Annotated in this window: 59 protein-coding genes and 1 riboswitch (1 of these 60 running past the window's edge); of the genes, 38 read left to right on the top strand and 21 right to left on the bottom strand. The window is 41.6% G+C overall.

Annotation, left to right across the window (positions count from 1 at the left end; translation table 11 throughout):
* Nucleotides 1-897, top strand: the 3' portion of a protein-coding gene (locus BM126_RS17325) for an EAL domain-containing protein (RefSeq protein WP_090990693.1). It extends 720 nt beyond the left edge of the window; 897 of the gene's 1,617 nt are visible here — the last part of the coding sequence; its start codon lies beyond the left edge, outside the window; the stop codon is at nt 895-897.
* 268 nt (nt 898-1,165) lie between these two features.
* Nucleotides 1,166-1,945, top strand: coding sequence for an SDR family oxidoreductase (locus BM126_RS17320; RefSeq protein ID WP_090990692.1), 780 nt, complete (start codon nt 1,166-1,168; stop codon nt 1,943-1,945).
* 140 nt (nt 1,946-2,085) lie between these two features.
* On the opposite strand, the gene BM126_RS17315 is transcribed toward BM126_RS17320, so the two are convergent.
* Both BM126_RS17315 and BM126_RS17310 read right to left on the bottom strand, forming a co-directional pair.
* Nucleotides 2,086-2,427: a GIY-YIG nuclease family protein gene (locus BM126_RS17315; RefSeq protein ID WP_090990691.1), complete on the bottom strand. Its 342-nt coding sequence runs from the start codon at nt 2,425-2,427 to the stop codon at nt 2,086-2,088.
* Between the two features lie 116 nt (nt 2,428-2,543).
* Nucleotides 2,544-3,299, bottom strand: a complete 756-nt coding sequence (locus tag BM126_RS17310) for a DUF2087 domain-containing protein (RefSeq protein WP_090990690.1) — start codon at nt 3,297-3,299, stop codon at nt 2,544-2,546.
* Between the two features lie 177 nt (nt 3,300-3,476).
* On the opposite strand from BM126_RS17310, the gene BM126_RS17305 reads away from it, so the two are divergent.
* The 3 genes from BM126_RS17305 (at nt 3,477) to BM126_RS17295 (ending at nt 7,784) form a co-directional block, all read left to right on the top strand.
* On the top strand, nt 3,477-3,677 hold the full coding sequence (locus tag BM126_RS17305; protein ID WP_256213167.1) for a spore germination protein: 201 nt from the start codon (nt 3,477-3,479) through the stop codon (nt 3,675-3,677).
* Nucleotides 3,678-3,825: 148 nt separating this feature from the next.
* Nucleotides 3,826-4,029 (top strand): hypothetical protein, encoded by a 204-nt coding sequence (locus BM126_RS17300; protein WP_090990688.1) that lies wholly within the window; start codon nt 3,826-3,828, stop codon nt 4,027-4,029.
* A 173-nt stretch (nt 4,030-4,202) separates the two neighbouring features.
* Entirely contained in the window at nt 4,203-7,784 is a 3,582-nt protein-coding gene (locus tag BM126_RS17295; RefSeq protein WP_090990687.1) for a hypothetical protein, read from the top strand.
* Nucleotides 7,785-7,853: 69 nt separating this feature from the next.
* Here the strand turns inward: BM126_RS17295 and BM126_RS17290 are convergent, their stop codons facing one another.
* Nucleotides 7,854-8,345 carry a QueT transporter family protein gene (locus tag BM126_RS17290; RefSeq protein WP_090990686.1) on the bottom strand — a complete coding sequence of 164 codons (492 nt, stop codon included), beginning with the start codon at nt 8,343-8,345 and terminating at the stop codon, nt 7,854-7,856.
* A gap of 9 nt (nt 8,346-8,354) precedes the next feature.
* Nucleotides 8,355-8,399: riboswitch (PreQ1 riboswitch) on the bottom strand.
* A 156-nt stretch (nt 8,400-8,555) separates the two neighbouring features.
* Between BM126_RS17290 and BM126_RS17285 the strand changes: the two genes are divergently transcribed.
* From BM126_RS17285 to BM126_RS17260, 6 genes are all read left to right on the top strand, one after another.
* The gene (locus tag BM126_RS17285) at nt 8,556-9,257 is read left to right on the top strand and encodes an exonuclease domain-containing protein (protein ID WP_256213176.1); all 702 of its coding nucleotides are present in this window, start codon (nt 8,556-8,558) and stop codon (nt 9,255-9,257) included.
* Between the two features lie 259 nt (nt 9,258-9,516).
* The gene (locus tag BM126_RS17280) at nt 9,517-10,536 is read left to right on the top strand and encodes an AI-2E family transporter (protein ID WP_090990685.1); all 1,020 of its coding nucleotides are present in this window, start codon (nt 9,517-9,519) and stop codon (nt 10,534-10,536) included.
* Nucleotides 10,537-10,562: 26 nt separating this feature from the next.
* Nucleotides 10,563-10,793 (top strand): excisionase family DNA-binding protein, encoded by a 231-nt coding sequence (locus tag BM126_RS17275; protein ID WP_071351585.1) that lies wholly within the window; start codon nt 10,563-10,565, stop codon nt 10,791-10,793.
* Nucleotides 10,794-11,086: 293 nt separating this feature from the next.
* The gene (locus BM126_RS17270) at nt 11,087-11,902 is read left to right on the top strand and encodes a transporter substrate-binding domain-containing protein (protein ID WP_090990684.1); all 816 of its coding nucleotides are present in this window, start codon (nt 11,087-11,089) and stop codon (nt 11,900-11,902) included.
* Between the two features lie 61 nt (nt 11,903-11,963).
* Entirely contained in the window at nt 11,964-12,623 is a 660-nt protein-coding gene (locus BM126_RS17265; RefSeq protein ID WP_090990683.1) for an amino acid ABC transporter permease, read from the top strand.
* Nucleotides 12,620-13,342 (top strand): amino acid ABC transporter ATP-binding protein, encoded by a 723-nt coding sequence (locus BM126_RS17260; protein WP_090990682.1) that lies wholly within the window; start codon nt 12,620-12,622, stop codon nt 13,340-13,342. The genes BM126_RS17265 and BM126_RS17260 overlap by 4 nt, the downstream gene beginning before the upstream one ends.
* A 50-nt stretch (nt 13,343-13,392) precedes the next feature.
* Here BM126_RS17260 and BM126_RS17255 read toward each other — a convergent pair whose 3' ends face one another.
* The 3 genes from BM126_RS17255 to BM126_RS17245 form a co-directional block, all read right to left on the bottom strand.
* Nucleotides 13,393-13,764, bottom strand: coding sequence for a hypothetical protein (locus BM126_RS17255; RefSeq protein ID WP_090990681.1), 372 nt, complete (start codon nt 13,762-13,764; stop codon nt 13,393-13,395).
* A gap of 27 nt (nt 13,765-13,791) precedes the next feature.
* A complete protein-coding gene (locus BM126_RS17250) occupies nt 13,792-14,307 on the bottom strand; it encodes an acyl-CoA thioesterase (protein ID WP_090990680.1) in 516 nt (171 codons plus the stop codon).
* 210 nt (nt 14,308-14,517) lie between these two features.
* Complete coding sequence (locus BM126_RS17245; RefSeq protein WP_177201493.1) at nt 14,518-15,402, bottom strand: cidABC operon transcriptional activator CidR; 885 nt, start codon at nt 15,400-15,402, stop codon at nt 14,518-14,520.
* A 184-nt stretch (nt 15,403-15,586) separates the two neighbouring features.
* Between BM126_RS17245 and BM126_RS17240 the strand changes: the two genes are divergently transcribed.
* The 9 genes from BM126_RS17240 to BM126_RS17200 all read left to right on the top strand — a co-directional run bounded on the left by BM126_RS17240 (nt 15,587) and on the right by BM126_RS17200 (nt 25,853).
* Complete coding sequence (locus BM126_RS17240) at nt 15,587-15,970, top strand: MerR family transcriptional regulator (RefSeq protein WP_090990678.1); 384 nt, start codon at nt 15,587-15,589, stop codon at nt 15,968-15,970.
* Complete coding sequence (locus BM126_RS17235) at nt 15,967-17,481, top strand: class I adenylate-forming enzyme family protein (RefSeq protein ID WP_090990677.1); 1,515 nt, start codon at nt 15,967-15,969, stop codon at nt 17,479-17,481. Before BM126_RS17240 ends, BM126_RS17235 begins: the two co-directional genes overlap by 4 nt.
* Nucleotides 17,482-17,484: 3 nt before the next feature.
* Nucleotides 17,485-19,152, top strand: a complete 1,668-nt coding sequence (locus BM126_RS17230; RefSeq protein ID WP_090990676.1) for an acyl-CoA dehydrogenase family protein — start codon at nt 17,485-17,487, stop codon at nt 19,150-19,152.
* 196 nt (nt 19,153-19,348) lie between these two features.
* The gene (locus BM126_RS17225; protein WP_090990675.1) at nt 19,349-19,927 is read left to right on the top strand and encodes a hypothetical protein; all 579 of its coding nucleotides are present in this window, start codon (nt 19,349-19,351) and stop codon (nt 19,925-19,927) included.
* 99 nt (nt 19,928-20,026) lie between these two features.
* On the top strand, nt 20,027-20,950 hold the full coding sequence (locus tag BM126_RS17220) for an HD-GYP domain-containing protein (protein WP_090990674.1): 924 nt from the start codon (nt 20,027-20,029) through the stop codon (nt 20,948-20,950).
* A gap of 180 nt (nt 20,951-21,130) precedes the next feature.
* Entirely contained in the window at nt 21,131-21,898 is a 768-nt protein-coding gene (locus BM126_RS17215) for a 3-hydroxyacyl-CoA dehydrogenase (protein ID WP_090990673.1), read from the top strand.
* 44 nt (nt 21,899-21,942) lie between these two features.
* Nucleotides 21,943-23,088: an acyl-CoA dehydrogenase family protein gene (locus tag BM126_RS17210; protein WP_090990672.1), complete on the top strand. Its 1,146-nt coding sequence runs from the start codon at nt 21,943-21,945 to the stop codon at nt 23,086-23,088.
* A gap of 21 nt (nt 23,089-23,109) precedes the next feature.
* The gene (locus tag BM126_RS17205; protein WP_090990671.1) at nt 23,110-24,264 is read left to right on the top strand and encodes a thiolase family protein; all 1,155 of its coding nucleotides are present in this window, start codon (nt 23,110-23,112) and stop codon (nt 24,262-24,264) included.
* Nucleotides 24,265-24,284: 20 nt separating this feature from the next.
* On the top strand, nt 24,285-25,853 hold the full coding sequence (locus BM126_RS17200; protein WP_090990670.1) for a fatty acid--CoA ligase: 1,569 nt from the start codon (nt 24,285-24,287) through the stop codon (nt 25,851-25,853).
* A gap of 66 nt (nt 25,854-25,919) precedes the next feature.
* On the opposite strand, the gene BM126_RS17195 is transcribed toward BM126_RS17200, so the two are convergent.
* The 3 genes from BM126_RS17195 to BM126_RS17185 form a co-directional block, all read right to left on the bottom strand.
* Nucleotides 25,920-26,108, bottom strand: a complete 189-nt coding sequence (locus tag BM126_RS17195) for a YfhD family protein (RefSeq protein WP_071351569.1) — start codon at nt 26,106-26,108, stop codon at nt 25,920-25,922.
* A gap of 105 nt (nt 26,109-26,213) precedes the next feature.
* The gene (locus BM126_RS17190; protein ID WP_083392138.1) at nt 26,214-26,348 is read right to left on the bottom strand and encodes a YfhE family protein; all 135 of its coding nucleotides are present in this window, start codon (nt 26,346-26,348) and stop codon (nt 26,214-26,216) included.
* 57 nt (nt 26,349-26,405) lie between these two features.
* Nucleotides 26,406-27,314 carry a TIGR01777 family oxidoreductase gene (locus BM126_RS17185; protein WP_090990669.1) on the bottom strand — a complete coding sequence of 303 codons (909 nt, stop codon included), beginning with the start codon at nt 27,312-27,314 and terminating at the stop codon, nt 26,406-26,408.
* A gap of 128 nt (nt 27,315-27,442) precedes the next feature.
* Here BM126_RS17185 and recX point away from each other — a divergent pair, with 128 nt between their 5' ends.
* Both recX and BM126_RS17175 read left to right on the top strand, forming a co-directional pair.
* Complete coding sequence (recX, locus tag BM126_RS17180) at nt 27,443-28,255, top strand: recombination regulator RecX (RefSeq protein ID WP_090990668.1); 813 nt, start codon at nt 27,443-27,445, stop codon at nt 28,253-28,255.
* A 40-nt stretch (nt 28,256-28,295) separates the two neighbouring features.
* Nucleotides 28,296-28,622: a YfhH family protein gene (locus BM126_RS17175; RefSeq protein WP_071351566.1), complete on the top strand. Its 327-nt coding sequence runs from the start codon at nt 28,296-28,298 to the stop codon at nt 28,620-28,622.
* A gap of 42 nt (nt 28,623-28,664) precedes the next feature.
* Here the strand turns inward: BM126_RS17175 and BM126_RS17170 are convergent, their stop codons facing one another.
* Nucleotides 28,665-28,832, bottom strand: coding sequence for a small, acid-soluble spore protein K (locus BM126_RS17170; protein WP_090990667.1), 168 nt, complete (start codon nt 28,830-28,832; stop codon nt 28,665-28,667).
* Nucleotides 28,833-28,951: 119 nt separating this feature from the next.
* Between BM126_RS17170 and BM126_RS17165 the strand changes: the two genes are divergently transcribed.
* Entirely contained in the window at nt 28,952-29,218 is a 267-nt protein-coding gene (locus tag BM126_RS17165; protein ID WP_090990666.1) for a YfhJ family protein, read from the top strand.
* A gap of 51 nt (nt 29,219-29,269) precedes the next feature.
* On the opposite strand, the gene BM126_RS17160 is transcribed toward BM126_RS17165, so the two are convergent.
* Nucleotides 29,270-30,247, bottom strand: a complete 978-nt coding sequence (locus tag BM126_RS17160; RefSeq protein ID WP_090990665.1) for a metal-dependent hydrolase — start codon at nt 30,245-30,247, stop codon at nt 29,270-29,272.
* Nucleotides 30,248-30,457: 210 nt separating this feature from the next.
* Here BM126_RS17160 and mutY point away from each other — a divergent pair, with 210 nt between their 5' ends.
* On the top strand, nt 30,458-31,567 hold the full coding sequence (gene mutY / locus BM126_RS17155) for an A/G-specific adenine glycosylase (protein ID WP_090990664.1): 1,110 nt from the start codon (nt 30,458-30,460) through the stop codon (nt 31,565-31,567).
* Nucleotides 31,568-31,610: 43 nt separating this feature from the next.
* Here mutY and BM126_RS17150 read toward each other — a convergent pair whose 3' ends face one another.
* Nucleotides 31,611-31,835 carry a hypothetical protein gene (locus BM126_RS17150; RefSeq protein ID WP_090990663.1) on the bottom strand — a complete coding sequence of 75 codons (225 nt, stop codon included), beginning with the start codon at nt 31,833-31,835 and terminating at the stop codon, nt 31,611-31,613.
* 83 nt (nt 31,836-31,918) lie between these two features.
* Between BM126_RS17150 and fabL the strand changes: the two genes are divergently transcribed.
* The 5 genes from fabL (at nt 31,919) to BM126_RS17125 (ending at nt 36,782) form a co-directional block, all read left to right on the top strand.
* Nucleotides 31,919-32,668, top strand: a complete 750-nt coding sequence (fabL, locus tag BM126_RS17145; protein ID WP_090990662.1) for an enoyl-[acyl-carrier-protein] reductase FabL — start codon at nt 31,919-31,921, stop codon at nt 32,666-32,668.
* 78 nt (nt 32,669-32,746) lie between these two features.
* Entirely contained in the window at nt 32,747-33,130 is a 384-nt protein-coding gene (locus tag BM126_RS17140; protein WP_090990661.1) for a gamma-type small acid-soluble spore protein, read from the top strand.
* Between the two features lie 692 nt (nt 33,131-33,822).
* On the top strand, nt 33,823-34,077 hold the full coding sequence (locus BM126_RS17135) for a YgaB family protein (protein WP_090990876.1): 255 nt from the start codon (nt 33,823-33,825) through the stop codon (nt 34,075-34,077).
* 362 nt (nt 34,078-34,439) lie between these two features.
* Nucleotides 34,440-34,967: a nucleoside tri-diphosphate phosphatase gene (locus BM126_RS17130; RefSeq protein WP_071351558.1), complete on the top strand. Its 528-nt coding sequence runs from the start codon at nt 34,440-34,442 to the stop codon at nt 34,965-34,967.
* A gap of 66 nt (nt 34,968-35,033) precedes the next feature.
* Nucleotides 35,034-36,782: an ABC transporter ATP-binding protein gene (locus BM126_RS17125; RefSeq protein ID WP_090990660.1), complete on the top strand. Its 1,749-nt coding sequence runs from the start codon at nt 35,034-35,036 to the stop codon at nt 36,780-36,782.
* Nucleotides 36,783-36,823: 41 nt separating this feature from the next.
* Here the strand turns inward: BM126_RS17125 and BM126_RS17120 are convergent, their stop codons facing one another.
* The 8 genes from BM126_RS17120 to BM126_RS17085 all read right to left on the bottom strand — a co-directional run bounded on the left by BM126_RS17120 (nt 36,824) and on the right by BM126_RS17085 (nt 48,636).
* Nucleotides 36,824-37,216 carry a hypothetical protein gene (locus tag BM126_RS17120; RefSeq protein WP_090990659.1) on the bottom strand — a complete coding sequence of 131 codons (393 nt, stop codon included), beginning with the start codon at nt 37,214-37,216 and terminating at the stop codon, nt 36,824-36,826.
* A 16-nt stretch (nt 37,217-37,232) separates the two neighbouring features.
* Nucleotides 37,233-37,763, bottom strand: coding sequence for an NAD(P)H-dependent oxidoreductase (locus BM126_RS17115; protein WP_090990658.1), 531 nt, complete (start codon nt 37,761-37,763; stop codon nt 37,233-37,235).
* A 79-nt stretch (nt 37,764-37,842) separates the two neighbouring features.
* Nucleotides 37,843-39,456: a DHA2 family efflux MFS transporter permease subunit gene (locus tag BM126_RS17110; RefSeq protein WP_090990657.1), complete on the bottom strand. Its 1,614-nt coding sequence runs from the start codon at nt 39,454-39,456 to the stop codon at nt 37,843-37,845.
* A gap of 38 nt (nt 39,457-39,494) precedes the next feature.
* The gene (locus BM126_RS17105) at nt 39,495-40,133 is read right to left on the bottom strand and encodes a biotin/lipoyl-containing protein (RefSeq protein ID WP_090990656.1); all 639 of its coding nucleotides are present in this window, start codon (nt 40,131-40,133) and stop codon (nt 39,495-39,497) included.
* A gap of 32 nt (nt 40,134-40,165) precedes the next feature.
* Nucleotides 40,166-40,666, bottom strand: coding sequence for a MarR family winged helix-turn-helix transcriptional regulator (locus BM126_RS17100; RefSeq protein ID WP_177201474.1), 501 nt, complete (start codon nt 40,664-40,666; stop codon nt 40,166-40,168).
* A gap of 356 nt (nt 40,667-41,022) precedes the next feature.
* On the bottom strand, nt 41,023-42,108 hold the full coding sequence (locus tag BM126_RS17095; protein ID WP_090990654.1) for an FUSC family protein: 1,086 nt from the start codon (nt 42,106-42,108) through the stop codon (nt 41,023-41,025).
* Nucleotides 42,109-42,453: 345 nt separating this feature from the next.
* Entirely contained in the window at nt 42,454-46,929 is a 4,476-nt protein-coding gene (locus BM126_RS17090) for a glutamate synthase-related protein (protein WP_090990875.1), read from the bottom strand.
* A gap of 399 nt (nt 46,930-47,328) precedes the next feature.
* On the bottom strand, nt 47,329-48,636 hold the full coding sequence (locus BM126_RS17085; RefSeq protein WP_090990653.1) for a glutamate-1-semialdehyde 2,1-aminomutase: 1,308 nt from the start codon (nt 48,634-48,636) through the stop codon (nt 47,329-47,331).
* A 175-nt stretch (nt 48,637-48,811) separates the two neighbouring features.
* Here BM126_RS17085 and BM126_RS17080 point away from each other — a divergent pair, with 175 nt between their 5' ends.
* From BM126_RS17080 to perR, 8 genes are all read left to right on the top strand, one after another.
* Nucleotides 48,812-49,819: an ABC transporter ATP-binding protein gene (locus tag BM126_RS17080; protein ID WP_090990652.1), complete on the top strand. Its 1,008-nt coding sequence runs from the start codon at nt 48,812-48,814 to the stop codon at nt 49,817-49,819.
* 57 nt (nt 49,820-49,876) lie between these two features.
* On the top strand, nt 49,877-50,668 hold the full coding sequence (locus BM126_RS17075) for an ABC transporter permease (protein WP_090990651.1): 792 nt from the start codon (nt 49,877-49,879) through the stop codon (nt 50,666-50,668).
* Nucleotides 50,669-50,673: 5 nt separating this feature from the next.
* Nucleotides 50,674-51,459 carry an ABC transporter permease gene (locus BM126_RS17070; RefSeq protein ID WP_090990650.1) on the top strand — a complete coding sequence of 262 codons (786 nt, stop codon included), beginning with the start codon at nt 50,674-50,676 and terminating at the stop codon, nt 51,457-51,459.
* A 219-nt stretch (nt 51,460-51,678) separates the two neighbouring features.
* The gene (locus BM126_RS17065; protein WP_090990649.1) at nt 51,679-52,095 is read left to right on the top strand and encodes an ion channel; all 417 of its coding nucleotides are present in this window, start codon (nt 51,679-51,681) and stop codon (nt 52,093-52,095) included.
* A gap of 65 nt (nt 52,096-52,160) precedes the next feature.
* A complete protein-coding gene (gene bcp, locus BM126_RS17060; protein ID WP_090990648.1) occupies nt 52,161-52,631 on the top strand; it encodes a thioredoxin-dependent thiol peroxidase in 471 nt (156 codons plus the stop codon).
* A gap of 15 nt (nt 52,632-52,646) precedes the next feature.
* Nucleotides 52,647-53,759, top strand: a complete 1,113-nt coding sequence (locus BM126_RS17055; protein WP_090990647.1) for an aminopeptidase — start codon at nt 52,647-52,649, stop codon at nt 53,757-53,759.
* Nucleotides 53,760-54,006: 247 nt separating this feature from the next.
* Nucleotides 54,007-54,957, top strand: coding sequence for a D-2-hydroxyacid dehydrogenase (locus BM126_RS17050; protein WP_090990646.1), 951 nt, complete (start codon nt 54,007-54,009; stop codon nt 54,955-54,957).
* 218 nt (nt 54,958-55,175) lie between these two features.
* Complete coding sequence (gene perR / locus BM126_RS17045) at nt 55,176-55,619, top strand: peroxide-responsive transcriptional repressor PerR (protein WP_071352172.1); 444 nt, start codon at nt 55,176-55,178, stop codon at nt 55,617-55,619.
* A 116-nt stretch (nt 55,620-55,735) separates the two neighbouring features.
* Here perR and BM126_RS17040 read toward each other — a convergent pair whose 3' ends face one another.
* Complete coding sequence (locus tag BM126_RS17040) at nt 55,736-56,092, bottom strand: YgzB family protein (RefSeq protein ID WP_071352171.1); 357 nt, start codon at nt 56,090-56,092, stop codon at nt 55,736-55,738.
* A gap of 218 nt (nt 56,093-56,310) precedes the next feature.
* Between BM126_RS17040 and BM126_RS17035 the strand changes: the two genes are divergently transcribed.
* A complete protein-coding gene (locus BM126_RS17035; RefSeq protein WP_090990645.1) occupies nt 56,311-57,174 on the top strand; it encodes a nucleotidyltransferase-like protein in 864 nt (287 codons plus the stop codon).
* Nucleotides 57,175-57,671: the final 497 nt, after the last annotated feature.

Below are 57,671 nucleotides of genomic sequence, written 5' to 3'. Positions count from 1 at the left end.
TTCAGCAGGCCATTGCCCCCAGAGGAATTTGCGGCAAACATATCTAAAATTGAAAAAATGATTCAAAACGCCGGAAATACTCGTGAAATATGCCGGCAAAGATGGCTGGAGGCGGAATTGGAGAAATCCCGCCAAGATCTGCTGGATACTGTAAACCAGCAGCAGGGGCTGATATTTAAATTTATTAAGAAGGATAATCGATACATTTACACCCTGTGTGCAGGTGAATTACTCTCACATGCAAAGATGCTGCCGGAACAAATCATTGGAAAAGAGGTTTTTGATTTTCTTTTATACGAAGAAGCAGTCATTAAGCATACATATTATGAAAGAGCCTGGAGAGGAGAAAATAACCTCACATACGAAGGGCATATCAATGGGATTTGGTATATTGCCTCATTGCGCCCCATTTGGAAGGATGGCCAAGTTATAGAGGTTATCGGGTCGTGTGCGGATATAACGGAAAGAAAAATGCACGAAGATAAGTATAAAAGATTTGTCGAGTTAAACCCAGAACCAATCATTGTGTACCAGCAGGGAATAATTCAATATGCCAACCCGGCATGCACAAAATTATTAGGGGCCGCATCCTTTGAAGAGCTGGCCGGAAAGTCCATTTTGGAATATTTTCATCCTGAATCTGCCGCGTTTATTGAAAAGAGAATTGATGAAATGAATAAGATAGGTATTTCAATTCCGCCAACCGAAGAAAAAATTAAACGTCCGGATGGAACAATTATTGATATTGAGGTGACTGGAATTACCATTATGAATGAGGGAAATCTCTCATTTTTGATGATATATCACGATATTACACGCAGAAAATACAAGGAAGAAGCATTGCAAAAAAGTGAAACTAAATTTCGCCGTTTAGCTGAAATGTCAAAAGTTGTGTGAAGGTCTGAGTTCATTTATCATTCTTCAAACATTTTAAGCGCTTATAGTCCAAGTAAGCAGGAAGAAGATGTTCACAGTATCATTTATATAATCACTGAACACTCAGGTTGAGAAACCGGGTGTTTTTCATTTTTCAGGATGTATCAATTGTGTAATAAAATTCACCTGCAATACCAGGACAAAAAGGGGACCACTAGGTTTTAAGGTTTATGCTGCTGCCTAAAGGGAAACAGAATCTGGTAGATGATTTCGACAGGAGGAATGCCAGATGGTTAAAACAATTTTCATTACTGGTGCAGGTTCAGGACTTGGAAGAGGGGCTGCGCTGGGACTTGCCAGTGAGGGGCATCATGTAATTGCCACTACCGAATTGACTTCCCAGAAAACGGATCTCCTCAGGGAAGCAGCGGAAAAGGGCCTGGACATGGATGTTTTTAAACTTGATATTACCAATCCGCGGGATCTAGAGCAGATTGAAAACTATAATTTTGACGTTTTTGTAGCGAATGCTGCGATCAATGAAGGAGGACCTCTTGGAGAAGTGCCAATGGACAGATTTCGTGCACTTTTTGAAGTGAATGTTTTTGGTACGCTTGAGTCAGTACAGATAGCTTCAAGAAAGCTTGTGAAGAAAGGAAACGGAAAAATCATCTTCATGAGCTCGATGGCAGGAATTTCTGCAACACCATATGTTGGGCCTTACACAGCCACAAAGCATGCGATTGAAGGTATTGCCCAAACCTTAAAGGCAGAGCTTGAAGGGTTTGGGGTGAAAGTGGCTACAATTAATCCAGGAGCATTTAATACAGGCTTTAATGACCGAAGCGCAGAGGAAAAATATAAATGGTTTGATGAAGAAAAAAACTTTACAAAAAAAGAAGATATGAAAAAACAAGATGAGCAGCTGGAGAATCAATTTGATCCAGAAGATATGATTAAAAAAATGATTGAAATCATTCCGGCCGATGAACATAAATTCCGTACCGTCTATCCCGGGGAAACGGAAAAACAGCTGAAGAAAACAGAACAAGAACGCTGGAACATTTAAATCATGATTTAAAAAGGCGCTGGCCCTTGGCCAGACGCCTCTTTTGCTGCAGCAAATTGTATGGGAATAAAAAACATTTCACTTTATCATTGAAATTTAATCTGCAGTGTACGGGTATTTCATATACTCATTATCATATTTTAATTGTAACCCCGTTCACCGAATGGCTGCAGCTTTTCCAGCCATTTCTTCTCAAGATCACCCAGTGCTTCCTTCTCGTTATAATAAGGGACGTCTTTCTTTTTCAATACCTCCAGCACCTCAATTGTGAAGGCATTCTTGCCGAATTCCTTCCATTCTGCCTGCAGTTTTTTATTGAAGTTCACGCCATTTTCGAGACTGAATAAAACACCATTAAGAGTTTTTAAATTGCGGGTGCTGCCAACAAAAATTTTCTGGTTTCCGGTGTTCTTAATTTGGTATACACCGGCTTCGATGGTTATTTCTTTATACTGCTGTTTCAGTTCCTTTTTGCGGTCCATACTTTTTCCTCCTGTACTCTTCTTAACCGGCATTAACCGGAAGTATAACCGTGATTTAATGTTTCGAGAGAGGGTACTCCCAGTAGGTAAAGGGCAAGTACCATCCGGAAGTCAGACTACTTTTTCAGCCAATATTCGCTTCCATCAGGATGGCGGTCAATAAATCCATATTCAATCAGGTATCTTCTGATTGTTGCATAATCATCAAACATTTCCTTGAGAATTTGATTTAAATTCCTTTCATCATATACCTTTTCCGCTTCAAGCCTGTTCGCGATTTCCCGCAAAACGGCTAGACGCTGCTTTTCCTTGGGAGGGAACCTTTTTAATCTCCCGTCCGTTCCATCAGGAAAGAATTTGCTGATAATATCAGCTTGTTCTTCTTGTGTAATATCGTACCTGCTATCAATCATTTTCGCCGTTTTGTGGGGGGAGACAAAAGCAGGTGCATGCTGGTCTTTTTCTTTCAGCAATTCCATCATTGCCAGAAATATTTTTGCCTGGCGTTCCTTTTCCTTTAGGGCAAAACGGTGATGCCGGATTGTCGATGTACTTCCAATGCCGGCTTCTTGCTGAATATCTTTATCATTTTTCCCCTGATAAAAAAGGCCGAGCAAATGATTTTGGTGATCTGTCAGCCCTGTCAGCTTCTTATCAAGATGTATTAAGTAATTGAAAACCGAACCATGTTCCATCTCGATATGAACACGCATATATCTTTGCGCTTCATAAAAAATGCTTTCGTGCTGATATATGACTCCATTTTCAATCCTTTCGCCGCATAACAGGCAAATATATGAACCGCTTTTTAGGATATACCCCTGCTTAAGCTCTTGCAGCGAAGCGTTCCAAAATAAATCGGATAATTCCAAGACAACACCTTCTTTAAAGTTAAATAAACAAAAGATAAATTTGTTTATTATATAGCAAATATTTTATAACTATGTTTAATGTATGTCAATATGATCCTCATGTTCCCAAAACTGTACCAAAAGCATACCCTACATTAACCCGCACATACATCGAAGGAAGTGACTTATATGTGCAATATGCCTATTCAGATTATTAACGTTGGCGGTACAGCAATCGTTCAATTCGGGAACTCGATTAACAATTCACCCAAATCCACTTCCAAAAATTTTCATGGCTCCGGCTCAGGAAACTCTGGGAGCTTTATCACCAACAATAATCTCTTCAGCATTGCAAATGGAGAAAATTCGAGCGTCGTTGACCAGCCATCAGCATGCTAAAAACAGTTACAGTTTGCCCGCCTTTTGGCTGGGCTCTTTTTTTTGCCTAATTACCCGATAATGACTTTTACGGAATGATAATAAAGAATAACTTTGGAGACGATAATAAACGGATAAATGGGCTTTTTAGAAAGGAGTGAGTGAAGGAATGAAGAGAAAGTTACTGGGCGTGTGTATGTTAATAATAGCTGCAGGAGGATGCAGCCAAAACAAGGGGGTTGATGACAATGATGGAGGCAAACAAAACGTCCCTAATGATGTAAACTATCCAAGCCAGGTTCCAAATAGAACACCCATTGACACACAAAGACAAATTGAAATGAATATCCCGCCAAGTCCTGCAAATCAGTAATACCTTTAGATTCTAAATCTTTCTTGATGGAGATAAAATGAAGTAAGCCTAATTAGCCGCAAGTGAGTATGGGGTTTCTTAGATACAGAAATCCCTCACATCATTATGATTTGATATGGTAGAATTAAAGCACTGAATTTCTTCCATTAATTTGCAGGTGAAAGGGGTCCTCCATGAGCGATTTATCAAGATCGAAAATTTCATTAGCCGAGAAAAGAGAAGTGTTTCATAAAGAACTGGATATTCTCAGGGAAAAAAGACTTATCCCTAAAACAGATTACATAAGAATCGGCAGCGCATATGAAAGGCACTATAATCAGGTGCTTCATCAGTCGATGCAGGAAGTCAGCGAGAAGCCCGAAAACTTTAGTGAGGATGTTCCTGCAAGCAGCATTGAAACAAATCGTTCTGCCGGGGAACAGCCCGTCAGTCTGTCCGCCAAAACTCCGGCGGAACAGCCGCAGGTAAATGTCGCGGCAGAAACCCGGAAATATCCGGAAATAAGCGAAAAGGAGAAGAATCAAACAGCAGTACCTGATTCTAATACTCTCAGCAAGCAGACAACGGCTAAGCCTGCAAAAACGGCCGAGCAAATCAGGGAAAGAAACATTGCAGCAGTATTGATTGCTGGAGTGGTTTTTCTTCTATTTGGCGGGCTTATTTTGGCCACTTCCACATGGGGGGCTTTAAATTCTGTTCTTAAGGTTTCACTTATAAGTCTGGTATCAGTTTTCTTTGCTGTTATGGCATTTATCTCTGCAAAGCTGAAAATCAGACAAACTGCTTTTGCGTTTTTGACATTAGCCGGGATGTTTATCCCAATCTCTATATTGTCAGCTTCCTATTATAAAATTTTCGGAGAGTACTTATCGCTTCAGGGAGAAGGAAGAGGGCTTCTTGGATTTATGGGCGGTCTGGTATGTTTGTTTATCTACTATAAAATCGCTGCTTTTTTTAAGTCGAGAGTGTTTATTTTTATTTCGCTTGCGACATTTGCAGCAACAAGTTATTTTGGATTATCCTTCATTACACCTTCGAAGGAGATGCTATTTCTCCTATTAGCAGTATTCAATCTGCTCCTGGTGTGGAATGTGAGTAGTCTTAAAACAAGAAAAGTCCTGCAAATATACCGTTCATATATATTTCAATTTATCCAATTTAAGATTATAGCTGAAACCTTTGTAATCTTAACTTTATTTGAAGGCAATTGGCTGTATTCCCTGGCTGTACTATTATCTTCACTCGTATTCTTAATATTATCTTTGAAACACAAAGGCAAATATTATGGTTATGTTTTCAGTGCACTATTTAGCTATGGATATTTCCACTTAGTTTACACGTCTTTCCTTGAACAGGCAGACATTGTTGCAATTGGGCTGCTGCCAGTCATTTTTTCAGTAATTTGGCTGCTGCTTTCAAGGATCAAGCATCCTTTATCAACAGATTTTCTTTACACAAGCATGATTGCATCAGCATTGGTTTTCATCTATATGAATGGTCTTTTTTATCAAGAAAACTATGCTCAAATGGCAATTGCACTCTTTATCATGATGGCACAGTTTGTTTCAATTGCGCTTTTAACGGCAAACAAAGTGTTCACTTATCCGGTAGCGGTGCTTATTAATCTTGCACTCTATGATTTGGCTATGGCTAATCACTTTACTATTTCAGAAACATTGACTATGATGTTTGCCTTTTCAGCAGTCTTATTTGCTGGCGGCTATCTGTTTAATACAAGTAATAGATGGCGTTTATTCAGGGAAAGTACCTTATATATTGAAGGAAGCCTCATTTTCCTGCTCACTTTGGCAAAAGTGGCAGGTGAAGAGTGGCTAACAGCTTGTCTGTTCCTTTTAGTGATTTCTGCACTATTCTTTATTGCCTATGGAAAGGAAGAGACAAAATCAGCGCGTGAAGTATGCCGATATGGTTTTCCGATAAGCGCATGTTTGTCCTTGCTGCTGTCTTTTTTGTTCTTAACAGAAAGAATCGGGTGGTATGATGTTCATATTTCTCCTAGTATTCATTTAATGATGAGTGCCTTAATAGCCATTAGCGCAGGGTTTTTGCTGAGAAAATCATACAGCGGCTATTTTTCGGTATTTTTTATCAGCGGGCAAGTTCTTTCGTTCATCTCGCATCTTTTGATTTATGCAGATGGCTTAAATCCGTATGGCTCTGCAGGTTTAATGCTTGCCGCAACTATGATAAATATTTTATCCGTCCATCAATACCAAAAGCACTATCTATGGCTTGCTGTTTTATTTACGGGATCCGGGGCCTACGGATATATATTGGACGCCCTTGACTTCAAAAATCAGAATTACATAATTGCATGCTGCCTTGCAGCTCCATTGGTTTTTTATCTTATCAGTGAGTTTGCTGGCAGGTATTCAAGAAGCGGAAAGCTGTATTTCTTCTGGTACAGCCATCTCCTCAATCTAGCAGCTATTCCTGCAGGATGCCTGATGATAATTATGACTGATGCCTCACCGTTTTTATATCTGTTTGTACTCGTGCTTTACCCGTTGTGTGCAGCAAGAACAGTTATCATTCGCGAAAGGTATATTTTTGCGTATGTGGGATTTGCAGCCCTTTACTTGCAGGTATGTTTATTTTTCAGGGATCTTCAAAACATGGATTATTTTACTTCGGTTACAATGTCCGTTACAGCGGCAATCATTATAGTTTTATGGTTTATGTTTAAAACGTGGAAGTATATAATTGAATGGTATTTAATTCCATTCCTGTTATTGACAAATGCAGCGTACATCATGGAATCTTATACAGCAGGCTTTCCACAGAAGATGAAAGTTCTCTGGACAGGGGGGGCAGCTGTTTTTCTGGCCTTTACGCTGTATCTCCTGATGAAGAGAAAGTGGGAAAACCTTGCTTCGCTTCCTTTATTGCTGGCTTTTATATTCTTTTCGAATTATGCCAGCAGCTTGCCGGTCAGCGGGGCGATTGGCCTTACTTTAAGCTTAACGGCAATCATGCTGCTTTTGAGCAGAAGCCGCTTTAAGGGAGTGATAAAAAGAGAAGCATCAAAAACATTTGTTGATGCGTACCGTATATTTGGATGGCTGTTTTTGTTGAGCCTTCAGGTTAGACTAGTATCATCCGTGTTCCGCCACACCACCTTGGAAATTCTAGTAGCTTGTCTGATAGCGGCTTACTTTGGGATTATCAGAATGTGGACAGAAGGACAAATGGAAAGAAAAATTTATATGGCGGCATTATTTATTGCAAGCCTTTATCCTTATTACCTTGTGATGAAACAAATACCTGTTCCTGAGATACTATCCATGGAAGTATTGTTAATACCCGTCATGGTGATTTCCTCGATTCTGCTCAGGAAGATATTCAACTATGGAAAAACCTCGCAGCTTATTGAGCTGCTGATTGTTGCATTCGTCTTTTTGATTTTGGTGTCAGACAGTATTGCGGGCAATACAGTAAATGATGCCATTGTAATTGGAGTCATTTCTCTTGCATCCATTTTAACCGGATTTTTCATGAAGTATAAATCGTATTTTTTGTCAGGGGGAGCGGTTCTTTTATTCAATGTATATATGAATACAAAGTCTATGTGGGGCAATCTCCCGTGGTGGCTGTATCTGATTATTGGCGGTATTTTGATGATAGCTGCAGCGAGTTTTTTAGAATGGAAAAAGCAAAGGGAACATACAACCTCGAAAGAACTTCTTGATAAAAATAAAATGAAGATAAAAAACTGGTTCAGTAAATGGAAATAATGAACAAAGAAGCAGGAATCATTTTGATTCCTGCTTCTTTATCATGATTATCACTGAACGCGCTTCTGCTTATTTGCGCTCAATAAGCTTATTAAAATTCACCTTCATATTAAGCGAGAGCATAACGGGTATACCCGCCAGCATGACTGCAAATTCTCCGGCAGCAGTTGTCAGCCAGGTCAGCAGGAACGGCAGGCCAATGGCCAGGTGAAGCTCCAGTGCTATAAGGAACATTGTAATCGTGAAAACAATGGTATTTATAAACATGCGGAGCAGAACATTTTTAACAAACCGTGCAGTCAGTATCGCAATAAGCAAACTTATCACGGATTGCCCGACTCCAAAGATTAAATCATAGGCCGCCGTCGGTGAAAAGAAATCGGTTATGATAACACCCAGGATGATCCCCGGGAAGAACTTCTTATTGAACACCACAAGATGATTAAACATCTCGGAAATGCGGAGTTGGATGTTGCCATATCCAAAAGGCGCAATGGCCAGGGAGACAACAATATACAAGGCAGCCAGGATGCTGTTGGCGACCAGGGGCTTAATGTTCATAATCTCGTATTCTCCTTAGTTTTTTTGCGTGGGAGGGTCACGAACCACGTTAGTTTATTAACACTCAAAGTGTAATAGTATAGTAAAATGAATGTCTCCGTCAATACATTGGGTATAATTGCATAGGAAATGTGTGATTAGATTAATTTTAGGCTAAAAAGTAGAAATGATTCGGGGAATTTTAGTATAGTAGAATAAACTTTGATATTCATGCCGGCCTGCCTCGTGAAATATTATGAAATAGGGATGATGAATTTGACACTGCAAAAAAATCTTGGTTTGGTGGTCGATGTCGAAACAACCGGCTTAAGCCCTAAAAGCGATGAAATCATTGAGCTTGCCTTAAAGCTGTTTTCGTATGATGCAAAAAGCGGTGAAGTTCTAGATATAGTCGAAGAGGCTTCGTATTTACGAGAGCCATTATCATATTCTGCAAGACAAAATTACAGCAGTGCCTATAAGATACATGGAATTCCTTTTGAATCAGTGGAAGGAAAAAGCTTTTATGATGAAGAAATTTCTGGTTTGTTTGCTAAGGCAGATACGGTTTTTGCCCATAATGCATCGTTTGACCGCAGCTTCCTATATCATATGTACCCTGAAATAAATGAATTGAAGTGGCATTGTACGATGAGAGGGGTGCCTTGGAAGGAATACGGATTTCTTAACAGCAAGCTGCTGACACTGCTTCAATACCATAAAATAGCAAACCATCAGACACATAGGGCCCTCGACGATATCACCTACCTGCTTGAGCTTCTTAAACAGCAAAATCCGAGCGGCAGCCCCTATCTAAAAGAAGTGCTCGAACGCGGACACATGAAGAAATATAAGCCTGCATCCCAAAAGAGTACAAGTTCATTTCCAAGGAAATCAGGTACAAGGAAAACAGGAGATCATTTCAGCTTTTAAGAGAGTGGCTTTTAAATTCCGTCAATCAGCGGATTCTTGAGCATCTCTTTTTTTTATGCATTATATCCGTTTACAGGCACCAAGTCTCCTTGGTGCAATAAACCAGGCAACATTTTTTTGGGTCATTTTTTCTTTGAACATTGAAAAAAAATTTGAATGAATTTTCATACTTAATGTAGTGCTTAGGGCCGATTATGTGTAAGATGTAAATAGGGGAATTTTTTAAAAGTGATGTGTCAGAAGGAGATAAAGTAGAAAAATGAGTGCAGTTAAAGATTATTTGCAAAGTAAAGGATTTTCAAGGCTGATTACGCTGTTTATACTGGTGGTTTTTTTATTTAGCATAGGCAAGATGCTGAATTTGCTTCTATTTACGTTCATTTTCACCTTTCTTATGGGAAGGATGCAAAGCTTTATAACACGGCATTTAAAAAAAATTATCAATATAAGCCCTAAATTAGTCATCAGTACCTTATATATTATTGTTGTCGCCACGGTTGGAATCGTTCTATATAAATATCTTCCGGTCATTACTTTGCAGATCACGGAGCTTGTTAAGCAGATGCTCCATTTTTATCAGCATCCTCCGGATATCAGAGCGATCAGATGGATCATTGATAATATCAACAGGCTTAAATCTCCTCTTGACGTACAAAAGCAAGTGAATGCTTTATACATATACCTATCCGACATCGGGAAGCTGGCTTTGCAGATCTTTTTAGCCATTTTGCTTAGTTTGTTCTTCCTGCTCGAGAAGAATAAAATTATCGCTTTTACAACTAAATTCAAGCATGGGAAATTTAGTGACTTCTTCATTAACATTGCGCACTTTGGAAGCAAGTTTGTTAATTCCTTTGGCAAAGTGATTGAAGTGCAGTTTATCATCGCTGCCACAAATGCCATTGTTTCAACCATTGTTCTATGGATATTAGGATTTCCGCAGCTGATCGGGCTTGGCCTCATGATTTTTTTCCTTGGGCTTGTGCCGGTTGCCGGCGTCCTGATTTCACTTGTTCCGCTTTTGGTCATTGCCTATAGCATCGGCGGGATTACAAAAGTCGTTGCTGTAATTATTATGATCATTGTGCTGCATGCATTGGAAAGCTATATCCTTAATCCGAAGTTCATGTCGGCAAAAACGAATCTTCCAACTTTCTTTACATTTATCGTGCTCATCTTTTCGGAGCATTTCCTTGGAACATGGGGGCTGATTATAGGTATCCCGATTTTTATGTTCATACTGGATATGCTTGACGTCACAGACGATAGATTAACATAGGCAAAAACCAAAAAGGTGGGAAAAGAGTGTATCTTACCGTCAAAGAAACAGCAGAATACCTTTCAATGACAGAAGTGATGATAGAAAAACTGATTCATCAAAACAAAATACGTACCGTTTTTGATGGTGAACAGCATTTGGTATACAAAGAGCAATTTAAAACACACTTTGAACAGCTTGAGAAATATAAAAAACAGCTGGCAGAGTGGAACAGCGAACCGCTGCCTGAAGATCCCGATATAAAGGATGAAGATTAACCGCAGAAGAAGGCCTTCCAAACTATTGGAAGGCCTTTTTTGCAGGTTTCAGGCATATGAATCTCCATCTTCGATCCAGTATTTCAGCTTTTGAGTGTGAGTCCATTCAATTGCAGAATCCCTCTATTAAATATCTGCATTACTGTTTTTCCTCATGTAAACCTATTAAATTTAGATTGTATCTAAAAACCTGTTAACGTATAATTACCATTAATAGAAAATACTGAATTTTATATCTTCATTGTTGAAACAGAGGCTTTAAAGCACATACTCAGAAAAAAGGGGGCAATACATTGAAAAAACTGATTACAGTACTGCTTATTATTTCTTCATTATTATTTCTTGCAGCAGGCTGCGGGTCGTCTGATGTCAGCGGCGACGGAAAAGATGCGAAGGAAAAAACTCTGCGGGTCGTGACAGATGCTGCTTATTCACCGTTCGAGTATCTGGATAAAGACAAGATAGTAGGTTTTGATGTGGATTTGATTCAGGCCGTTGCAAAGGAAGCAGGGTACAAAGTAAAGGTGGAGAACGTCGGATGGGATCCATTATTTGTAGAAATCGATTCTAAACGCGCGGACATTGGTCTATCTGCTATTACCATCAACTCTGACAGGGAGCAAACCTATGATTTTTCCAATCCATATTTCTTATCGACCAACAAAATACTTGTCCCTGAAAAGAGCACCATCAAAAACGCGCTCGATTTAAAAGGGAAGAAAGTGGCTGTCCAAAGCGGAACAACAGGGGCAGAAGCTACAGAAAAGCTGCTTGGAAAAAATAATAAAGATATTAAAAAATTCGAGAACAACAATCTGGCCATCATGGAACTGAATAGCGGAGGTGCAGCAGCGGTAGTGGCTGATAATGCTGTCATTGAAGCATATGCCAAGAATAATCCAGGCAAAAACCTGGCTGTCATTGAAGATAGCTCTAACTTTTCCAAGGAGTTTTACGGAATGATGTTTCCAAAAGGAAGCAAATTAAAGCCGGATTTTGATAAAGCTCTTAATAAAATTTTTGAAAATGGGAAGTACAAGGAAATTTATAAAAAATGGCTTGGCAGCGAACCAGATATGGAAACGCTAAAAGCTCAGCAAAAAAAGTAGAACTCTAGCTCTGCGTAACTGTTGAGACAGCTTACGCAGTTTTTCATATAGGAGGATTAAAATGAGCAATTTTCGCTGGGATATTATTATGGAGTACGCCCCGTTATTTTGGCAGGGCACGCTGCTGACAGTAGGTCTGTCATTGGCTTCGATTATACTTGGAACAATTCTTGGCTTATTGATCGGCCTCGGTAAAATGCTGCGCAGCCGCATTTTGGCATTTCCGTTTCAATGCTATGTCACTTTCTTTAGAGGCACACCCCTGCTGGTGCAGCTGTTATTGATACACTTCGGTGTTGTTCCATTATTTACAGGTGAAACACATGCTGTCGCCGCAGCCATTCTTGCCCTCACCTTGAACTCTGCCGCGTATATAGCTGAAATATTCCGGGCAGGGATTCAATCAATAGACAAAGGGCAAACGGAGGGAGCACGTTCTTTGGGGCTGACACATGCGCAGACAATGAAATTTGTCATTCTGCCTCAGGCCTTTAAACGGATGATCCCGCCGCTTGGAAATGAATTTGTTGTGCTGATTAAGGATTCTTCGCTGGCTTCTGTCATTGCTGCACCAGAGCTTATGTACTGGGGAAGGGCCATGGGCAGCCAATATTTCAAGGTTTGGGAGCCCTACCTGACATCCGCGCTTATTTACCTTGTTTTAACACTGCTGATGAGTGTTATATTACATTTCCTTGAAAGAAGGTTAAAGACAGCATGATAACGGTAGAAAATCTAAAGAAATCGTTTGGTGATCATGAAGTGCTGAAGGGAATTACGGCAAGCATAGCCCATAAAGAAGTGGCAGTTGTTATTGGACCGTCTGGTTCAGGAAAGTCAACATTCCTAAGATGCATCAACCAGCTTGAAACCATTACAGATGGACATATATACATAGAAGGAATAGATATTGCAGGCAAAAAAGTGAATATCAATGAAATAAGAACAGAGGTTGGAATGGTATTTCAGCACTTTAACCTATTTCCCCATAAAACAATTCTGGAAAATATTATGCTGGCACCGGTAAAAGTAAGGAAGCTGAAGAAAGAGGAAGCAAAAAGAATTGGGCTGGAATTATTAGAGAAGGTCGGGCTTTCCGATAAAGCAGAAGCCTACCCTGATTCTTTATCTGGAGGGCAAAAGCAGCGTGCAGCCATCGCAAGGGCCCTTGCAATGAAGCCGAAAATCATGCTGTTTGATGAACCGACATCTGCTCTAGATCCTGAGATGGTCGGGGAGGTTCTGGATGTGATGAAGCAGCTTGCAATAGAAGGGATGACAATGGTGGTTGTTACACATGAAATGGGTTTTGCAAGAGAAGTCGGAGACAGAGTCATCTTTATGGATGAAGGCTGCCTGATAGAAGCAGATACTCCAGAAAAACTTTTTGGAAGTCCAGCAGAAAAAAGGACACAAGCGTTTTTGAGCAAGGTGCTATAAATAACTATTAAAAAAACACGCCAGCAGCTGCAGCCAGCCGAAGCGTGTTTTTATTTGATGACCACAGCCCCTGATAAAGACTCTGGTTTATTGCCCAGTATCAATAAGCTGAGTTTAGCAAACCCAATTGTCTGATAGCGGGCGAATATTTCTTTTAAGGTTTGAAACTCTGCATCCTTTTTAAGCTGCTGAACTTCATTTTGATACAGTTCTATAACAGATGGTCTCACAAATTCTGGTGAGCTTACTGTCTTTTCGCCATCCACAATTAAACTTCCCATATATTGATATTTAAAATGCAGCGCACGCGTCAGGCTCACGACATGAAGCAGCTTTTCGAAAAAAGCAGGGCTTTGCATTTTAAACGATTGAAGGGCATCATTTGCTGTCTCAAGTTCATTAACACTTGATAATGAGATCATTATTTCTGCTCCTTTCAGATTCGACTATCAATCCCAAGGCTTGTTTAAAGGAATTAAAGCCGCTAATTCTTTGCTTTTTTTCTTTCTTGCTTTACGGACTTCTGCTCTTTCGCTTCCTGTATTGAAAACAAGCCATTCTTCTTCTGTTTCTGGCTCAACCTGCGGAACAGGCACTCGCCGTTTATTCTCATCAAGAGCTACAAAAGTTAAAAATGCTGTTGCTGCGATACGGCGTTCGCCAGTAATCATATCTTCAGCAATGACTTTGCAGAAAATTTCCATTGAACTTGTACCCGTATAAGAAACGAAGGATTCTACACAAACAGAATCAGTTTGGTGAATCGGGCATAAAAAGTCAATGGAATCAGTAGACGCTGTCACGCATTCTTTTACTCTTGAATGTCTTCTGGCAGATAAAGTCGCAACAGTGTCGAGCTTTTTCATAAGCACTCCGCCAAAAAGGGTATTATAGTTATTTAAATCACAGGACAGCACCTGGTCAGTATTTACAATGCGGCTTTCTCTTGCTTTCTTTTTTTCCATGTTCAAACATCCTTTCCTGGTGAATACATAAATGAAAAGGTAAATAAACCCGTAAAGACAGGGCTTTCACTACTAAAGTGTACGCTCAGGCAATCGGGAAGTAAAATGGTTAATATTCATTGTCTCCATAGCTTTCATCTATGAAAATGCTTTCAATTATACAAAAAGAGAATACCTGAAAAAAGCGATTTCTTTTGAAAATCGCCCATATCAGTTACTCTCAAGAAGCTTCTGGGTGAATCTTAGCCATTCTTTTGCTGCGTAGGAAAGATACTGTCCATTTCTCCAGATAAAACCAAGGTTCCAGCTGATTGATGGCTCGGATATTTTAACGGCACGCACGTTTTGATGAAGGTTCCGGCAGATGCTTTCCGGAAGAAGTGCAACACCAAGCTTGCATGCAACCATTTCTTCAATAAAATCCCATCGGGAACTTTCTGAAAGAATAGATGGATTGAATCCGGCACGATTACAGGAGGAAATTATCAAGTCGCGCAGGACAAAATCTTTATTAAATAAGATAAATGAATCCTCGCTGAGCTGTGAAAGATTGATTTCTGCTTCATTTGCGAGAGGATGCGAGGGATGAAGGATCAGTTTAATATCTTCTTTTAAAAAGGAAAAAGAATGAAATTGATTGTTTTTAGCCGGAAGAACAATGACACCAATGTCCAGGACATCATTTGCTATGGATTCTTCGATTTTTTTTGAGCCCTCTTCAACTAGCTGAAAGGTAATGCTTGGGTATTTATCATGAAATTTGCCCATGATTTCCGGAAAGAAGGAAGGATCAATGATAGGCGGAAGCCCGATTCGGATGTGGCCTTTCTTCAGTTCCAGCAAGTTTTCCATTTCGACTTCCAAGTTTCGGAAAGCTTTATCGATCAGCTTAGCCTGTTCGAGCACAACACGCCCTGCGTCTGTCAGAGTCAGGGTTTTCTTTGAGCGGTCAAAAAGCTCAACACCAAGTTCGTTTTCCAGGTTTTTAATCATTTTGCTGATTGTCGGCTGTGTGATGAACAAATGATCGGCAGCACGAGTAAAGCTTCTATAATTGCTGACTTCAATAAAATATTGCAAATGCTTGATATCCAATGCTTTCACCCGCTTAAATTCTTTCATTCCTATCTGTCCTTATTCTACCTTGTAATCCCTCTTTTATAAAACAAACAAATTTTCATGAATTTTTAGAAATTAATTGATTTCTTCTATTGATATTTACGTTAACGTAAATGCTATGATGTTTATAACAAAATTTGGGATAAAGAGTGGTATTTCCATGTATACAATTACAAACCTTGCAAGGGAATTTAAACTGACTTCGCGGACAATACGCTATTATGAAGAGCTTGGATTGCTTCATCCCAAGCGGTCATCTAATGGAAACAGAATCTACACGAATAAGGAATATGCTCTTCTAAGATTGATTCTTCGGGGAAAGCGCTTTGGTTTTTCGCTTGAAGAAATTAAGGACATGGTGCTGCTGTTTGATAAGGACAGGACTGGAATACAGCAGCTTGAAAGGACGGTTGTTTATGGTGAGCAAAAATTAGAGGAGGTGACTCAGCGGATTAAGGAGCTAGAGGAAATAAAAGAAGAAATCAGCCTTCTTATGGTTGATTTCAAAGAAAAACTTATGATGCTAAGGGGAGAAAATATATGAATATTTCTGAATTGCTGTCAAGGAATGCAAGGAAATACCCGCATAAGGAAGCAGTCATAATAAATAAAGAAAGAATCAGCCATAAACAGCTTAATGAATACTCCAATCTCCTCGCCTCTTCCTTAAGGGAGCTGAAAATTGCCGCTGGTGATAAAGTGGTCCTTATTCTGCCTAACTGCCTTGAATTTGTCATAAGTTATTTTGCAGTTCAGCGGCTGGGAGCTGTCGTTGTCCCGGTGCATGCCAAATTGTCTGTAATCGAACTTGAATATATTATTTCCCATTGTAATGCCAGTGCTGTAATCATTCATGATAGCGTGAAGGTATCAGCAGCATTTGCCGGCCATCCAGCACTGATTTCTATAAAAACAGGAAAACAGGAGGAAGGGTGGCGCTCTTTTGACTTTCTTCTTAAGCAGGGAGATACCTCCGAAATAGCATGCACTCTTTCTGAAGATGATGAAGCTGCCATCCTGTATACTTCCGGTACAACCGGCAAACCAAAGGGAGTACTGTTTACAAACCGCAATATCCTAGCTGCCGCCATAATGATGTGTTTGGAAATGAGCTATAAACCAGAAAGCAGAATCCTGCACATGATGCCACTCAGTCACTCTGCGCCTCTGCATTTGTTTCTTGTAGCAGGAACCTACGCAGGCGCTGCTCATGTTTTATCTGAAGTCTTTACCCCGGAACTTCTTTTGAATTTGGTTCAAAAAGAAAAAATCACTCATTTTTTCGGCGCTCCTGTAGCCTATCTGCTTACGGCAAAACAGCCGGGGCTTGCAGAATATAACCTTGCATCGATGAAGTGCTGGGTATACGGAGGTGCTCCGCTTCCTGAAAAGGATGTTAGATTCATTCAAGAGAAGCTGCAGACCAAACATCTCTACTGTGTGTATGGATTAACGGAGTCTGGCCCTACAGGTATGCTTCTGCTGCCCGAAGATCACGATAAGAAGGCGGGAAGCATAGGGAAACGAGGGGCACTGGGCACGGAGTTCCGTATCGCTGATCATTCAGGATATGATGTCAATGTGGGTGAAGCGGGGGAAATACTCTTATACAGTGAAGGTAATATGAAAGGATATTATGGTGATCCAGCTGAAACAGACCATGCTTATTTTGGAAAGTGGATCCGTACCGGCGACATTGGAAGGATGGACCGGGACGGGTATGTGTGGATTATCGACCGCAAAAAGGATGTCATCATCTCAGGCGGAGTAAATGTATATCCAAAGGAAATTGAAGAAGAGCTGCTAAAGCATCCGTCTGTTATAGAGGCTGCAGTCATTGGGGTGTCTCATCCTGAATGGGGAGAAACGGTGAAAGCGGTTATGGTGATGTCAGAAAAACCAGAAAACCTCCAGGAGGAATTTCAGGAATTTTTATATGGAAAGCTTGCTGCCTTTAAGCTGCCAAGGCTGTATGAAACTTGTGAGGCTCTGCCAAGAAACGCGACTGGCAAGGTACTGAAGCAGGTATTAAGAAAGAAGCAATTGGAGGTATGATGGATGAATTTCTATACGGATGACCCTATATTTCAAGACTTGCTGAGGGAGCTGCTGGACCCTGATTTCTATGCCTATGCCAAAGAGCAATTAACAGATTTTGGCCGTATATGTGCCAATGAAATCGATGAACGTGCCCGTTATACAGATCGTGAAGGGCAGCCGCAGTTAATTAAATATGACGCCTACGGGGAGGATATCTCTGAAGTGCGGGTAAATGAGGGGTATAAGAAAACCGTTGAAGATACCTATAAAACCGGCATTGTGGGGTATGTCCATAAACCTGTGCCTGAGCTGCAGAAAAAAGGGAACTATATCTATTCTTATGCTCAGGGATATCTCCTGTCACAGACAGAACCGGGCTTTTATTGCCCTGTAACCTTAAGCATGGCGACTGCTTACCTGCTTAGCCATTACGGAAGTGAACAGCTGAAAAGCCGCTTTTTGCCCCATGTGCTGTCTACAGGGGAGGCGCCTTTGTATGAAGGGGCTACCTTTTTGACAGAACGGCAGGGAGGGTCTGATGTAGGAGCAAATGAAACGAAAGCAATCAGGAACGGTGAGGAATATTTGCTTTATGGGGAAAAGTATTTTGCCTCAAATGCAGGAATGTGCGGGGTAGCGATGGTGCTTGCAAGGAAAGAGGGAGCACCTTCCGGAAGCAGGGGACTGACCCTTTTTGCAGTTCCATGGAGAAAAGAAGATGGCACATTGAATGGGATATCCATCCGGAGACTGAAAGATAAGCTTGGTGTCCGGGCTGTTCCTTCTGCCGAGGTAGAATTTAATGGGGCGAAGGCTTTTGTTGTTGGAGATCCTTCAAAGGGCTTCTATTATATGATGGAAGCTCTTAATCTATCAAGAGTCTGCAATGCAGTTGCATCACTTGGAATTATGCGCCGCGCTTACCAGGAGGCTGTGCGGTATAGCCAGAACAGGCAGGCATTCGGCCAGGTTCTCACTGACTTTCCAATGGTGAAGGATTCACTTGTGAAACTGGCTGTGAAGCATGAAATAGAAATGCGGGCAGTATTTACTTACTTGCCGCTGTTTGATGATGTTATGGGCGGAAAAAATCAAAGCGGTGAGGAAGCAAGGGTGCTTAACCGTTTATATATTGCTTTATTAAAAAAGGAAACAGCAGAGCAGGCCATTCACTTCGCACACGAAGCCATTGAAATGCACGGAGGAAACGGCTTTATTGAAGACTTTGTGACTCCGAGGCTGCTTCGCGATGCCCAAGTGCTTACTGTTTGGGAGGGAACGGCCAATATTTTGGGACTTGAAGTGCTTCGGCTCATTGAAAAATCCGGGGCACACACCATATTTATCCAAGAAATGGAGAGTAGGCTTGAAGCTGTATCCTCAATATCGCAAAAGTGGACCATTCCAGTGTCATCCGCTATTACAGAGCTGAGACAACAGCTGGATGCGTTAAGCATCGCCACGCATGATCACAAAACCTTTCATGCAAAGAAAATAGCTAAACGGATGACAGAAATCTTTGAAAGTATCATAGCCCTTGAATATGCTCATAAAAATGAAGGACGCGCTATAAAAGTGATGGAGGTCTTTATAGAAGAAACCTGGGAGAATTCATTTACTTTAAAGGATAACTTAAGGACTGTAGAATATTTTGAGGAAATTGTTTTAAACCCCCGGCAACAATAAATATCTTGTAGATCAAGATTATTTAGAAATGATAGATAATTCTGTCTGTTGTGAAGGAAGTAAAATTATGTAGAAAAACAGTGGAAATAAGGATATAATGGTAAAAAATACTAGAAAAATCTGCAGGCGCTTTCTTCCTTTTGATAGAATGATAGACTTGGATAGGGCTTTATTATGCAGACATGGAGGGAATTGAATGTTTAAAAAGAGTGCTTTGCTTTTATTTACCGTTTTTCTTACATTGGCTTTTGGCTCAGGAGCATTTGCTGCAGAGAATACCGACACCGACACACAAAAGGCTTTGAATCTGATTGATGCAAAAAATGCCCAAATCGATAATGAAATTCAAAATGCCTCAGCTGCAGCTGACGAACTTCAAAGCAAGTATTTTGAAGATATCAAAGACATTGAAGGCGCAGACGCTTTTATCTCGTTGAGAAATGAACAATCTAAGCTAGAAGCAGCATTGGTTGCTGAAACTGATTCAGCAAAAGCTGATTCTATCAGAGCAGAACTTGCTCCTATTGATAATGAACTGGCTTTATCTGAAAACATCCTTAAGGAAAAATCAAGTGATTTTGCTGGCCTTACTGATAAATATAACAGCAATTTAAATGCATTAATCTCTGCCCTTGACACACTTACTTCAGATATAACTGCACAAGCCATCCAAAAAGCAGCTGAATTAGGCGTATCTGCACAATGTGAACTTAAACTGGTGAAAATTGCCCATAAATTAGTATGGATTGACCCGATTCAGGTAGTCGGCCACTAAAATGTTCTTGTGAATGAATAGCTGAATAAGGTAAGATTAAGTAAAAATGGGTTCTGTTTTCGGAACCCATTTTACTTTTGCTCGAAAGGGAGAGCTGATATGAAAGGATTAAAAGTAATAAAAAAAGGCTCTTATTTAGAAAAGGTAAAAAATAACTCCACCGAACTAAGCTTATTAGAGCAAGGAGATGGAGTAGAAATAATGCTTCAAAGTATAAAAAAGGATAAAATGTTCTATTTATACCCTTCAGATAATCCAGAAGTTATGGAATTTATTTATATATTAAGCGGTAATATTGAACTTGACGAAGATGGAATTAAGGTTCTACTTGGTCCGAAAGATTCCTATTCAGCACAAGGATTGAATCAGGTCGTTTACTTTGAGGCAAAAACAGATGTAACTTATCTTTGGGTAATAACAGAGCCTGCTTTTTATGAAGTTAGTTCAGATATAGCTAATTTGAGAAAGATTATTAATGATGCGGAAAATAGAGATCCATATACATTTAAACATAGTGAAAGGGTAGCTCAATATTCTGTGAAAATTGCAAAGGTCTTAAATATGCAAAATAAGCAGCTTAAGATGTTATACCTAGCTGCAGAACTCCATGATATCGGCAAGGTCAATATTCCAATCGAAATCCTCAATAAACCCGGCAAACTCACAAAAGAAGAATTTGATGTGATTAAAAAGCATCCGGGTGATGGTGCTGAAATGGTGATGAAAACCAGCTATAAGCATCTTGCGAAGATCATTGAACAGCATCATGAGAGGTTAAATGGATCAGGATATCCGCATGGTTTAAAAGGTGATGACATTCTTCTTCAGGCTAAGATCATTGCGGTAAGTGACACTTTTGATGCAATGACAGAGGATAGGGCGTATAGGAAGGCCCATACTGCACAATACGCCATGGATGAAATTAAGAGCATGGCAGGCACTCATTATGAGCCTGAAATAGTCGATGCCTTGGAAAAGGTGCTTATAGAAGAAGGAAAGATCGAAAGCAAGCGGGAAGAGTAGCCTGTCTTGCTTATTTTTGTGTCTTTTTATAGTTCAAAAGGATTCAATGGGATATCAGTTAGCTATGGATTAGCTGTGATTAAAATTTAAAAACTTTATTCTATGCAGGTATGTTTGTATTGAGTTAAAATGAAGATGTATTCTAAAGATTTTGAAAATTTAATATTCAAGGAGGCAGTGATGGAGATAGCAGGATGCTCGGCACTTGTAACCGGCGGTGCTTCTGGCCTTGGTGAAGCGGTAGTCAGGAAGATTGTTAAAAAGGGCGGGAAAGCAGCCATTCTTGATCTTTCCATTGAGAAGGGAGAAAGATTGCAGAAAGAATTGGGGGATGCTGTATTATTCATAGAAACGGATGTTACAAATGAACAGGAAGTGACTGCAGCAATAGGAGCAGCCATAGATAAGTTCTCTTCATTACAGGCTGTTATCAATTGTGCAGGTATCGCAATTGGGCAAAAAACGGTTGGGAAAAGGGGAGCTCATAATCTTGAGGATTTCTCAAAAGTCATTGAAATAAACTTAATTGGAACCTTTAATGTAATCCGCCTTGCAGCGGAGAAGATGATACATAATGAAGAAAATGAATGGGGAGAACGGGGAGTCATTATTAATACAGCATCTGCAGCAGCCTTTGAAGGGCAAATTGGCCAGGCGGCTTATAGCGCTTCTAAGGGAGGAATTATCAGTATGACCCTTCCGATTGCCCGGGAATTGGCCGCATACGGAATCAGGGTAATGTCGATTGCCCCTGGTTTATTTTCTACTCCAATGTTTGACGGGCTGCCCGAGGATGCCCGTACTGCACTTGGCAAAACAGTGCCTTTTCCCCCGAGATTGGGAATGCCTGCTGAATTTGCAAAACTCGCTGAAAGCATTGTTGAGAACCCCATGTTAAATGGCGAGACAATCAGGCTGGACGGGGCCATCAGGATGCAGCCTAAATAGGTAAAATTAGTAAGCGTTTACATTAATACCAGGGAGTTGAAAGGATGAAGCATCCTTATTTGTTTGATGAACATGAAATCTTCCGCAAGTCATTTCGGAGATTTTTGGAAAAAGAGGCATATCCCTTCTATGATGAATGGGAAAGTAATAGGATCGTCCCCCGTTCTTTTTGGGAAAAGATGGGCAAGCAAGGATTTCTTTGTCCTGATCTTCCTGAAGAATATGGAGGCTCGGAAACGGATTGGGGATATTCCGTCATCATTAATGAAGAGCTTGAGCGTGTGGGTTCAGGGTTAGTAGGAATCGGACTTCACAGTGACATTGCGGTTCCCTATATTGCCAGTTACGGGACAGCCTATCAAAAAGAGAAATGGCTTCCGGGATGTACGAAGGGCGAAATCATTACAGCAATAGCCATGACAGAGCCAGGGACCGGTTCAGATCTTGCTAATATCTCTGCAACGGCTTTTCTTGATGGAGACCGCTATATATTGAATGGGCAGAAAACCTTTATCACAAATGGAATTCATGCTGATTTGGTCATCGTGGCTTGTAAAACAAATTCAAAAGCAGTGCCAAAGCATAAAGGAATCAGCCTGCTTGCTGTCGAGCGGAATAATCCCGGGTTTTCAAGAGGAAGGAAATTGAACAAGGTCGGCCTTCACTGCCAGGATACGGCGGAGCTAATCTTCGAGGACTGTGAGGTGCCAAAAGAGAATCTGATTGGCGAAGAAGGCAGCGGCTTTTTATATTTAATGGAAAAGCTCCAGCAAGAACGGCTTATTGTAGCGATCGCAGCCCAAGTCGCAGCAGAGGAGATGGTTGCTGATACCCTGGAATATGTGAAGAACCGGGAAGCCTTTGGAAAAGCAATCGGGAAATTCCAGAATACCCAATTTAAAATGGCAGAGATGGCAACAGAAATAGAAATGGGGCGTACATTCCTTGATAGCCTGATTGCAAGCCATCTTGCAGGAGAAGATATCGTAACCAAGGTTTCCATGGCTAAGTGGAAATTGACGGAAACAGCTAGACGGATTTCCATGGAATGCATGCAGCTTCATGGCGGTTACGGCTATATGGAAGAATATAAAATTGCCAGGAGATATCGGGATATTCCTGTTGCCAGTATTTATGCAGGAACCAATGAGGTCATGAAAGGCATCATTGCCAAAAGACTCGGTTTATAGATATGAAAGGAAGGGTGCTCAATGCGTGAAGTTGTTATTGTAGAAGGAATCCGCACACCTGTTGGAAGACGTAATGGCCTGCTTAAGAATGTGAGGCCTGATGATCTGGCCGCCACGGTTTTGAGAAATCTGGCTGTAAGAGCCGGAATTAGTCCTCATATCATAGAGGATGTGATTTTGGGATGCGTAACCCAAACTGGTGAGCAGGCAGGTAATATTGCGCGGACAGCCGCTTTGATAGCAGGCTTTCCAATTGAAGTTCCCGGAACAACAATCGACAGGCAATGCGGCTCAAGCCAGCAGGCTGTCCATTTTGCCTCACAGGCCATTTTATCCGGTGACATGGATGTGGTGGCTGCTGGCGGAGTGGAAAGTATGTCGAGAGTTCCGATGGGCAGCAATTATCAGGGTGCAGGACTCAGCGCAAGCTTAAAAAACCGCTATGAAATGGTTCATCAAGGTATATCAGCAGAGCTCATTGCCGAAAAGTATGGCCTGACCCGCGAAGAATGTGACCTGTTTGCACTTCAAAGCCATGAAAAAGCGATTAAAGCCAGAAATGCCGGCTATTTTGAAAGAGAAATCCTTCCAGTAGAGGTTTTGGATGATTCTGGTGAAAGGTCATTTATGATGGAAGATTCAGGTCCGCGGAGCGAAACGACATTAGAGGCATTAGCAGGTTTAAAAACAGTTTTTAAAGAAGACGGCCTGATACATGCAGGAAATTCAAGCCAAATCAGTGACGGGGCAGCAGCCGTTTTGCTCATGGAAAGAAATAAAGCAATGGAGCTTGGGCTAAAGCCTCGCTTTAAGATTCATACGAGGGCCATAGTAGGTTCCGATCCGACACTGATGCTGACAGGGCCTATACCTGCTACAAAGAAAGTACTTGAAAACTCAGGACTGAAGCTTGAGGACATAGATATTTTTGAAGTGAATGAAGCTTTTGCCCCTGTTCCCCTAGCATGGCTGAAAGAACTTGGGGCAGATCCGAGCAAACTGAATCCAAACGGAGGTGCGATAGCTATTGGCCATCCTTTAGGGGGAAGCGGAGCGCGGCTGCTTGTTTCGCTTATGCATGAACTTGAACGTTCCAATGGCAGATACGGGCTGCAGACCATGTGTGAAGGAAACGGGATGGCAAATGCAACGATTATTGAACGGTTAGACTTATAAAAAGAAAATGGGGGAATATCATGGAGGCTACTATTGGAGAAATTTTTGACGCGGCAGCAGAACGATTTCCGGATAAAGAGGCCATATATGATGTAAGGAGAAATGTCCGTTACACCTACAGGGAGTGGAGCGAAAGAATCCATGCCCTGGCACATGCTTTCATAGCTGAGGGTATACAGAAGGGCGATCGGGTTTCTGTCTTTTTATACAATAACGAAGAGCTTGCAGCAGCCTTTTTTGCCTGCGCTAAGATCGGAGCGGTATTTAATCCGATAAATTTCCGGCTGATGCCTGAAGAAGTTTCATATATTTTGAAGGATGCCAAGCCCAAAATCCTGCTATTTGAAAGTGCCCTGAGAATTGTCATTGACGATATTGAAGGCCGGTTTACTGATACAAGTTTCTGGTACATCGATGATAATCCCCCTTCCTATGCAGCAGACTTTCAGCAGAAAATAAAGCAAGCAAAAGTATCCGAAATAACAGGCAGTGTTAAAGAAGATGATATTTACGCCATTATGTATACTAGCGGCACCACTGGCCGGCCTAAGGGAGTCCTTCACAGGCACAGGGAGATGGCAGAGCAAAGCAAAATTCTGAAAGAGGCGACGAAATTGGATCAGCATGATGTGGGCTTAATTGCAGCTCCCATGTTTCATTGTGCTGAACTTCATTGTGCGTTCCTTCCACGTATACAGTCTGGTGCAGGTAATGTTGTGGTGCATGGATTTCAGCCGAAGGAAGTGCTGCGTTTAATCGAAAGTGAAGGCATCACAAAGCTATTTGCAGCTCCAGCTATGTGGAATATGCTCCTTCAAGAGGACCTCAGCCAATATTCTCTAAAAAGCTTGAAGCTGGGACTGTATGGTGCCGCACCAATGGCTCCCGCATTAATTATGGCCTGCCGTGAAAAATTGGGAGTCGAGCTTGTCCAGGCATATGGGATGACCGAAATGGGGCCAGCCATTACACTTCTTGCGGAAGAAAATCAAATAAGGAAAGCAGGATCGGCCGGCAAGGCATGCTCCGGCCATGAAATTATCATAGTCCGGCCTTCTGAGGACGGACCTTCTGATCCTGATGATGTGCTGCCAGCTTTTGAAACCGGGGAGATACTTGTCAAAGGGCCCTGTATGATGAGCGGATATTATCAAAGGGATGAAGCTAATGAAAAAGCCCTTTATAAGGGGTGGTACCATTCGGGAGACATTGGCTACTTAGACGATGAAGGGTATTTATGGGTAAAGGACAGAGTGGATGATATGATTATCTCCGGCGGGGAAAATATCTATCCAAGGGAAGTGGAGGATACACTGTTTGGACACAAAGGTGTGCTGGATTGTGCAGTAATCGGGCAGCCAGATGACAGGTGGGGAGAAACGGTCACTGCCTTTGTAGTGGCTAAAGACTCTGAACTGACAGAAGCAGAACTGGAAGAATGGTGCAAGAACAGCCGCAGCCTGGCAAATTATAAACGTCCCCGAAAATATATATTCTGTGAATCATTGCCGAGAAATGCGAGCGGGAAAGTACAAAAATTCATGCTGCGCAAGGAAATTGGGCAAATCATTACCGGAAGCAATAAGTAAACATACAAGGGGAGTATTTTGAAATCCCATTTAACAAACAGGGAGCAATAAATGCTCCCTGCAAGTTTACTTCTGTTTTCTCTTTTTTGCCCGCATATCTGCGGCATCTGACCGCTTTTGGGCTTCCAGGTCATTTTGATCAGCAAGCTCTTGTGAAAATTCAACATCTAAACCATCATGCTTCATTTCTGCAGGCACCTGCGGAAGTTTTTGCTTGTTTTTATCGCGGTTTTTATGAATGCTGTTTCTTCCCATGTTAAGCAGCCTCCCATAGAGAAAATCTTTTTGAAGTATATCACTTCAATATTATTGTTAGCAGGATGGCTGTTTAAATGTCAGGTAATTGCCTCCAAAAATTCCTTAGCGTTTTCCCCTTTTAACATCAAATCCGCCAGCACGGTCTGCGTGTTTGAACTCTCTGGCGTATAATACTGCCTGTGTGCTTGTTAAAGTACTTTTTGTTCTATCCTTTTTTTTAGCTTCCAATGATATCATCTCCTGTTCATTACCTGTATTTTTTCCATAGAAATGAAATCCAATACCTGAATATGATCATTTATCAAGTAACTGTTCAAGTGCTCCTTTTAATAGGGGATAGTCAAATGTGAAAGAATGAGAAAGTAATACATCTGGCATGACGCATTGTCCTTCTAAAACCATGCTGCTCATTTCTCCCATCACCGTTTTTAGGGCAATGGAAGGGACAGGGAGCCAATGTGGCCTGTGCAGGACTTCTGCAGCTGTCTGGCCGAACTCTTTCATTCTGACGGGAGCAGGCGCTGTCAGATTAATTGGGCCTGAAATGTTTTCATTTTGCAAACAAAACTGAATAGCCCTTGCCGCATCATGGATATGAATCCAAGAAAGCCATTGTCTGCCGCTTCCTAATGTACCTCCTGCAAAAACCTTATATGGCATAATTATACTTGGCAGGGCACCTGCATCCATTCCCAGTATAACCCCAAAACGGGCTATAACTATCCTGCCGCAGTATGCTTTGGCTTTTTTCGCTTCTTTTTCCCAGAGAACAACGGTCCTTGCAAGGAAGCCATCCCCGCTTTTTGTTTCTTTTTCTGTGTATGTGCTGCTCTCCGAGACCGGATAATAGCCGATTGCACTCGCGTTGATGACACATTCCGGCTTTTTTTTAAGGAGAGATAGAATCTTCGTCATTTCTGCCGCAGTTTCAATTCTGCTTTCAACGATTTCCCGTTTTCGTTTCTGTGTCCATCGTCCGCTGTTTAATGATTCTCCAGCAAGATTAATGAAGGCATCGATGCCTTCCAGTTCTTTTTCAGGATGGACATCCTCTTGCAGCCATCTGATATAGCGAATTCCCTGTGCTTGCTTATGTTTATCAGGGTTTCTTGTCAGAATGCAGATGTCATGCTCTTGGGCGCGCAGTTCTTCAGTTATTGCCCGTCCAATAAAACCGCTGCCGCCTGCAATGGCAATCTTCATAAAAACACTCCTTCATGACTGTATTGGATATAGATTTTCCGATTAAGAAAACTGTATCATGTAATTGGAGTTTTAAAAAAAGTAAACCTTCTATGGAATGTGTTACAGTTAAAGCAGGGGGTAAAATTATGCCGAAAATCACCAAAATCACTACTCAAAAAAAACGGGCTGACCGTTATAATGTATATATAGACCATGGCAAAGGAGAACAGTATGCCTTTAGCGTGGACGAGGAAGTACTCATTAAGTTTCAGCTTAAGAAGGGCAGGGAGCTGGAAGAGTTTGATTTAGCCGATATCCAGTATCATGATGAAATTCAGAAGGCTTTTACTATGGCACTGAATTATTTATCTCACCGGATGAGGTCTGAAAAAGAAGTCCGGCTTTATTTAAAGAAGAAAGAAGCAGAGGAGCCAATTATCCAGGAAGCCATTCATAAATTGTATCATTATAAATATTTAGATGAACTTGAATTTGCGAAAGCATTTGTCCGGACATATGCAAATGGAGGAAATAAAGGGCCATTTACGATAGATATGGAGCTAAAGGAAAAAGGAATAGCAGACTCTGTAAGAGTGCAGGCAATGAACGAATACCCAATCGATCTGCAGATAGAACATGCCCGGAGTTTGGCCGAAAAATCGTTAAAAAAAGAAAAGAATATTTCTAAAACTGCTCTCTCGCAAAAGATTGAACAAAACCTGTTGCGAAAAGGGTTTTCGCGGGATATTATTATGGAAGCTTTAAGAGACGTTAAGGTTGAGAAAAGCCAAGGAGAAGAATGGGAAGCCTTGAGCCTTCAGGCTGAGAAAATCAGCCGGCGGAATCAAAAATACACAGGCTCGGAGTACAGGCAGAGAATGAAGCAGGCTTTATATAGAAAGGGGTTCGATATCGGGTTAATTGACCGGTATCTGAATGAATCCGAAGACATTGATTAAAAATCTTATCAAGCACATTTAAAAGCAGAGGTGTTATTCAGTGAGTGAAGTAAGATACAGCCAAATGACAGAGCATGAGCTGCGGCAGGAAATAGGAGCCTTAAAAGAAAAAGCAAGAAAAGCAGAGCAGCTTGGCATGGTGAGCGAATTTGCAGTGCTGGAACGAAAGGCTGTTATGGCGCAGGCATATTTATTAAATCCCGAAGACTTCTTGCCTGGGGAAATTTATCAAATTGAAGGAGATCCCGGAACATACTTCAAAGTGGATTATTTGAATGGGGTTTTTGCGTGGGGGTATAGGATGAGCGGCAGCGGCGAAGAAGAAGCCCTGCCGATTTCAATGCTTGTACCTGCCAAGAAAATCTGAAAAATCCAGAGGCAGCTGAGCCTCTGGACTGTTAACAACTTGTCAGCGAAGTGTGTCGGACGTTCTTTCATTCGAGGCTCTCATCCGCTCCTGCGGATGGGTATTAATGCTGCCATCCGGGCGTTTAGAAGCATACTCTGCTTTAGCCCTCGGCTCTCCCTCGAATTTATTATTGTTTTGATTCGGGAAATTTTTGGCTTTGTTTCTCATGGTTTTTTTCCCTCCAAACACAATGTAAAGAATCGCGTTTCCGCGTACACTTAGTATGGGTAAAGAAGTTCAAATTATGATTCTTTCCGGGCAGAAATAAATGGGTAGAGGTGAGGGAAATGAAGGAATACCAAGAACGATTGACTCAGTCTCTTTTAGAGAAAAACGATCAAATTACGTTCAATCAAGCTATGACATGGGTTGAGCTTCTTTGGGAGGATTTTGAAGCAACTTATGCAAAGGCCGGGCATGAATACGCCGGAGAAGAAATGACTGCAAAAGTCGTTAAGCAATGGATTGATAACTACGGGGACAGGCTGCATGAATTTATTGCAAGAAATCCTAAATATGAGCATTTATTGAATCAAAAAAATAACCTGCATTAAAAAAATCCCCCCTTTTAAGGGAGGATTTTTTCTGTTTCGAAATTATCGAATTTAAAAAGGAATTAAATTCAGTTTTTTCCTGAGCTTTGCTTCACTGAATATCCAGCCTGTATAGGAGTTAAGGATATTTAAGTCCCGGTCCAGATGGACGACGGCGACAAATGGGTAAAAGCCATTGCTGCGGTAGCGCAAATCAATAAAGCGGACCTCGTAATAATCCTTCACTGCCGTGATTTCCCATCGGTAAACCGGTGAAAAAGAAAGGAATGCCGCAAGATTTTTATCATGCTTTGCCGCGTCAAGCACTTTGCTTTCAGGCAGAGGGAGGCGGTCAAACTTGTCAAGAACCGTAACATATCCGTTTTCTGCACGAGCCACATAGAATTTGTTTCCTGTAATGACGGCGATTTTCCACCGGTGATATTTCATTGTCGGTGAAAGGATGACTTTTTTAGCATCAGGAATCTGCTGCTTTACAGCTCTTTTAATATATCGCTGCTCCTTGAATCGGGCAAAATAGTAAATGACTAAAATGCCGTACATGGCAAGAAACGTATAGCCCGGCGGGAAGCCTAATCCCCACAGGACGAGGGCTGCAGCATGAAGGCCGAAAATAAAGGGATCAAAGGTATTAATAACCCCAAGTGCCAGCCATCTGGATGAAATTGGCCGTAAAGCCTGGGTGCCATAAGAGTTGAAAATATCTACAAAAACATGCAGGAAAACGGCAAGAAAGGTCCAAAGCCACAAATGCAGCAAATTTGCTGAAGGAACTACTGCAAAAATCGTAAATGTAATTAATATGGGCCAAAGCAGTACAGCGGGAATCGAATGAGTTATTCCCCGGTGATTTCGTATATATACAGCATTGTTTCTGAGCTTTAAAACCGTGTCAATATCCGGAGCCTGGGAGCCTATAATAGTTCCAGCCATAATAGCATGTGCTGTTGACGTGTCGCCTAAGGCTGGGTCCAATGATGCAAGACCTCCTAAAGCAATCCCCATGACCAGGTGAGTGCCAGTATCCAACTAAGTAACCTCCCTGCTTAATAGCGGTCTGATATATAATTGTTAAGAGTAATCATAGCTCATATAATTAGTATTCGCCAAAAGAATTTATTTTGACATATTCTTTACACATATTACAATAAAAGAAAAGTACATCTTTTAAATGATTTAAAGTATTTCATATATATATTCCCATTTTCTTAAGAAGTTTAACATCACGGAGGAACAAATGTGAAGGAAAAAGAATTGCAGGGTTTGTCAGATATTAATATAACTGAATTTCAGAAGGATTTGCTTTCCTGGTTTGAAAAGGAACAAAGAGATTTACCATGGAGAAAAAACAGCGATCCATACAGGGTATGGGTTTCAGAAATTATGCTGCAGCAGACAAGGGTAGATACTGTTATCCCATTTTATAACCGATTTATGGATTGGTTCCCTACAATTGAGGATTTCGCCGATGCAGATGAGGAAAAAGTGCTTAAGTCCTGGGAGGGGCTTGGATATTATTCCCGTGTCAGAAACCTGCATAGTGCCGCGAAGGAAGTAAGAGAAGCCTACGGCGGCATTGTACCTGATAAACCGGAAGAAATTTCAAAACTAAAAGGTGTGGGTCCCTATACGGCAGGCGCAATATTAAGCATTGCTTATGGAAAAGCTGAACCGGCAGTAGACGGGAATGTAATGCGGGTACTGTCGCGAATTCTTTTGATTAAAGAAGATATTGCAAAGCCTAAAACAAGGATATTGTTCGAAAGGGCTGTCAGGGGTCTGATTGATCATGATCATCCATCTTTCTTTAACCAGGCTTTAATGGAACTGGGTGCCTTGATATGTACGCCTGGAACACCCGCATGTTTATTATGTCCTGTACGCAGCCATTGTCAGGCATTTCAGGAAGGCATACAGTCTGAGCTTCCCATCAAGATTAAAAAGAAAAAAACACGCAATGTGCCGCTTGTTGCTGCAGTGCTGACAAATGAAAAAGGTGAATTCCTGATTCATAAGAGACCTTCAGAGGGGCTGCTTGCAAATTTGTGGGAATTCCCTAACTTTGAAATACACACTGAGCTTATGACAAAAAGGGAATACTTCTCAGAGGAATTTCGCAGGCTCTTTGAAGCAGCGGCTGATATTGGAGAATTGATAGCTGAAATTGATCATGTTTTTTCTCACCTTGTCTGGAAAATCGATGCATTTAAAGGCACAATAAGCAGTAATATTGATAGTACGCTGTTAGAAAGTCAGCAGTATAAATGGGTTTCTGAAAAGGAAATAGAACAATATGCATTTTCTGTATCACATCAGAAAATTATGGCGGGTTATAGAAGTTCCCAATGAAAAAGGAAGCGGAATATTCCGCTCCCCTTACTTTCATCATAGCTCAATCATAGCTTTCATTGGTGCCATGTGTATAATCGGCTTCACTTCTTTGAAGGCCGCCGCGTTTTTCAATTTCCTCCACAATCTCCTTGTGAATTGACTGGCCTTCCTGGTTCAGGTAAGGTACCATTTGCTGCAGGGAATGATGAAAGTAAGCTAGCTCGCTTTTTTCCCAATCGGATTTTGGCAATAATGATAATTCTGTCATGTCACGGCCAACGTACATAATAACACTCCTTTTTCTTTATATTTTTCTTAAAAATAAACATCTTTATTCTTATTTTTCCAAATAGAAGGGACGATAAACAAATGACAAATAAAGTAGCATTGGTAACAGGAAGCAGTAAGGGGCTAGGAAGGGCGACTGCCATAAAGTTGGCCGAAGAAGGATATGACCTTGTCATTAACTATGCCAGAAGCAAATCCAAAGCGCTGGAGGTTGCGGCTTTAGTTGAAGCAATGGGCCGGAAAGCTCTAGTCGTAAAGGCCAACGTTGGTGATGTGGCGAAAATAAAATCCATGTTTGCCGAGATTGAAGAGTATTATGGCAGGCTGGATGTATTCGTATCAAATGCTGCATCTGGCGTTCAGCGTCCACTGATGGAGCTTGAAGAATCACACTGGAATTGGACCATGGATATCAACAGCAAAGCCCTATTATTTTGCGCACAGGAAGCTGCAAAATTAATGGAGAAAAATGGTGGAGGGAAAATCGTCAGCATCAGTTCACTGGGTTCTATCAGATACCTTGAAAATTATACAGTAGTTGGTGTTTCCAAAGCAGCACTTGAAGCACTTACACGTTATCTTGCAGTTGAACTTGCTCCTAAAAATATCACGGTAAATGCTGTTTCAGGCGGAGTGATTGATACAGATGCCCTTAAACATTTCCCTAACCGCGAAGAATTACTTGCAGATGCGGCAAAAAACACTCCTGCCGGACGAATGGTGGAAGTATCGGATATGGTAAATGTCATTCTCTTTTTAATAAGTGACCAAACAAGCATGATCTGCGGACAAACCATTATCGTAGATGGAGGAGTTTCGCTGCTTGTATAATTGGATAAATTTAACTGATGTTTGTTCGGATATCACCCCGTATTCCTGGTTATTCTATTATCGTGGAGGTGATTACGAATGGAGAACAACAAAACAACACAAGCTGGAACTAACGTACAGGAAGTTAAACAGCAAAACCAGCAAGCATCTGCAGGAAAAAGCCAATCTGGACAGGGCCAATACGGCACTGAATTTGCAAGCCAAACTAACGTGCAAGAAGTAAGGCAGCAAAACCAGCAAGCATCTGCAGGAAAAAGCCAATCTGGACAGGGCCAATACGGCACTGAATTTGCAAGCCAAACTAACGTGCAAGAAGTGAGGCAGCAAAACCAGCAAGCATCTGCAGGAAAAAGCCAATCTGGCCAAGGCCAATTCGGTACTGAGTTTGCTAGCCAAACTGATGTACAAGAAGTAAAAAGACAAAACCAGCAGTCTCAATCTGGTAAATCTTCCAAAGCATAAGCGTTAATAAAAGGCTGTGCAATGCAATAATTGCCCCTTGCACATCATGAAAAGCAGCTGGTATATGCCAGCTGCTTTTTCATGTGCTATTGCCACAACTTAGGTCCCTATTTTTTTACTTTCACGGCACTGAATACATACAATTTTCTTCATTGACAATGACCTTTTTTGCACATAGAAAGGGATGTGGCGGCAGGCTTATCCAATTTCAGGATGAACAGCGCGTGCTGGTAAGCCATTTATTAAGGATTAAATTTAACGATCTCTGCATATTTCCGGCTTGTGGGTTGTCCTGAGCATTCGCAACAGAATAATACGATAAAGGTTATAAAAAGCCTAAATTTCAGTCCGCCTGAAAAACCTGCTACATGATGGTTCCCGCGAATATGTTCATGTTTATCCGTTTATAACCATGAATTTACTTCATTTTCTCTCATAGGTATCAGAAACCTTTGAACCACTTTTAAAAAAATCCTTGTATATCAAAAAAAGTTGGAAATATTACTTAACCGATAAGCTAACTTCCATTTAAGGGCATCACCTATTTGCTTCATCTACCGAACAAGGCGTTTTTTCATCCTTCGACAAAAGTTCTAATTGGTCTACATTTTAAGTCAAAGGACAATCAGGTGGAAGCAAGAATATTTGGAGGAGGGGAAATCATTATATAAATGATGGGGCGGTGCATGGATATGAAAGAGTTTGACCGGCTGATTAATGAGCAGCTTAAAACGATGGAGAAGCTTTTGTTTATACAATCCGAAATTGAAAGATGCCAGGAAATCGAACAGCAGCTCCGGGCCTTGCAGGAATTGACCGAGTTAGATTGCATTCAGGATGAAATTTTACGGATGAAGCAGGAATTATCTGCAATTCATGAAATGTTTGAGCAGCAGACAGAAGAGGTCATCAGGTACTACCAGGAAGGGCAGGCAGCAATTATCTAATTAGTCACGCTGAATCCGGCTTAGCCTTAAATGAGGCTGATTGGAACGAACGGTGCGAGACTCCTGGAATGGAAATCAATCACTTGTTCTATAGCAACAAAGTATACGAAAAAATGTCCTAAGGGGCTATCTTATTCAGTAATTGTCTTTTTGCCGATAATGCGGAAATTTTGCAGCTTTTTTGCAGATTTTTTAAGTATTATTGGCTTTATGGCACATTTTTACTGATAGATAGCCTCTTTTGTTTTAAATTTTTGAATAAATCGCTATAATAAAGGAATATAGGAAATCGAATAAGATACAGTATAACCGCCATTAGAAAAGTTTCGTAATGTGTTTAAGGAAGGCAGGGGAGAATAATTATGGGGATTCCCACCGAGGGAGGAAAAATCCAAATTCAAAGTTATAAGCATAATGGGCATATCCACCGGATCTGGGAAGAAACCACCGTTTTAAAAGGGACGCAAAATCTTGTCATAGCGGCAAATGATCGTACAATGGTAACGGAATCTGACGGAAGAACCTGGATAACGAGAGAACCGGCAATATGCTATTTTCATTCTAAATATTGGTTCAATGTTATTGGTATGCTTAGAGAAGACGGTGTGTACTATTATTGCAATATCAGTTCTCCGTTCACTTGCGATACGGAAGCGCTTAAGTACATTGATTATGACCTGGATATTAAGGTGTTTCCGGATATGACTTTTAATTTACTGGATGAAGATGAGTATGAAAGGCACCGCAGGGAAATGAATTACCCTGATGCAATTGATGCTATCTTAAAAAGAAATGTCGATTATTTAATTTACATGATACGGCAGAGGAAAGGCCCTTTTTCTGCAGAATTTATTGATTCCTGGTACGAACGGTTTTTAACCTACCGCTAGAGCCAGAAACCTGTTGCATAAACAACAGGTTTTTTTTGAGAAAAAACTTACTTACGGAGGTTTTTTGTGGATAGCGTAAAAAGATATCTGCGGTTTGTCAAACCATACAAGTGGCAAATTGCAGGAACAGTCATCATAGGACTTCTGAAATTTGGTATACCGCTATTAATTCCTGTTCTTACAAAATATGTTCTGGATGATATTATTGCCAATAAACACTTAACATCATCTGTAAAAACGGAAAAACTATTCTGGGTTATGGGAATTATGCTGGTGATATTCGTTGTGGTCCGGCCGCCTGTGGAATATTACCGGCAATACTATGCTCAATGGACCGGCACGAAGATTTTATTTGATATCCGGAATGAGCTATTCAGCCATATCCAGAAATTAAGCTTTAAATATTATGCCAATACCCGTGCAGGAGAAGTCATCTCCAGGGTGATAACAGATGTAGAGCAGACAAAGAACTTTGTAATCACGGGGCTTATGAATCTCTGGCTTGATATAGCAACCATTATCATCGCGATCATAATCATGTTTACTATGGATGTGAAGCTCACCATTGTCTCCTTGGTAATGCTTCCATTTTACGCATTTTCCGTTAAGCATTTCTTTGGAAAGCTTAGGGATTATACAAGAACGCGCTCGCAGGCTCTTGCAGATGTACAAAGCCATTTAGGTGAACGTGTTTCTGGAATGCCTGTTATTAAGAGCTTTGCCATAGAGGATCACGAATCAGAGCTGTTTAAAAAACAAAATCAGAACTTTTTGGACAAGGCGCTGGCGCATACAAGCTGGAATGCCAAATCTTTTGCTGTTGTTAATACCATCACCGATATTTCGCCTTTGCTGGTTATTGGCTATGCAGGTTATCAGGTGATAAATGGCCCGCTGTCAGTAGGAACGATGGTGGCCTTCATCGGGTTCATCGACAGGCTGTATAATCCCTTGAGAAGGGTAGTCAACTCCTCAACTACCATGACACAGACACTAGCCTCAATGGACCGTATGTTTGAATTCATTGATGAAAAATATGACATTGAGGATAAACCAGATTCTATATCACTGAACCATGTAGAAGGCAATCTTGATTTTGAGAATATTTCGTTTGCCTATGATAAATCAGAAGAGCCAGTTTTAAAGAATTTGAACCTTCATGTCCGTAAGGGTGAAACCATTGCATTGGTTGGGATGAGCGGAGGGGGAAAGTCTTCGCTTGTCAGCCTGATTCCAAGGTTTTACGATGTCAGCAGCGGAAGGATCTTATTGGACGGCACAGATTTGCGGGATTTCAAGGTCCGCAGCCTGCGCGATAAAATTGGGATGGTACTGCAAGATAACATCTTATTCAGTGAGTCGGTTGTCTCGAATATCAGGATGGGCAAGCCTGATGCATCCATGGAAGAGGTAATAGAGGCAGCAAAGGCAGCAAATGCCCATGACTTTATAGAAAACCTGTCAGAAGGTTATGAAACGAAGGTAGGAGAGCGCGGTGTTAAATTATCCGGAGGGCAGAAACAGCGCGTTGCCATTGCAAGGGTGTTCCTGAAAAACCCTCCGATTCTCGTGCTGGACGAAGCAACTTCGGCTCTTGATCTGGAAAGTGAGCACTTGATCCAGGAAGCACTGGAGGAGCTTGCGAAAGAGAGGACTACCTTCATTGTTGCACATCGGTTATCCACGATTACACATGCTGACCGGATAATTCTTATCGAGCATGGAGAAATAACAGAAATGGGAAGCCACGAAGAGCTGATGAGAAGACAGGGAGGCTATTATAACCTCTTTCAGGTACAGCAGCTGGATACATAAAGCCGCAAACAAAAGCCCCCAAGTCAATTGGGGGCTTTTGTTTATTTATTTGTGTCCTGATTTCTCATGGATTTTAATGTTTCACGGAACATGTTATCGTTCATTTTGGAATCCTTTTTAGGCTGGACAGAAGGTTCTTCTTCTATTTCTGCCTTAGGAGATTCGATATGGGTTTTCATGCTTTGCAGGGCATTCCTGTATGCATTATCATCCATTTTTAACGTTTCTTCTTCTGCCCTCACATCAGGCATTGGCTGTACAGCAGTTTCATGGGCTTCTTCAGCCGGAACAGGAGGCATGGAAGAAGGCGTTTCTTCATGAAGGGCCGGTTCTTGTTCAACATGTGCACCGCTGCGGGATGATGACCTTATATTCATGGTAACTAAGCCGGCTGCTACCAAGATCGCTACAATTATAAAAATAATCATTGCCATCTTATATCAGTCCTCCTTATCGCTCATTTTTAAATGATTTTGCGACATTCGCTACACGTGCTCCTAATATCCTGCCGAGTGTAAGGCCTTCTGCAGAAATTGCTTCTGGACTATCAGGAGGACAGGTTACACCTACTCCATAATAAGAGCCATAAAGGGCATTTTCACGGATGTTGCTTGGCATGCCAGTAATGATCATTCCCTGGTGCAGCATTGGGGTGATTAAGTTAAGCATGGTTGCTTCGAGTCCGCCGTGGACAGTGGCTGTAGTACAGAAAACGGCACCGATCTTATCCTGAAGCTTTCCTTCTGCCCAAAGATATCCCAATTTGTCGATCCATGATTTCAATCCGGAACTGATGGTTCCGAAATGCCCTGGGCAGCCCCAGATAATGGCATCCATTTCAGAAAGCTTATACACATCTGCCTGGCTGACATGATCAATAAATACCTCAGCACCGCTTACTCCATCTGCTCCCTCTGCGATAGATTCCGCAAGAGCTTTAGTATGTTCTCCTTCGCTATCATACACAACATAAATCTTCATGAAAAAACCCTCCTGTTAATTAAATGTAGCCTTCTGTGATAATAGTAAACCTCCCGATAAGGGGAGGTCTGCTATTTCTTTATTTCGTTTCATTCACTGGAGAAGGAAGCAATTGTATTTCGTTCTTCTTTTTTGCTTCCTGTTTCTTTTTATCTTTTCTTACATCACGCAGGAAGAAGCTCAGTATTAATCCGACAACAGTAAATCCTGTTGCCCAGAAGAAGGCATCATTGATTCCCATAACATTGGATTGCAGCTGTATTTGGCCGGACAGCAGCGATATGGCTGTCTGCTGGGCTGAAGCTGCTGTTTGATGCATGGAAGCCATGATGTTTTGAACAAGATTCTGCAGGTTTTGCGAGAATTCCGGATCAGTCGTACTCATCTGGTTTCCCATTGTAGTAGCATGGAAGATGGTCCTGTTTGTATAAATGGTAGTGACCAAGCTTGTTCCGATTGCGCCGGTTACCTGGCGGATTGTATTCGTCATGGCGGTTCCGTGGCTATTTAAATGGCGTGGCAGCTGGTTCATGCCTGCTGTCATAATCGGCATCATCAATAGCGACATTCCGAATGAACGGATCATGTAAATACCTAATAGTGTTGTATAAGCAGTATCAGGCGTTATTTTAGTAAATTCAAACGTTGTTAAAATAGTGACCAGCAATCCGACTATACCAAGTGGACGAGGTCCTACTTTATCAAACAATATCCCTGAGATAGGGGACATGACCATCATAACAAGGGCGCCTGGAAGCATTAGAACACCTGATTGAACAGGGGTAAAGCCTCTTAGGTTCTGCAGATAAATCGGAAGCAGGAACAGCCCAGTGAACATTGATACAGTGATGATGGCTGAAATGATATTGGATAGTGTGAATATGTCATACTTGAAAACCCTGAAATCAAGCAAAGGTTTTTCTGATTTTAGCTGCTGGATAACAAATCCGGCAATGGACAGAAGGCCAAGTACGATCATAACCACGACAATTGAGTCTGACCATCCTTTTGAACCGGCTTCACTGACTCCATAAAGAAGGGCAGCCACACCGAAAAGGGAAAGAAATGCGCCGAATGCATCGAGTTTGATTTTTTTTGGCTCAATTACATTACGCAATGTGATGAAAGCGATGATTACAATAATCGCTCCAAGCGGAACCATTCCGTAGAACATTAAACGCCATGTATAGTGTTCTATGATCAAACCTGATAATGTAGGGCCGATAGCCGGAGCGAACATCATTGCAAGGCCAAAGATCCCCATCCCTTTACCGCGCATATGCGGCGGGAAAATAAACATGATCATAGTCATAACAAGCGGCTGAAGAACACCGCCGCCTGCTGCCTGAATTAAGCGGCCAATCAAAATTACGGAGAATGTCGGTGCAATTCCGCAAATGAAAGTACCAATAGTGAAAAGTACCATAGCCAATATAAAAAGTATCCTTGTGCCAAAGCGTTCAATAAGGAACGCTGAAAGAGGAATTAACGCACCATTGACAAGCATGAACCCTGTGGAAAGCCACTGGATGGTTGTGGCTGTTACGTTAAACTCCGTCATCATGCGCGGCATGGCCACGCTTAGAAGGGTTTGGTTTAAGATAACTAAGAATAAGCCAAGCATTAATATAACAAGCAGGGGAATATGCTGTCTTACTCCCTGGTCGTTATTTTCGATACCTTGGGCAGCCATTAAACCAGCCTCCTTTCTTGTAAAGTAAACAAATCAAATTATTTTGTGGAAATCTTAACTTCTGCGTTCATACCTGGAAGTACTTTATCGGATGGAGCTTTAATTGAAATTTTAACAGGAACCTTTTGAGTTACTTTAGTGTAGTTGCCGCTTGAATTTTGTGACGGCATGATAGAGAATACTGAGTTTGTAGCATATCCGATATCTTCTAGTGTACCTTCGAAAGTAGTGCCTGGATCTCCGTCAACTGTGATATCAACTGAATCGCCTTTTTCGATATCGCTTAATTCTGTTTCTTTAATGTTTGCTGTAATATAAATTTTGCTCATATCGATTGTTTGGCCCAATACCTGTCCTGCTTGAACCAATTGATCAGATGAAACTTGTTTTTTAACTACTGTTCCGTCTTGTGCAGAAGAAACAGTCACAGAATTTTTGCCATCAGAGATTTTGCCAAGTGTATTTCCTTTTGAAACATTATCGCCTTCCTGCAGATTCCAGCCTTTTAGCTTGCCTGCTGTTGGCGCAACAATTGTATTAAGATCTCCGGCTACTTTTGCTTCGTCTGTCTTAACGAAGTTTGTGCTTTGATAGTAGTAATAAGCACCTCCGGCTACTAATGCAAAAATAATGATGATTCCTACGATATTAACTAGGACTAAACGACCTCTACCCATAAATCTTTCTCCTTTCAATCCTGCGAAGTATTTTAAATTTCTGAAGTATTAAATTGGCGGATAATTTTCACGTCATCATTTTCAATAGAAATTGGTTCCGTTATTTTATCCAGCAATGCTGAAAACTGATAAAAGCCTTCCAGTTCTGTTTCATCCATTTGTTTAATAGTTTGGATGATTAATTCCTTAAAGCTCTTTGTTACACATTCAAGAACTTCAGATCCTTTATCGGACAGTTGTACTCTGACAACACGCCTGTCTTTGTCATCATTGAAGCGGCAAATTAAAGTTTGCTCTACAAGACGGTCAATCAGCCTTGTGAGGGAACTTAGGTGGATATGAACCATTTCCGCCAGCTTGCTGACCCGGATATTGCTGTTTTGTCCGACTTTATAGAGAATATGAACCTGAAGCAAAGTGATGTCATAAGGTTCTATGCTTTTCTCAAGAAACAAAGTACGTATTTTCCCAAGCAGTAATAATTTGTCATGAATGTGCTCTACCGCAGCGATAATACGGCTTTCTTCATTCAACACTTCACTCCCCAATCATGCTAATATTTAAGAACATTAAATGTTAACCAATGTAAATATATTTCTTAACAAGAAATTATTCTAACAGAGATTTTTTGAATTGTCATCAATTTAATCCTTTATTTTTTATTATTTTTTCGAGGTAAAAAATGTAATTTTTCTTGTTTGATGTGAATAAAGGGGGATTCTATTATCTTGAGTATTTGATAAATAATAAAAAAATATTTATGTAAAACAAAAATGGAACGCTTTCATATCAGACAGGAGAAAAAACAAAAAAAGGGCTATCCTCTAAGTAAGAGGAAAACCCTTTTTATCAAGTCCAGCTCACAAGGAGTCGGACAAGGCTCAAATAATTAATCTACATCTTCTGGAGGAAGATATACTTCATTATCATCTTTATGGAAAGTCTGAAAACTGCTGATCAATTTTTCTAAGTGCTCCATTTGCTCATCATACTCCATAATGGCAGAGAGCAGAGGGACAAGTCGTGCACCTAATTCCTGATCTTCAATTCCCGAATCCCTGCCGTAAAAAAGCGCTAGCAGGTTCTCGCGGCTTAAGCATTCATCGGAAACACAGTCTGAATATACATGTCCGCTGAATTTCACCTTGCCGATATATTTTAACAGCAATTGCTCATGCTTGCGGATCAGGCAATCCAGCTGATAAAGGAGCTTTACCTGGAATTCTTCAGGCATCATGCTTATTTCATGCTCGTATTTATGGATGCGTTTAAGTGTTTCAAAAGCTTTTCTTGTGGTGATAAGCATTTGCCGGTACACCACTTTTTTTCTGGCCTTTACATGGTTTTCCTTCAGAAAATAACCGCGTTCTTCTTTAAACATATAATAAAGCTGTTCAATTTGAGAAAGGTCGTTCTTTAAATCGCCGATATCCTTTTTTAACAATGTCCGTTCAGATACATGGCGGGTGCTCATTCTGATCCACTTCAGGATATCCTCCGTTACATTTGAAATCCGCACATATAGCTTTGTTTCATATTTGGGAGGAATAAATACAAGGTTGACCAAGAAGGAGCTCAGGATTCCTAATAAAACTGATGATAAACGAATGAAGGCAAAGGCATAGAAATTCCCCTGCTGCGCTTCCATGATTGATAATGTTGTCACAATTGAAAGTGTAATGGTATTGCCCATCTTAAGTTTAAGGTTAATTGAAATGACCACGATAACAGCTAAACCGATAATAAAAATATGATTGCCAAAAAAGAGAACGAATACTACAGCGACACAGGCTCCGATTAGATTTCCCTGAAGCTGCTCCACAATCGTCCTGTATGAACGGTAAATGGTCGGCTGTATGGCAAATATGGCAGATATCCCTGCTAATACCGGCACAGGCATGTGAAGAAGCTTTGAAAGATAAAGCGCTAAAACAATTGCAATTCCCGTTTTTAAAATGCGGGCACCAAGCTTCATATAAGTCCGTTTTCCTTTCTCTTGGGTAAAATCCAGCAATGTGTATGATTTTTTATAATGATTGCGATGTAATTCTGGATAAATAAAAACTCCCTTTTAATTACTTTACACTAAAACCTTTTTAAGTAAACAATAATGTAATATACAGGGTTTACCGTTAAGTTTCAAGGGGAAATAGCCAGTTTTTACAATTGTTTATAAAAACTATAATAATAAGAAGGTTATCGGCCAAAACGCCCGAGATATTTGGATTGCCAGTTTGCGGGATAAGAAAGCCGGCACTGGATGCAGTGCCGGCTTCTTTGCAAATAGGCTGTTTTCTCAACTTTTTGCAGGTCAATTAAATCATTCTGTTGAAACAGAGGGATCCGCTTGTTGTTTGACTGGGACAACCATAATAAAATGCTCTGCCGGATTATCCAGTAGGGGAGAAAGGGATAATGCTTCTTCTTCCTGTTCCTGTTCTTTAAGCATGAGTGTATATGCCCCCAAAAGCTCAGAAATGTCCTGAATTCCCTTTGTTGAGAGGGCTTCAATTGTGACATTCGCACCCTTTGCAATCCTTCTTTCGGCTGCTTCCTTCGTAAAGCCGGACTGCGGCTGCAGCCTTAAATAAACGACACCGCCTGTCATGCCTGCACAAATCCATGGCCCTGGATCTCCGAGAACCAAACCCCTGCCATTGGTCATGTACTCAAAGGCAAAGCCTTTTATGTTGGCATGGACTGCAATATTTCCGTTTTCCGTTTTCCCGATTGGCTGCTTTAGCTGCCCGCCAATGATCATATCAGCTCCAGAAAGCCTGATGCCTGCTCTGGCATCTGCATCTCCCTGTGCAACAAGAAGCCCGTGCTGTGCCCCATATCCGAAGCCTTTTCCAACAGAGCCATTATAGAAGTTTCCATCCTTGCCGCGGGATTTGAAAATCCATATGTTTCCGCCGATGGCAGTCTTGCCGATGCCATCCTGTGCTCCTCCGCTAACCTGTATCTCAATTCCCTCTGTGTTATAGGCGCCAAGTCCATTTCCTGGTATGGAACCGTTTTTGTAAATGAGCTGTACAGAAGGGAGTGATTTATATGATCCATCCAATCTTCCCCTGACACGATGGCAGGAAACCCTGCTTCCGAGCACGCGCTGGTCGGAGGTGATTCTGTCATACGTTCTGGATTCATTGAGATCATCCACCGCTGAGTCCAGATACTCTGCGCCTACAGCAGCCTGCAGTGCGCCTTCATTTAGGCAGGCTGCTGTCTCCAGGCTGGGAAACTGGCTGATTTCGAGAGTTTTCAGCAAATATGTTAAATCAAGAAGTTCCTTCCCCTTAACCTGCTGAAGCAGATCAGATCTGCCGACAATATCCTGCAGGCTTCTTGCTCCAAGAGAAGCAGTAAGTGCTTTAAGTTCGTTGCCAAAAGCAGTAAACATATTGGTCAGCCCCTGTACAGCCAAGTCAAATTTGCGGGGCACAAAGCGGCGCAGCCCATGTTCTTTTGCTTCTGCTTCAGATTCTATCTGGGTGGCAATCCCCACATGGCATGTATCTAAATGGCAGCCCCTGCAGGTAGTGCATCCAACGGCAATCATTGAAAGGGTGCCAAATCCAACCCGATTCGCTCCAAGGAGCATGACTTTCAATACATCCAGCGAGCTTTTTAAGCCTCCATCAGCCCAGATCTCTACATTCTGCCTGATTCCTGCTTCCAAAAGGGCATTATGGGCGGCCTTGACGCCAATCTCAACAGGAAGCCCTACATGCTGAAGGGCATGGATACGGGCAGCGCCTGTTCCTCCGTCAAAACCGGAAAGGGTAATGATGTCTGCGCCGGATTTGGCTATCCCGACCGCTATTGTCCCGATATTAGGGACGACTGGAACCTTTACCGCCACTTTTGCATTATCGTTCGCTGTTTTAAGCTCGTGTATCATCTGCGCAAGGTCTTCGATTGAATAAATATCATGATTATTTGATGGTGATATAAGATCAGAGCCGATGGTTGCATTGCGTGCCTGAGCAATCTTGGCTGTTACCTTAGAGCCGGGAAGATGTCCGCCTTCACCTGGTTTGGCTCCCTGGCCGATTTTAATTTCCAGCAGGTTGGATGAATTAAGCAGCTCAGCATTCACCCCGAAACGGCCGGAAGCAATCTGCTGGCCGCGGGATTTGGGATATTTGCCGAGCATATCTTTGATTTCCCCGCCCTCGCCATTCATGCTGATCATATTCAAACGGTCAGCAGCTTCAGCGTAGGCCCTGAAAGCAATTTCGTTTTGCGATCCAAATGACATGGAGGCAATGACAAACGGAAGGCTATGCTCACCGATAGATATGCTGACTTCTTCAGGGGAAAGAGGTTCTTCTCCTGGAACCAGGGAGGTTAAATGCCTGATTGCTGTTGGATTTGCTTCTTCCTGTTCAGATATTTTTTCCCGGTACGCTTCATAATCCCCGGTAGACGCAACATCTCCAATCGATTTCCAGATCCGTGGGAAAAGGTGGAAGGTTTTCCCTATTCGTCCGTCGGTGCTATGATAATCCTGAGCCCTTTGCAGAGCGTCTTCTTTCATATTGTCAAAATTGTATTGCAGTTCAGAAGAACCGAAGAAGTTCACGATGTTTAAATGCTGACCGACTTCATCATTCAGCCCTATGCTTGAAAATAGGCGGCCATATCCCCGAAGCTCATGTATCCCTATAGTGGAAATCACTTTCTCAAGTCCTTTTGTCAGGGCATTGTACAAATTAACGGCAGGTTCGGGTGTTTCTGCAGGCAGTGTCAAAAACATGTAATAAGGACTGATTGCATCGGCACCTAGTCCGTATGCGGTAATAATATCATGCAGGGAACGGATGGCTGCAGACCTGACCAATAATGAGCAATTTCTTCTTTGGCCTGAACTCAATAGAGCCTGGTCGACAGCAGAGACCGCCAGATGGGGATCAAGCCACAGATATTCATCATGATGGGCATCAGCGTCATCCAATATGATCAGTGTTTTTCCATCTTTAACAGCAGAGACTGCTTCATCGGCTATTCGAGATAATGCGGACGGTATGGATTCATTCCGCATAAAAACAGCGGAAATGCTGCTGCTGGATTTTTGTTCCTTATGGTATTTAATGAATTGGTCATAGCTTGGCTGAGCCAGGATATCGGAACATTCAATTCCGCTTTTTCCTTCTATAAAAATAGGTGTCAAAAGCTCCATTACTTTTTCTGCTTTTTCAGCCTTGAATAAAGCTGGGCGTTTCCCGATAATCGTGCGTGTAGAAAAATGTTCGGTTTCCCTGTCCCGGTCAATGGCTGGGTTTGTTACAACAGCTACGCTTTCTTTTATAAAATCAGCTATATTTTTCCTCTGGGGATTGAGAGCTGCCAATGGTGCATCATGGCCTAATGAACGGATAGGCTCTGCCCCTTTTTCCGCCATTTGCTCAACCAGCTGCACATGATCCCTTTCCCAGCCAAATGCCTTATATTGCCCATTTTGGATACCGGGGGATTGGGTAAACTCTTCCGGCTTTACAAACACCGGGGGCTTGAGGCGGATGCTGTCACCGGAAAGGGTGAGCCGACTGGAAAAGCGTTCATAGACTTCAGTCTGATAGGAGGTATAATCCATGAGTACAATTGTATCTCCCTCCCATTTAAGGCCGATTTTTTCACCAGGTCCGATGGGCTTCGGGTCACCGGTATATTCAGAGGAAGATATAATTCCAGGCTCTGATGAAAATAGGTATGAAGTTTCTGTTTCTAAATTCCATAAAGGCCGCAAGCCTAATGAGTCAACGGAAAAAACAGCTTCATCCCCAAACCTGGAGATAATTCCCGCAGGCCCTTGGGCAAAGTGTCCCCAAGCCTCCCGCAGATAGGTATATAAGTTTTGCAAATGCGCGGGATAGGCCTTTATTTCATTAATGATAGGAGGGAAGAGCATATCAATAGCTTCGAATAGTGAAAAGCCATGCCTGCAGATCAGCGTTTCAATGGTCCTGTTCAGATCCTGAGAGTCACTGCCCTCCTTCACGAGCGGGACGCCGATCATTTGTGCTTCTTCACGAAGCTTGGCAATGGTATTGATTTCTCCGTTATGACCTAAGATACTGAATGGCTGAACCCTGAAAAAGCTTGATAAAGTATTTGTCGAAAAACGGTTGTGGCCAAGTGTCATGGTGGAGGCAGCCAGCGGATCAGCAAGGTCAGGATAATAGTTTGGAAGAATATCCCCAGCGCCCATCACCTTATAAACAACATGATATTGGCTTAGGGAAGCTACATGTATAAAATCATTTTTTTCTATATCATGTGTAAGTTCAAATAGAGATTGGGTTATCTCTGTTTGCTCTGTAAAGGAAGAAAGGCAGGCAAATTGCCAGAATACCGGATTTTCCTGAATTGCAATCGGTCCAAGTGCGGATGGATTGCAGGCTTTATCTGATTCAAAGACAAGCCTCAAACCGGCCGTGTTAAGCTTTTCCTTTACTTCATCCATCAGAGAGGAAATATCTCCCTTTCTGCTCAGGAAAAGATGCCCGACTGCAAAGCTTGGGTCATCAGCAAGACTGCCGTCAGCATTTGCTGATTCAAGCTTTTTTTTCCAAAGGGCTCTTGGGATATCAATGTGGATGCCAACTCCGTCTCCTTCACCATTAATGAAGCCGGCCCGGTGGTTCATTTTTACTAAAGCATCTATGCAGGCGAAAATGTTTTCCCTTGCAGGGATTCTTTTTTTCTCAATGCTTGCTACAATTCCGCAGGCATCATGCTCCTCGCGGTAAAACTCTTTAAATAACCCTGGATTCCATTGCTTTTGATTCATGAGTTCGGCGTCTATAAGGGGGAGCCTTATTTTGCCTTCACCTCCTGGTTTTATATAATGATCTTTAATAAGTAGGGGGATTTTTAAAGGGGCTCTGTTAGCTCTGCCAGCTATTTCTGCTTCAGGTACCGCGGTCTTTGGAGCATCTTCGCGGTGCGTTTTCAGTTTAGGTATTAACAAAGCCTCTATAAAAGGAAAGTAGATAATTTTCTGAATATTATTATAATGATACTAAACAAAAGAGGATAAATCAATTTTTTATACAGGGCAGTGGATATAGTTTTTTTACAAGAAGGAAGGAAAATAAAGTGTTCTACATATATGCAAGCGCTTTCTTTTGCTGATGTAAAAAATCCTGCAAAGGCGAAATCTTTGCAGGATTGTATGTCTTATGAATAATTATTCGTTTCCTAAAGAAGAACCAAGTGTTTTAAATGCATGTTCAACAGCTTTTAAAGTATAAGTTATATCTTCTTCGGTATGCTCGGTTGTTAAAAACCAGGCTTCATATTTTGATGGAGCAAGGTTGATGCCCTGATGAAGCATCAGTTTAAAGAACTTGGCAAACATCTCGCCGTCCGTGTTTTCTGCTTGGACATAATTTTCCACTTTTTCTTTGGTGAAGAAAATTGTAAGTGCACCTTTCAGGCGGTTGATGGTAATCGGGACCTGATAGCGTTCAGCTGCTGCGAGAATCCCTTTTTCGAGTATGGCGCCAAGATGGTCAAGCTTCTCATAAAGGCCCTCTTGCTTCAGTACCTCTAAACAGGCGATTCCTGAAAGCATGGATGCAGGGTTTCCTGCCATTGTACCAGCCTGATATGCAGGTCCAAGGGGAGCGACTGTCTCCATGATTTCTTTCTTTCCGCCGTAAGCGCCAATAGGAAGGCCGCCGCCAATGATTTTGCCCAGAGCGGTTAAATCAGGCTGCACGCCAAGAAGATCCTGAGCTCCGCCGTACATAAAGCGGAAAGCCGTAATGACTTCGTCAAAGATAACAAGTGCACCTGCATTGTGGCTATGTTCCACCACAGCTTCCAGGAAACCTGGATTAGGTTCGACAATGCCGAAATTTCCTACAATCGGTTCGACAAGGACACCGGCAATTTGATCTCCCCATTTTTCGAGGGCCTCTTTAAATGGTTCAATATCATTGAAAGGAACTGTAATAACCTCTTGTGCGATGCTTTTCGGGACGCCGGCTGAATCTGGCGTGCCGAGAGTAGAAGGGCCAGACCCCGCTGCTACAAGCACAAGATCTGAGTGGCCATGATAGCAGCCTGCAAACTTAATTATTTTATCTCTTCCTGTGTATGCCCGTGCTACACGGATTGTTGTCATGACTGCTTCTGTTCCGGAATTGACGAAACGGACTTTGTCCATGTATGGCATGGCTTCTTTCAGCATCTTTGCAAATTTCACTTCGTGGGGAGTTGGTGTACCGAACAAAACCCCTGATTCTGCAGCCTTCTTGATGGCTTCCGTTATATGCGGGTGAGCATGGCCGGTAATGATCGGGCCATAAGCTGCTAAATAATCAATATACTTATTGCCGTCAACATCCCAAAAATAAGCACCCTGTCCCCGTTCCATCACAACCGGAGAACCGCCTCCAACAGCCTTATAAGAACGTGAAGGGCTATTCACACCCCCGACAATATGCTCCTGCGCTTCCCTATGTAAACTCTCTGAATTCGTAAACTTCATCACATATCCTCCTCTAAACCAAACTACAACAATCTATTCTAGCACAAAACCACCCGGAATTGTGGTCTGGGAAATGGGGTCTGACCCCATTGTTTGGGCATTTTTGTTGTTTTAGCGGGCTGGTTTGGATAAACTATTTCATTAGGGCAAGATGACTATTGGAGGAAATGATGTTATGAGTTTTGCAATTGAAGTGGAGCATCTTAGGAAAGAGTTTAAGGCGTATTCGAGCCGTTCTGGGTTAAAGGGTGCCTTTCGTGACCTGCTTACTAGAAACTATAAAGTTGTTCCTGCTGTGAACGATATTAATTTTAATGTGAAACAGGGGGAAATGGTGGCTTACATCGGGGAGAATGGGGCAGGAAAGTCGACGACAATCAAAATGCTGACAGGCATCCTAACCCCAACCTCAGGGCATATTCGTGTGAATGGAATGAACCCTCATAAAGAAAGAGAGAGTTTCACGCCAACAATTGGCGTCGTATTCGGCCAGCGCTCACAGCTTTGGTGGGATATCGCTGTGCAGGAATCCTTCCGCCTATTGAAAAAAGTGTACAAAGTGTCTGATCAGCAATACGAAGAGCATATGGGACACATCATTAAGACGCTTGACCTGGAACCCTTGCTTGACAAACCTGTCCGTAAGCTATCGCTCGGCCAGCGTATGAGGTGTGAGCTAGCCGCTGCACTGATCCATAATCCGCCGCTTTTGTTCCTTGACGAGCCGACAATCGGGCTTGATGTACTTGTAAAGCTCAAGATCCGGGAATTTTTAAAGGAAATCAACCAAAAGTACAATACGACCATTTTATTGACCACCCATGATCTTGCAGATATTGAAGCACTATGCGATAGGGTGATCATGCTTGATGAAGGCCAGATCATTTATGATGGCGCTTTAAACAGCCTGAAAAACAACTGGGCTGAAGGCAAGGAAATACATTTTCAATTCATGGAGCAAGTATCTCTTAATGAGCTGCAGTCATTGCCGCTTCCTTTTGATGCTTCCTGGGAATATAACGAAAAAGATCAAACATATATTGCATTTATTAAAGAAGAACATGATCATATTTCACAGTTGATCGCGGCAGTCATTGCTCATTATAAAATTAAGGACATCAAGATTCATGAAACATCGATAGAAGAAATCGTCCGGAATATTTATGATAAAGGCATCGTATGATTTCTCGTCATTTATTACAAAAACAAAACCAGGAAAAGGCGGGAAAGGAGCAGTACGGTGGGAAAGTACACAGAAATGATACGCATCAGATTTTTAATGATGCTGGCTTATAGATCTGATTATTACACTGGGATTTTAATATACAGCATCAACATCGGGGCTTACTATTTCCTTTGGAATGCCATTTATGGCGGAAAAGGGTCGATGCAGGGACTGACCAGCACACAAATGACTACATATGTGGCCATTGCCTGGATGGCACGAGCTTTTTATTTCAATAATATCGACAGGGAAATATCCCAGGAAATCAAAGAGGGAAAAGTGGCCATTGAATTGATAAGGCCATACAGCTATCTTGGCATGAAAACGATGCAGGGACTCGGTGAGGGGATCTTCCGTTTCTTCTTCTTCTCGATACCCGGCATGATAGTAGTAGCTTTAATTTTTCCAATCAAACTTCCGCATGATGCTGCAGTTTGGGGTTATTTTGTTTTATCTCTTATTCTTAGCTTTATTATCAATACACAAATCAATCTGCTTACAGGAATCACAACATTTTTCTTTTACAACAACGCTGGGCTGATCAGGGCAAAAAGAGTGATCATTGATTTATTTTCCGGCTTGCTTCTTCCTATCAGCTTTTATCCGATGTGGGCACAGGACATCATGAAATACCTTCCTTTTCAGGGCATTAGCTATATCCCGAGCATGATTTTCACAAATGGCTTCAGTACCGGGGAAATCCTGCAGGCGATGCTGCAGCAATTAATCTGGGTGCTGATATTATTGGTGCCAATCCAGTTTCTCTGGGTTACCGCTAAAAAACAGCTCATCATTCAGGGAGGCTAAAGCAAGTGTTTTATGTAAATATGTTTTTTCAATATGTAAGCCAGTATATGAAAACAAGGCTTCAGTACAGGGCCGATTTGTTTGTTGAAATTTTTTCTGATCTGCTGAATCAAGCGGTCAATTTGATCTTCATCTTCGTTGTATTCGGCCATACTCAGCTGTTGAGCGGCTGGAACCGCGACGAAATCATTTTTATTTATGGCTTCTTCCTTATTCCGTTTGCTCTATTTTCGTCATTCTTTAATATATGGGATTTTAATGACCGCTATATAGTCAAAGGAGAGATGGACAGAATTCTGACAAGGCCGATTCACAGCCTTTTTCAGGTCATTCTGGAAAGGATGGAACTGGAATCGCTATTTGGGCTGATAACTGGCCTGATTGTTATTTTTTATGCGGGATCCTCCCTGCATCTTGACATTCACTGGTATGACCCCGTGCTGTTTATCCTGTTTGCCATCGGGGGTGCCCTTGCATATGCTGCTATTTTTATTGCCCTTGCAAGCATCGGCTTTTGGTCGGATGCCAAAACATCGATAATGCCGATGATGTACAATATCGGAAATTACGGCCGCTATCCGGTCGATATTTACAATAAAGCCATCCGGTTTGTACTGACATGGGTATTGCCCTTTGCCTTTGTAGGCGTCTATCCTGCCGCCTATTTTCTGGGCAAAAAAGAATGGTACATGTTCTCATTTGCCACTCCTGTAATCGGAATTGTCTTCTTCACTTTTTCTGTTCTGCTATGGAACCAGGGTGTGAAGAAATATAGAGGTGCAGGAAATTAAATAGACGGCCGCTTTTCCAATCGGGAAAGCGGCTGTTTTTTCTATCTCAGCCCTCCGCAGTTAATAGGATGCTTTTCGTTTCAGTGCTTATAAAAGCCGATCATCCTTACCTTCTGTAATGCCTTCTTGTATAAAAGAGAAATTGATTTGTTTACATATAACATGGGAACAGGGAGTAGTAATAGAATATCTAATATTTTTAGGAGGTGAGGAGGATCCATGACCTTTTACCTGTTGATTGCAGCCATCCTTGCCTGCATGTTTATGAGCCTCCGCACTTTATTTATAGAAAGCAGCAGTGAGAAAAGATTTTCTATAGAAAGCCTGATTTGGGTGACCAACCTTTATGGAACCATATTAATAGGATTTGCACTTATTTATTTACTGTTTGAGCTGGATAACCATGCAGTTTTTTTGGACAACGGTTTCCGGGTAGAGGGGGATTATATCAGGCATCTGGAAACCTCCTTTTATTTCAGTGCAATGACGATGTTTTCCGTTGGCTACGGCGATGTAGCTCCAATTGGGATTGGCCGTACAATCGCAGCTGTTCAGGCCTTTATCGGATACACTTTGCCGGCTGCATTCGTAATCCGGACAGTTATTGATTTCGAACAGAATAACAGGAGAAAGTGAGAAATTTGTAATTGGGGAGAAAATTGGGTACGCTTACTCCAAAGGCAAGAAATGGAGGGAGTGCATTGACAATGAAAATCGGTGAAAAAGCTCCGGATTTTAAATTGAATGCGAGTAATGGAGAAGTTGTTTCTTTATCAGATTTTGCAGGCAAACATATCATTTTGTATTTCTACCCTAAGGATATGACACCTGGCTGTACCACGGAAGCGTGTGATTTTCGTGATCAGCATGAGCAATTCAAGGAGCTGGATGCGGTCATTTTGGGGGTTAGCCCGGATCCGGTTGACCGTCATATGAAATTTATCGAAAAGCACGGCCTGCCTTTCCTGCTGCTGGCAGATGAAAATCATGAAGCAGCGGAAGCGTATGATGTATGGAAGCTGAAGAATAACTTCGGCAAAGAATATATGGGCATCGAACGCTCTACTTTTTTAATTGATAAACAAGGAATTTTAATAAAAGAGTGGAGAAAAGTGAAAGTAAAGGGACATACAGAAGAAGCTTTAGAGTATCTTAGGAAAACAGAGATATAATTTGGGGGCAACGGCATGAGGGATGAGAGATTAAACAGGCTGGCGAAAATGCTGCTGAAGCATTCAATTAAATTGCAGAAAAAACAAAAAGTGCTTATCCGCGGTCATGTTAACAGCAAGCCTTTGCTAAAAGAACTGATTGATGAAACCTACAAAATGGGCGGTTATCCGTATGTTGATTTAATGGATGATGAAATCAGCCGGCATTTATTATTGGGGTATGAAAAGGAACAGCTTGATACATTTTCTTCATGGATGATGAAAAAATATGAAGACACAGATGCTGTCATCATTGTGTATGGTGAAGAAAATGATGCCGAGTTTTCTGGAGTGCCTGCAGAAAAGCACCGGATTCGCGGAGAAGCCATGAAACCTTCTACGTTTTTTTATGTGAACAACCGGAAATGGGTATTACTGAACTATCCTACAATCGGCCTTGCCCAAAAAGCGGGCATGAGCTTGAGCCGTTTTGAAGACTACCTGCTTGACGTCTGCACGGTTGATTATGAAAAAATGGAACAAGCCATGCAGCCGCTTAAAGAATTAATGGAAGCAACAGATAAGGTCCGTATTGTCTCGCCTGGAACAGATTTATCCTTTTCCATCAAAGACATACCTGCAATAATCTGTGCAGGCTCCAATAATGTACCGGATGGTGAAGTCTTTACAGCTCCTGTTAAAGAAAGTGTCAACGGAACCATAACCTTCAATACTCCATGCCCATATCAGGGATCGGTTTTCAGGGGAGTTTCATTAACATTTAAAGAAGGTAAAATTACTGACTGCACTGCGGATCAGCTGGAAAAATTCAATGCAATCCTCGATACAGACAGCGGTTCGCGCTTTATCGGAGAGTTTGCACTTGGAGTCAACCCGCTGATTACGGAACCGATAGGCGATATATTATTCGATGAAAAAATATGCGGAAGTCTGCATTTTACTCCCGGAGAGGCCTATGAAGAAGCTGACAATGGCAACCGGTCATCGATTCATTGGGATATGGTCCTCATCCAGCGTCCAGAATATGGCGGGGGAGAAATATATTTCGATGATGTCTTGGTCAGGAAAGACGGCATGTTTGTCCTGTCGCAGCTTGCAGGGCTGAATCCTGAAAACTTGAAGGGGTAATGTAAAGCCTATTTTATTAGACAAGGGCTACTGTCCAACTCCAATATGCTGTTTTAGAATAGTATAAATCATGGGAATACCTCCTCAAAGATTGTTTCGCGGATCTAGTATCCGCGTTTTTTTATGCCCTGAAAAAGGTGCGGTTAGCTGCCTATGAATGAAAATGCAGAAAATTCTTGTGCCGGATATCTGCCGGGAAGATTTTTAACATGATAAAATAATTGAAAAACCTTTGGAGGATTTGCATATGCTTGTACTCTCAACTATTACTCCGGACGATGCCATCATAATGGAGATGGAACAAAAGTTTCCGGCACTGGAATTCGCCTATAAAACAAGATTGCCTGTGAACGATGATCATTTAAAACGCGCAGAGATTCTCATAACCTATGGTGAGGATTTAACAGGAAAACATATAGAAGCGGCCAAACAGCTGAAGTGGATAATGGTCATGTCTGCAGGACTTGAGCAAATGCCCTTTCAGGAGATTACCCGGAAAAACATCATGGTGACAAATGCAAGGGGAATACATAGCATTCCGATGGCAGAGTATACAATAGGGATGCTGCTTCAATATGAAAAAAAGAATAAGCAATTGCTGGAACAGGAAGAAAAAGCATTATGGGAACGCAGTATTATGACAGGCGAGCTTAGCGGCAAAACGATACTCATCATGGGAACAGGAGCGATAGGCGGGGAAATTGCCAGACTGGCTAAAGCATTTAATATGAAGACACTGGGAATCAACAGGGGAGGCAAACAGGCTGTTTATATTGATGAGCTCTATAATATCAGTGACCTATTAAATGTGATCCCGCGGGCTGATTATATAACGGCTATTTTGCCTAGCACTCCCGAAACAAAGGGGATGCTTGGGAAAGAGCACTTCAGAAAGATGAAGGAAACGGCCGTTTTTATCAACATAGGCCGCGGTGACCTTGTGGAAGACACCGTTCTTTTAGAGGCTATGAAAGATAAAGAAATTGCCCATAGCATTCTTGATGTTTTTAACACCGAACCTCTTCCGGAAGATCATGACTTCTGGAGAGTGAACAATGTGACAGTGACACCACATCTATCAAGCAAATCAGACAGATACCTGCCAAGATCCTTTGACATTTTTGAAAAAAACCTCCACGAATATATGGGAGAAGGAAAAAAGTATATCAATTTAATTGACCCCAAAAAGGGTTATTAATAAGCATGCACATGTAAGTTTCGGCTGAAATGGAATATACTAAGGCGTATCCCTCATTTTTATGTGAAGGAGATGTCTCTGGGCAGTCTAAAGGCTTATATTTTTTCATATAATTAAGCATATAGCCCTTGCAGAATCATTGACAAAAACGCAGGAATGCAGGTACACTAATTATAAATATTATAATATAAGAATATATACTGTTAGAAAAGAGGTGCATGGCGGTGTCTGAAAATCATTTGAAGGAAGCATTAGATTCATTGAAGGATACCGGAGTGAGAATTACTCCTCAGCGTCATGCGATACTTGAATATTTAATAAACTCGATGTCCCACCCGACAGCAGATGATATTTATAAAGCGCTGGAGGGCAAATTCCCGAATATGAGCGTGGCGACAGTTTATAATAACCTGAGAGTATTTCGTGAAGTGGGATTAGTGAAAGAGCTGACGTTTGGCGATTCTTCAAGCAGATTCGACTTTGTGACCACTAATCATTACCATGTAGTTTGCCAGCATTGCGGCAAGATAGTGGATTTTCACTATCCGGGATTGAACGAAGTTGAGCAATTTGCCTCACATGTTACGGGATTCCAGATCAGCAACCACCGCATGGAAATCTACGGAGAATGCCCGGATTGTACTGGCAAAGAGACACATTAAAAAAGTTCCGCCTAATCAGGCAGGAACTTTTTTTGTGCCAATATGTCACAAGCAGACTGGCAGAGGCAGTTGCATCAGTTTTTTTATTTATCCTTATCAGTGATTAACAGTGCGCGTCAATGATTCTTTGCTTGTCTTCTATTGTACTTTTCATCAAATTCTTCGCCCTCAAGATTTTTATCCAGTGTCAGGGGTTCATTGCAATGCATGCACATATCCACACGCCCTAAAATTTTAGTGGGCTTGCTGCAATTTGGGCAAATAACCTGTACCGTTTTGGTGGAAAGCATGCCAATCCAAAAATACACAGCGGTGCTTGCCATAATGCACAAGACGCCAAGAATCATGAAAATTGTCATGACGATAGGATGTGACCTGAAGAAGATCCCGCCATACATAACAATGAAGCCGATAAAGATTAAGCTTAAAGCAAATGTCCGAATTTTGTTTATCTTGCTAGAGTATTTTTGCATAGTTGTCCCTCCTGATTATTTTAACTATACCACAAAATTGGGACTAATATGAAAATTATAACAAGGGAAAAATGCGTGAATTTCCACAGGAAAGGCAGGATTTCTACAAAAAAAGTCGAACCCGTATATAGTGAAGAATACACCCTGTACATTTTGCTCTGTTTTAAATAAACTGAGTTTTGTACAGTAATCTGCAACGTTTTTGGAGGAATTTAAAAATGGAGGATATCCTTCGTCCAATATACCAGGAAAGAGCCAGCCACTCTTCAACACTTGGCATTTTATTAATAGAAAAAAGAGCGAATGACATATCAATCACAGATACCTTTGACTACATCCTTTTTGTTATTGTGAACGAAGCGGAAGATGCCGTTTTTCTGAAGCATTATACATACAGGGATAAAAAGGCAGCACTGCATGTTGTGTCTGAAAGCCAGCTGCAGGATTGGCTGCTGCTTGGGACAAACCGTAAAGTCGTGGACTGGATTCAAAATGGGAAGATTTTATTTGACAGAAACGAATACCTTTCCAGTCTGAAAAAAGAAATCAGCGAATTCCCTTTCTACGGAAGGAAAATTAAAATGGGCATGGAGTTTGCCAAGCTAATAAGAAGGTACATGGACGGAAAAGTGTTTTTTGAGAATGGGCAGTATCTCGATGCCTATAACCATGTTGTCCATTCTTTGCACCACTTGGCGCGACTTGAAGTCATCGACCAGGGATTTCACCCTGAGGTGACGGTTTGGAATCAGGTAAAGCACATCGAGCCTGAAATTTTTAAACTATATGAAGAACTCGTTAATAGCGAGGAAACTCTAGAGAAAAGGCTTGAGCTGTTATTTTTGGCAAGTGAATTTCTTATTTACTCAAGAACAAATATTGGAGCCCAGCATTTAATAGAGGTTATGGAAACAAAAGAAGAGCCATGGACAATTGCCCAGCTGATCAATCATCAGGAGCTGGCGCATTATGCGGTGGATCTCAGCGTACTGCTGGAATACCTTATCGAGAAAAACATTATTGAAATTGCGAATGTAGAAACAAAGGGCCAGGAAGTGTATCACAGGCTGTATCATTTATAAGATCAGGAAGAAGAGCGGCAGCCTACCTGTTCAGCAGAGATATTTATGCGTGTATAGGTGCTGCTTAACTTCCGTTTCTTTTTCCTGTAAAGCTAAGAGTGTATACAGGAGTGCTTATGTGATTGAATAAGGATATTTTGTGAAAGAATAATAGCTTGGCTAAAGTACTTCCAGGTGTTTAATAAACAGGTCCTGCATATCATGAAAAAATTATCGTAAAAAATCATTTTTAGTATTGACCATTCATTATTTCGATGTTATATTTATATACGTCGCTAAGGGACATCAAGTTCTGAAGCACAGAAAAATGTTTTTCTAAAAAAGTTTTTCAGAAAGTTGTTGACAGTTAACTTGCTTACATGGTAAGATAACCAAGTCGCTTCCGAGAGAAACGATAGAGAAATTGCTCTTTGAAAACTGAACAAAACTAAGCGCCAACGTTTTAAAATAGTGAGCACACACTCTAAAAGCAAATGAGCAAGTCAAACATTTCTTCG

This window comes from Bacillus sp. OV322, from assembly GCF_900112495.1.
In the GTDB taxonomy this organism is placed as follows: Bacteria; Bacillota; Bacilli; order Bacillales; family DSM-1321; genus Peribacillus.
This window is presented reverse-complemented; position numbering and strand designations above follow the sequence as displayed.

Excerpts from the sequence above, each read along its gene's own strand:
- BM126_RS17320 (WP_090990692.1), top strand. The coding sequence starts at position 1,166 with ATGGTTAAAACAATTTTCATTACTGGTGCAGGTTCAGGACTTGGAAGA.
- BM126_RS17315 (WP_090990691.1), bottom strand. The coding sequence starts at position 2,427 with ATGGACCGCAAAAAGGAACTGAAACAGCAGTATAAAGAAATAACCATC.
- BM126_RS17305 (WP_256213167.1), top strand. The coding sequence starts at position 3,477 with ATGCCTATTCAGATTATTAACGTTGGCGGTACAGCAATCGTTCAATTC.
- BM126_RS17300 (WP_090990688.1), top strand. The coding sequence starts at position 3,826 with ATGAAGAGAAAGTTACTGGGCGTGTGTATGTTAATAATAGCTGCAGGA.
- BM126_RS17295 (WP_090990687.1), top strand. The coding sequence starts at position 4,203 with ATGAGCGATTTATCAAGATCGAAAATTTCATTAGCCGAGAAAAGAGAA.
- BM126_RS17290 (WP_090990686.1), bottom strand. The coding sequence starts at position 8,345 with ATGAACATTAAGCCCCTGGTCGCCAACAGCATCCTGGCTGCCTTGTAT.
- BM126_RS17285 (WP_256213176.1), top strand. The coding sequence starts at position 8,556 with ATGCCGGCCTGCCTCGTGAAATATTATGAAATAGGGATGATGAATTTG.
- BM126_RS17280 (WP_090990685.1), top strand. The coding sequence starts at position 9,517 with ATGAGTGCAGTTAAAGATTATTTGCAAAGTAAAGGATTTTCAAGGCTG.
- BM126_RS17265 (WP_090990683.1), top strand. The coding sequence starts at position 11,964 with ATGAGCAATTTTCGCTGGGATATTATTATGGAGTACGCCCCGTTATTT.
- BM126_RS17260 (WP_090990682.1), top strand. The coding sequence starts at position 12,620 with ATGATAACGGTAGAAAATCTAAAGAAATCGTTTGGTGATCATGAAGTG.
- BM126_RS17255 (WP_090990681.1), bottom strand. The coding sequence starts at position 13,764 with ATGATCTCATTATCAAGTGTTAATGAACTTGAGACAGCAAATGATGCC.
- BM126_RS17250 (WP_090990680.1), bottom strand. The coding sequence starts at position 14,307 with ATGGAAAAAAAGAAAGCAAGAGAAAGCCGCATTGTAAATACTGACCAG.
- BM126_RS17240 (WP_090990678.1), top strand. The coding sequence starts at position 15,587 with ATGTATACAATTACAAACCTTGCAAGGGAATTTAAACTGACTTCGCGG.
- BM126_RS17235 (WP_090990677.1), top strand. The coding sequence starts at position 15,967 with ATGAATATTTCTGAATTGCTGTCAAGGAATGCAAGGAAATACCCGCAT.
- BM126_RS17230 (WP_090990676.1), top strand. The coding sequence starts at position 17,485 with ATGAATTTCTATACGGATGACCCTATATTTCAAGACTTGCTGAGGGAG.
- BM126_RS17225 (WP_090990675.1), top strand. The coding sequence starts at position 19,349 with ATGTTTAAAAAGAGTGCTTTGCTTTTATTTACCGTTTTTCTTACATTG.
- BM126_RS17220 (WP_090990674.1), top strand. The coding sequence starts at position 20,027 with ATGAAAGGATTAAAAGTAATAAAAAAAGGCTCTTATTTAGAAAAGGTA.
- BM126_RS17215 (WP_090990673.1), top strand. The coding sequence starts at position 21,131 with ATGGAGATAGCAGGATGCTCGGCACTTGTAACCGGCGGTGCTTCTGGC.
- BM126_RS17210 (WP_090990672.1), top strand. The coding sequence starts at position 21,943 with ATGAAGCATCCTTATTTGTTTGATGAACATGAAATCTTCCGCAAGTCA.
- BM126_RS17205 (WP_090990671.1), top strand. The coding sequence starts at position 23,110 with ATGCGTGAAGTTGTTATTGTAGAAGGAATCCGCACACCTGTTGGAAGA.
- BM126_RS17200 (WP_090990670.1), top strand. The coding sequence starts at position 24,285 with ATGGAGGCTACTATTGGAGAAATTTTTGACGCGGCAGCAGAACGATTT.
- BM126_RS17195 (WP_071351569.1), bottom strand. The coding sequence starts at position 26,108 with ATGGGAAGAAACAGCATTCATAAAAACCGCGATAAAAACAAGCAAAAA.
- BM126_RS17190 (WP_083392138.1), bottom strand. The coding sequence starts at position 26,348 with ATGATATCATTGGAAGCTAAAAAAAAGGATAGAACAAAAAGTACTTTA.
- BM126_RS17185 (WP_090990669.1), bottom strand. The coding sequence starts at position 27,314 with ATGAAGATTGCCATTGCAGGCGGCAGCGGTTTTATTGGACGGGCAATA.
- recX (WP_090990668.1), top strand. The coding sequence starts at position 27,443 with ATGCCGAAAATCACCAAAATCACTACTCAAAAAAAACGGGCTGACCGT.
- BM126_RS17170 (WP_090990667.1), bottom strand. The coding sequence starts at position 28,832 with ATGAGAAACAAAGCCAAAAATTTCCCGAATCAAAACAATAATAAATTC.
- BM126_RS17165 (WP_090990666.1), top strand. The coding sequence starts at position 28,952 with ATGAAGGAATACCAAGAACGATTGACTCAGTCTCTTTTAGAGAAAAAC.
- BM126_RS17150 (WP_090990663.1), bottom strand. The coding sequence starts at position 31,835 with ATGTACGTTGGCCGTGACATGACAGAATTATCATTATTGCCAAAATCC.
- fabL (WP_090990662.1), top strand. The coding sequence starts at position 31,919 with ATGACAAATAAAGTAGCATTGGTAACAGGAAGCAGTAAGGGGCTAGGA.
- BM126_RS17140 (WP_090990661.1), top strand. The coding sequence starts at position 32,747 with ATGGAGAACAACAAAACAACACAAGCTGGAACTAACGTACAGGAAGTT.
- BM126_RS17135 (WP_090990876.1), top strand. The coding sequence starts at position 33,823 with ATGAAAGAGTTTGACCGGCTGATTAATGAGCAGCTTAAAACGATGGAG.
- BM126_RS17130 (WP_071351558.1), top strand. The coding sequence starts at position 34,440 with ATGGGGATTCCCACCGAGGGAGGAAAAATCCAAATTCAAAGTTATAAG.
- BM126_RS17120 (WP_090990659.1), bottom strand. The coding sequence starts at position 37,216 with ATGGCAATGATTATTTTTATAATTGTAGCGATCTTGGTAGCAGCCGGC.
- BM126_RS17115 (WP_090990658.1), bottom strand. The coding sequence starts at position 37,763 with ATGAAGATTTATGTTGTGTATGATAGCGAAGGAGAACATACTAAAGCT.
- BM126_RS17110 (WP_090990657.1), bottom strand. The coding sequence starts at position 39,456 with ATGGCTGCCCAAGGTATCGAAAATAACGACCAGGGAGTAAGACAGCAT.
- BM126_RS17105 (WP_090990656.1), bottom strand. The coding sequence starts at position 40,133 with ATGGGTAGAGGTCGTTTAGTCCTAGTTAATATCGTAGGAATCATCATT.
- BM126_RS17095 (WP_090990654.1), bottom strand. The coding sequence starts at position 42,108 with ATGAAGCTTGGTGCCCGCATTTTAAAAACGGGAATTGCAATTGTTTTA.
- BM126_RS17090 (WP_090990875.1), bottom strand. The coding sequence starts at position 46,929 with ATGAATCAAAAGCAATGGAATCCAGGGTTATTTAAAGAGTTTTACCGC.
- BM126_RS17085 (WP_090990653.1), bottom strand. The coding sequence starts at position 48,636 with ATGAAGTTTACGAATTCAGAGAGTTTACATAGGGAAGCGCAGGAGCAT.
- BM126_RS17080 (WP_090990652.1), top strand. The coding sequence starts at position 48,812 with ATGAGTTTTGCAATTGAAGTGGAGCATCTTAGGAAAGAGTTTAAGGCG.
- BM126_RS17065 (WP_090990649.1), top strand. The coding sequence starts at position 51,679 with ATGACCTTTTACCTGTTGATTGCAGCCATCCTTGCCTGCATGTTTATG.
- BM126_RS17055 (WP_090990647.1), top strand. The coding sequence starts at position 52,647 with ATGAGGGATGAGAGATTAAACAGGCTGGCGAAAATGCTGCTGAAGCAT.
- BM126_RS17050 (WP_090990646.1), top strand. The coding sequence starts at position 54,007 with ATGCTTGTACTCTCAACTATTACTCCGGACGATGCCATCATAATGGAG.
- perR (WP_071352172.1), top strand. The coding sequence starts at position 55,176 with ATGGCGGTGTCTGAAAATCATTTGAAGGAAGCATTAGATTCATTGAAG.
- BM126_RS17040 (WP_071352171.1), bottom strand. The coding sequence starts at position 56,092 with ATGCAAAAATACTCTAGCAAGATAAACAAAATTCGGACATTTGCTTTA.
- BM126_RS17035 (WP_090990645.1), top strand. The coding sequence starts at position 56,311 with ATGGAGGATATCCTTCGTCCAATATACCAGGAAAGAGCCAGCCACTCT.